The sequence below is a fragment of the Citrobacter sp. Marseille-Q5395 genome, from assembly GCF_947057495.1.
GTDB classification, from domain to species: Bacteria; Pseudomonadota; Gammaproteobacteria; order Enterobacterales; family Enterobacteriaceae; genus Citrobacter; species Citrobacter murliniae.
Genome location: NZ_CAMSEL010000001.1, coordinates 1 through 57,671 on the forward strand (window position 1 = coordinate 1; position 57,671 = coordinate 57,671).

General features: G+C 49.3%; 43 protein-coding genes, 1 other RNA gene, 1 pseudogene and 1 other annotated feature (1 of these 46 running past the window's edge). Of the genes and pseudogenes, 28 read left to right on the forward strand and 17 right to left on the reverse strand.

The genetic code is table 11. The annotated features are described in order from the left end of the window. Positions 1-434: 434 nt before the first annotated feature. From clpB to rluD, 3 genes are all read right to left on the reverse strand, one after another. A complete protein-coding gene (gene clpB / locus OH663_RS00005) occupies positions 435-3,008 on the reverse strand; it encodes an ATP-dependent chaperone ClpB (protein WP_045446336.1) in 2,574 nt (857 codons plus the stop codon). A 129-nt stretch (positions 3,009-3,137) separates the two neighbouring features. Continuing rightward, complete coding sequence (gene yfiH / locus OH663_RS00010; protein ID WP_045446338.1) at positions 3,138-3,869, reverse strand: purine nucleoside phosphorylase YfiH; 732 nt, start codon at positions 3,867-3,869, stop codon at positions 3,138-3,140. Continuing rightward, on the reverse strand, positions 3,866-4,846 hold the full coding sequence (gene rluD / locus OH663_RS00015) for a 23S rRNA pseudouridine(1911/1915/1917) synthase RluD (protein ID WP_045446340.1): 981 nt from the start codon (positions 4,844-4,846) through the stop codon (positions 3,866-3,868). Before rluD ends, yfiH begins: the two co-directional genes overlap by 4 nt. A gap of 131 nt (positions 4,847-4,977) precedes the next feature. Here rluD and bamD point away from each other — a divergent pair, with 131 nt between their 5' ends. From bamD to pheA, 4 genes are all read left to right on the forward strand, one after another. After that, positions 4,978-5,715 (forward strand): outer membrane protein assembly factor BamD, encoded by a 738-nt coding sequence (gene bamD, locus OH663_RS00020; protein ID WP_136345265.1) that lies wholly within the window; start codon positions 4,978-4,980, stop codon positions 5,713-5,715. Positions 5,716-5,984: 269 nt separating this feature from the next. Beyond that, positions 5,985-6,323, forward strand: a complete 339-nt coding sequence (raiA, locus tag OH663_RS00025) for a ribosome-associated translation inhibitor RaiA (RefSeq protein ID WP_200012270.1) — start codon at positions 5,985-5,987, stop codon at positions 6,321-6,323. Between the two features lie 102 nt (positions 6,324-6,425). After that, positions 6,426-6,551, forward strand: a sequence feature (Phe leader region). Continuing rightward, a complete protein-coding gene (gene pheL, locus OH663_RS00030; protein ID WP_100250063.1) occupies positions 6,427-6,474 on the forward strand; it encodes a pheA operon leader peptide PheL in 48 nt (15 codons plus the stop codon). (Overlaps the previous feature by 48 nt.) Before the next feature lie 22 nt (positions 6,552-6,573). After that, the gene (gene pheA, locus OH663_RS00035; protein WP_045446349.1) at positions 6,574-7,734 is read left to right on the forward strand and encodes a bifunctional chorismate mutase/prephenate dehydratase; all 1,161 of its coding nucleotides are present in this window, start codon (positions 6,574-6,576) and stop codon (positions 7,732-7,734) included. 100 nt (positions 7,735-7,834) lie between these two features. On the opposite strand, the gene tyrA is transcribed toward pheA, so the two are convergent. Together tyrA and aroF are read right to left on the reverse strand one after the other, a co-directional pair. Then, positions 7,835-8,956 (reverse strand): bifunctional chorismate mutase/prephenate dehydrogenase, encoded by a 1,122-nt coding sequence (gene tyrA, locus OH663_RS00040; protein ID WP_045446352.1) that lies wholly within the window; start codon positions 8,954-8,956, stop codon positions 7,835-7,837. Between the two features lie 10 nt (positions 8,957-8,966). Further along, the gene (gene aroF / locus OH663_RS00045) at positions 8,967-10,037 is read right to left on the reverse strand and encodes a 3-deoxy-7-phosphoheptulonate synthase AroF (RefSeq protein WP_045446355.1); all 1,071 of its coding nucleotides are present in this window, start codon (positions 10,035-10,037) and stop codon (positions 8,967-8,969) included. Positions 10,038-10,254: 217 nt separating this feature from the next. Between aroF and OH663_RS00050 the strand changes: the two genes are divergently transcribed. The 4 genes from OH663_RS00050 (at position 10,255) to OH663_RS00065 (ending at position 13,019) form a co-directional block, all read left to right on the forward strand. After that, positions 10,255-10,629, forward strand: a complete 375-nt coding sequence (locus OH663_RS00050; RefSeq protein ID WP_045446358.1) for a DUF2799 domain-containing protein — start codon at positions 10,255-10,257, stop codon at positions 10,627-10,629. A 157-nt stretch (positions 10,630-10,786) separates the two neighbouring features. Then, positions 10,787-11,305, forward strand: coding sequence for a regulatory sequestration protein YfiR (gene yfiR / locus OH663_RS00055; RefSeq protein ID WP_045446360.1), 519 nt, complete (start codon positions 10,787-10,789; stop codon positions 11,303-11,305). After that, the gene (gene dgcN / locus OH663_RS00060; RefSeq protein WP_045446363.1) at positions 11,298-12,524 is read left to right on the forward strand and encodes a diguanylate cyclase DgcN/YfiN; all 1,227 of its coding nucleotides are present in this window, start codon (positions 11,298-11,300) and stop codon (positions 12,522-12,524) included. Before yfiR ends, dgcN begins: the two co-directional genes overlap by 8 nt. 12 nt (positions 12,525-12,536) lie before the next feature. Next, positions 12,537-13,019: an OmpA family protein gene (locus tag OH663_RS00065; protein ID WP_045446366.1), complete on the forward strand. Its 483-nt coding sequence runs from the start codon at positions 12,537-12,539 to the stop codon at positions 13,017-13,019. A 3-nt stretch (positions 13,020-13,022) separates the two neighbouring features. On the opposite strand, the gene OH663_RS00070 is transcribed toward OH663_RS00065, so the two are convergent. The 7 genes from OH663_RS00070 to ffh all read right to left on the reverse strand — a co-directional run bounded on the left by OH663_RS00070 (position 13,023) and on the right by ffh (position 18,681). Next, positions 13,023-14,384: a PepSY-associated TM helix domain-containing protein gene (locus OH663_RS00070; RefSeq protein WP_200012273.1), complete on the reverse strand. Its 1,362-nt coding sequence runs from the start codon at positions 14,382-14,384 to the stop codon at positions 13,023-13,025. Between the two features lie 63 nt (positions 14,385-14,447). Continuing rightward, complete coding sequence (locus OH663_RS00075) at positions 14,448-14,858, reverse strand: DUF2946 domain-containing protein (protein WP_404842369.1); 411 nt, start codon at positions 14,856-14,858, stop codon at positions 14,448-14,450. A 134-nt stretch (positions 14,859-14,992) separates the two neighbouring features. Then, a complete protein-coding gene (gene rplS / locus OH663_RS00080; protein ID WP_004104634.1) occupies positions 14,993-15,340 on the reverse strand; it encodes a 50S ribosomal protein L19 in 348 nt (115 codons plus the stop codon). Positions 15,341-15,379: 39 nt separating this feature from the next. Then, the gene (trmD, locus tag OH663_RS00085) at positions 15,380-16,147 is read right to left on the reverse strand and encodes a tRNA (guanosine(37)-N1)-methyltransferase TrmD (RefSeq protein WP_003031232.1); all 768 of its coding nucleotides are present in this window, start codon (positions 16,145-16,147) and stop codon (positions 15,380-15,382) included. A 44-nt stretch (positions 16,148-16,191) separates the two neighbouring features. After that, the gene (gene rimM, locus OH663_RS00090) at positions 16,192-16,740 is read right to left on the reverse strand and encodes a ribosome maturation factor RimM (protein WP_003031230.1); all 549 of its coding nucleotides are present in this window, start codon (positions 16,738-16,740) and stop codon (positions 16,192-16,194) included. 18 nt (positions 16,741-16,758) lie between these two features. Then, positions 16,759-17,007 (reverse strand): 30S ribosomal protein S16, encoded by a 249-nt coding sequence (gene rpsP, locus OH663_RS00095; protein ID WP_003031228.1) that lies wholly within the window; start codon positions 17,005-17,007, stop codon positions 16,759-16,761. Between the two features lie 312 nt (positions 17,008-17,319). Further along, entirely contained in the window at positions 17,320-18,681 is a 1,362-nt protein-coding gene (gene ffh, locus OH663_RS00100) for a signal recognition particle protein (protein WP_045446375.1), read from the reverse strand. 166 nt (positions 18,682-18,847) lie between these two features. Here ffh and OH663_RS00105 point away from each other — a divergent pair, with 166 nt between their 5' ends. Beyond that, complete coding sequence (locus OH663_RS00105) at positions 18,848-19,639, forward strand: cytochrome C assembly family protein (RefSeq protein WP_045449751.1); 792 nt, start codon at positions 18,848-18,850, stop codon at positions 19,637-19,639. Between the two features lie 18 nt (positions 19,640-19,657). Next, a complete protein-coding gene (locus OH663_RS00110; protein ID WP_045446378.1) occupies positions 19,658-20,944 on the forward strand; it encodes an HlyC/CorC family transporter in 1,287 nt (428 codons plus the stop codon). A 54-nt stretch (positions 20,945-20,998) separates the two neighbouring features. Here the strand turns inward: OH663_RS00110 and grpE are convergent, their stop codons facing one another. Continuing rightward, the gene (gene grpE / locus OH663_RS00115; protein ID WP_045446381.1) at positions 20,999-21,592 is read right to left on the reverse strand and encodes a nucleotide exchange factor GrpE; all 594 of its coding nucleotides are present in this window, start codon (positions 21,590-21,592) and stop codon (positions 20,999-21,001) included. Positions 21,593-21,714: 122 nt separating this feature from the next. Here grpE and nadK point away from each other — a divergent pair, with 122 nt between their 5' ends. The 3 genes from nadK to bamE all read left to right on the forward strand — a co-directional run bounded on the left by nadK (position 21,715) and on the right by bamE (position 24,834). Next, positions 21,715-22,593 (forward strand): NAD(+) kinase, encoded by an 879-nt coding sequence (gene nadK / locus OH663_RS00120; RefSeq protein WP_045446384.1) that lies wholly within the window; start codon positions 21,715-21,717, stop codon positions 22,591-22,593. 85 nt (positions 22,594-22,678) lie between these two features. Next, positions 22,679-24,340, forward strand: coding sequence for a DNA repair protein RecN (gene recN / locus OH663_RS00125; protein ID WP_045446387.1), 1,662 nt, complete (start codon positions 22,679-22,681; stop codon positions 24,338-24,340). A gap of 149 nt (positions 24,341-24,489) precedes the next feature. Further along, a complete protein-coding gene (bamE, locus tag OH663_RS00130) occupies positions 24,490-24,834 on the forward strand; it encodes an outer membrane protein assembly factor BamE (RefSeq protein WP_045446389.1) in 345 nt (114 codons plus the stop codon). 61 nt (positions 24,835-24,895) lie between these two features. On the opposite strand, the gene OH663_RS00135 is transcribed toward bamE, so the two are convergent. Together OH663_RS00135 and OH663_RS00140 are read right to left on the reverse strand one after the other, a co-directional pair. Further along, on the reverse strand, positions 24,896-25,186 hold the full coding sequence (locus OH663_RS00135) for an RnfH family protein (protein ID WP_200012422.1): 291 nt from the start codon (positions 25,184-25,186) through the stop codon (positions 24,896-24,898). Further along, positions 25,176-25,658 carry a type II toxin-antitoxin system RatA family toxin gene (locus OH663_RS00140; RefSeq protein WP_071829014.1) on the reverse strand — a complete coding sequence of 161 codons (483 nt, stop codon included), beginning with the start codon at positions 25,656-25,658 and terminating at the stop codon, positions 25,176-25,178. Before OH663_RS00140 ends, OH663_RS00135 begins: the two co-directional genes overlap by 11 nt. Before the next feature lie 115 nt (positions 25,659-25,773). On the opposite strand from OH663_RS00140, the gene smpB reads away from it, so the two are divergent. The 7 genes from smpB (at position 25,774) to OH663_RS00175 (ending at position 44,746) form a co-directional block, all read left to right on the forward strand. Further along, the gene (gene smpB, locus OH663_RS00145) at positions 25,774-26,256 is read left to right on the forward strand and encodes an SsrA-binding protein SmpB (protein ID WP_045449753.1); all 483 of its coding nucleotides are present in this window, start codon (positions 25,774-25,776) and stop codon (positions 26,254-26,256) included. A 583-nt stretch (positions 26,257-26,839) separates the two neighbouring features. Further along, on the forward strand, positions 26,840-38,059 hold the full coding sequence (locus OH663_RS00150; RefSeq protein ID WP_200012281.1) for a BapA/Bap/LapF family large adhesin: 11,220 nt from the start codon (positions 26,840-26,842) through the stop codon (positions 38,057-38,059). A 93-nt stretch (positions 38,060-38,152) separates the two neighbouring features. Further along, a complete protein-coding gene (locus OH663_RS00155) occupies positions 38,153-39,562 on the forward strand; it encodes a TolC family outer membrane protein (protein WP_200012284.1) in 1,410 nt (469 codons plus the stop codon). Further along, a complete protein-coding gene (locus tag OH663_RS00160) occupies positions 39,559-41,745 on the forward strand; it encodes a type I secretion system permease/ATPase (protein ID WP_045446413.1) in 2,187 nt (728 codons plus the stop codon). Before OH663_RS00155 ends, OH663_RS00160 begins: the two co-directional genes overlap by 4 nt. Before the next feature lie 7 nt (positions 41,746-41,752). Beyond that, a complete protein-coding gene (locus tag OH663_RS00165; protein WP_136345271.1) occupies positions 41,753-42,916 on the forward strand; it encodes a beta-barrel domain-containing protein in 1,164 nt (387 codons plus the stop codon). 72 nt (positions 42,917-42,988) lie between these two features. Next, positions 42,989-43,351, forward strand: a transfer-messenger RNA (tmRNA) gene (ssrA, locus tag OH663_RS00170). Positions 43,352-43,516: 165 nt separating this feature from the next. Then, positions 43,517-44,746: an integrase arm-type DNA-binding domain-containing protein gene (locus OH663_RS00175; protein WP_169737566.1), complete on the forward strand. Its 1,230-nt coding sequence runs from the start codon at positions 43,517-43,519 to the stop codon at positions 44,744-44,746. 1,069 nt (positions 44,747-45,815) lie between these two features. On the opposite strand, the pseudogene OH663_RS00180 reads toward OH663_RS00175, so the two are convergent. After that, positions 45,816-46,082: pseudogene (locus tag OH663_RS00180) on the reverse strand (integrase core domain-containing protein); the annotation flags it as partial. A gap of 214 nt (positions 46,083-46,296) precedes the next feature. Between OH663_RS00180 and OH663_RS00185 the strand changes: the two are divergent. From OH663_RS00185 to OH663_RS00195, 3 genes are read left to right on the forward strand one after another with little or no spacing between them, the layout of a single operon-like run. Beyond that, entirely contained in the window at positions 46,297-47,844 is a 1,548-nt protein-coding gene (locus OH663_RS00185; protein WP_097337720.1) for a type I restriction-modification system subunit M, read from the forward strand. Beyond that, the gene (locus tag OH663_RS00190; RefSeq protein ID WP_137578622.1) at positions 47,841-49,085 is read left to right on the forward strand and encodes a restriction endonuclease subunit S; all 1,245 of its coding nucleotides are present in this window, start codon (positions 47,841-47,843) and stop codon (positions 49,083-49,085) included. The genes OH663_RS00185 and OH663_RS00190 overlap by 4 nt, the downstream gene beginning before the upstream one ends. A gap of 58 nt (positions 49,086-49,143) precedes the next feature. Beyond that, the gene (locus OH663_RS00195) at positions 49,144-52,383 is read left to right on the forward strand and encodes a type I restriction endonuclease subunit R (protein WP_062921026.1); all 3,240 of its coding nucleotides are present in this window, start codon (positions 49,144-49,146) and stop codon (positions 52,381-52,383) included. 45 nt (positions 52,384-52,428) lie between these two features. Here the strand turns inward: OH663_RS00195 and OH663_RS00200 are convergent. Beyond that, positions 52,429-53,093 (reverse strand): IS1 family transposase gene (locus OH663_RS00200; RefSeq protein WP_224360164.1). Its coding sequence is split into 2 segments (ribosomal slippage): positions 52,429-52,877 and positions 52,877-53,093, totalling 666 coding nucleotides; the frame shifts between segments, so codons are not numbered across the junction. A gap of 519 nt (positions 53,094-53,612) precedes the next feature. Between OH663_RS00200 and OH663_RS00205 the strand changes: the two genes are divergently transcribed. The 5 genes from OH663_RS00205 to OH663_RS00220 form a co-directional block, all read left to right on the forward strand. After that, entirely contained in the window at positions 53,613-54,599 is a 987-nt protein-coding gene (locus OH663_RS00205; protein WP_200012299.1) for an ankyrin repeat domain-containing protein, read from the forward strand. 356 nt (positions 54,600-54,955) lie between these two features. After that, complete coding sequence (locus OH663_RS26025; protein ID WP_016246254.1) at positions 54,956-55,396, forward strand: hypothetical protein; 441 nt, start codon at positions 54,956-54,958, stop codon at positions 55,394-55,396. A 15-nt stretch (positions 55,397-55,411) separates the two neighbouring features. Further along, entirely contained in the window at positions 55,412-56,356 is a 945-nt protein-coding gene (locus tag OH663_RS00210; protein ID WP_023294352.1) for an ankyrin repeat domain-containing protein, read from the forward strand. A gap of 176 nt (positions 56,357-56,532) precedes the next feature. Further along, on the forward strand, positions 56,533-56,937 hold the full coding sequence (locus OH663_RS00215) for a hypothetical protein (RefSeq protein ID WP_001594377.1): 405 nt from the start codon (positions 56,533-56,535) through the stop codon (positions 56,935-56,937). Beyond that, positions 56,934-57,671: the 5' portion of a relaxase/mobilization nuclease domain-containing protein gene (locus OH663_RS00220; protein ID WP_097337717.1), read on the forward strand. The gene runs 492 nt beyond the window's last position; 738 of the gene's 1,230 nt are visible here — the first part of the coding sequence; it begins with the start codon at positions 56,934-56,936; the stop codon falls past the right edge of the window. The genes OH663_RS00215 and OH663_RS00220 overlap by 4 nt, the downstream gene beginning before the upstream one ends.

The following is a 57,671-nucleotide window of genomic DNA, read 5'->3' on the forward strand; positions in this document are numbered from 1 at the left end:
GAATTAAACTTCGTAATGAATTACGTGTTCACTCAGAGACTTGGTATTCATTTTTCGTCTTGCGACGTTAAGAATCCGTATCATTGAGTGCCCACACAGATTGTCTGATAAATTGTTAAAGAGCAGTTGCGACGCGCTTTAGCGCTCTGTCGCGAGGTCCCGTATAATACGTTTTCCTCATTCAGAGTCAAGCATTTATTTTTGCTTTTCTCTGCGAAGTTCTCAGTGGAACCCCGCTGACCCGGCGGCCTGTAGTCCGTTGTTCCGTGTCAGTGGAGGCGCATTATAGGGAGTTATTTCAGGCTGACAAGTTAAAAATATAAAAAACCTATCAATCGATTACTTTTCAATCAATATGTGTGATACAAACCCATTAGAGCCTTCTTTTTAAACAAAAACGGGTCCTGACGGACCCGTTTTTGATGTTTTGCGGCTTACTGCACTGCCACAATACGATCGTCATTCACTTCCAGGCGAATCGTTTTGCCCGGCATCAGCTCACCAGACAGGATTTGCTGTGCCAGCGGGTTTTCGATCTGCTGCTGAATAGCACGTTTCAATGGACGCGCCCCGTAAACAGGATCGTAGCCATTCGCACTCAGCAGTTTAAGCGCCTCATCAGAAATGTGGATTTCATAGCCACGTTCTTCCAGACGTTTGTACAGACGCTGCAACTGAATCTGGGCAATAGATGCAATGTGTTGTTCCCCAAGAGGATGGAATACAACAACTTCATCTATACGGTTGATGAATTCCGGACGGAAGTTTTGGCTCACAACTCCCAGCACCAGATCTTTCATATGGCCGTAATCGAGTTCACCGAAACGTTCCTGAATCAAGTCTGAACCGAGGTTAGAGGTCATAATCACTACCGTATTACGGAAGTCAACCGTTCTCCCCTGCCCGTCAGTCAGGCGGCCGTCATCAAGTACCTGCAGCAGAATATTGAACACATCCGGATGCGCCTTTTCAACTTCATCCAGCAAAATGACCGAATAAGGACGACGACGCACTGCTTCCGTCAGGTATCCTCCTTCTTCATAACCGACATATCCCGGAGGCGCCCCTACCAGACGAGACACAGAGTGTTTCTCCATAAACTCGGACATATCGATACGTACCATTGCGTCATCGCTGTCGAACATAAAGTTGGCCAGCGCTTTGCACAATTCAGTTTTACCCACACCGGTTGGTCCAAGGAACAGGAACGAACCAATCGGGCGATTAGGGTCGGACAGCCCAGCACGGCTACGGCGAATAGCGTTAGAAACAGCTTCGACCGCCTCATTCTGCCCAATGACGCGACTATGCAGTTCCTGCTCCATCCGCAGCAGTTTTTCACGTTCACCTTCCAGCATTCTGGCGACCGGGATCCCCGTCCAGCGCGCCAGCACTTCAGCAATTTCCGCATCAGTCACTTTATTACGCAACAGACGCATCGTTTTGCCTTCGGACTGGGTAGCTGCTTCCAGCTGTTTTTCCAGCTCAGGAATTTTACCGTATTGTAATTCGGACATCCGCGCCAGGTCGCCAACACGACGAGCCTGTTCAATCGCGATTTTCGCCTGCTCCAGTTCAGCCTTGATGGTTTGCGTTCCGGAGAGTGACGCTTTTTCCGCTTTCCATTCTTCTTCTAACTCAGAATACTGACGTTCTTTCTCGTCCAGCTCTTCGTTGAGCATATCAAGGCGTTTCTTGCTCGCCTCATCAGACTCTTTCATCAACGCCTGCTGCTCCAGTTTCAACTGGATAATTCGGCGGTCGAGTCGGTCCAGTTCTTCCGGCTTGGAGTCAATCTGCATACGAATGCTGGACGCGGCTTCATCGATCAGATCGATGGCTTTATCCGGTAACTGACGGTCAGCGATATAGCGATGGGACAGCGTCGCTGCAGCAACAATTGCCGGGTCAGTTATCTGCACGTGGTGGTGCAGTTCATAACGTTCTTTCAAACCACGCAGAATGGCAATGGTGTCTTCTACTGAAGGCTCAGCGACAAACACTTTCTGGAAACGACGCTCCAGCGCAGCATCTTTTTCGATATACTGACGATATTCATCGAGCGTCGTGGCACCCACGCAGTGAAGTTCCCCACGCGCCAGCGCTGGTTTCAGCATGTTCCCGGCATCCATTGCGCCATCCGCTTTACCTGCACCTACCATAGTATGCAATTCATCGATAAACAGAATGACGTTGCCTTCCTGTTTCGAAAGATCGTTCAGAACACCTTTCAGACGTTCTTCAAACTCACCACGATATTTCGCCCCAGCCACCAGCGCGCCCATATCCAGCGCCAGTACGCGACGGCCTTTTAAACCTTCTGGCACCTCACCATTAATGATTCGCTGAGCAAGGCCTTCAACGATTGCCGTCTTACCGACACCAGGCTCACCAATTAATACCGGGTTGTTTTTAGTACGACGTTGCAGTACCTGAATGGTACGACGAATTTCTTCATCACGCCCAATAACCGGATCGAGCTTGCCCTGTTCGGCACGTTCGGTCAGATCAACAGTATATTTTTTCAAGGCTTGACGTTGGTCTTCAGCCCCCTGGTCGTTCACGCTTTCACCTCCACGCATCTGTTCAATTGCCTGAGTGATATTGGCGGTCGTCGCCCCCGCTGATTTTAATAAATCTGTCAGCGTACCGCGCGACTCAAGCGCCGCCAGAACGAACAGTTCTGACGAAATAAAGTTGTCCCCACGCTTTTGCGCCAGCTTGTCGCAAAGATTCAGTACACGCACCAGTTCTTGAGAAGGCTGCACATCACCGCCGGTACCTTCTACCTGCGGTAAACGGCTCAACGCCTGATCAATAGCTGTACGTAACTGGCCGGCATTAATGCCAGCAGACGTTAATAAAGGACGTACCGATCCCCCTTCCTGATTCAGCAAGGCGCTCATTAGATGAAGTGGTTCGATGAATTGGTTGTCGTGCCCCAATGCGAGTGACTGGGCATCGGCAAGAGCAAGCTGGAATTTATTAGTAAGACGATCCAGACGCATAACTCCTCCCATAACAGGTCAAAATTGCTACTGGAGATTAAATGAGGTCATCCCTCAATTATTCAAGGTGAATGACCTGAATTATGTGAAAAGAAAATTACGCGTACCGGATCGTCTTGATTCTTTAGGTTATATCAGCCAAATAAAACTTGCCATACGACCCGTGGTATTGTCGCGACGATAAGAGAAGAAAGTCTCACTTTCGCTGAAGGTGCAATGGTCGCCTCCGTAGAGGTTCTCAACCCCGACATTTGCCAGACGCTGGCGCGCTAGTTGATAGATATCTGCCAAATACTTTTCACCGCGAGCCTGAAATGCGCTTTCCGCTTGCGGATCTATTGCCATAAACGCTTCGCGGACTTCTGGTCCCACCTCAAAAGCGTTCGGGCCAATCGCCGGCCCTAACCAGGCAATAATGTTTTCAGGTTTATCAGTAAAACACGACACCGTCTCTTCCAGGACACCCGCACATAGCCCGCGCCAGCCCGCATGGGCCGCCGCGACTTCCGTTCCTGCTCGGTTACAGAACAGCACTGGCAAACAGTCCGCCGTCATCACCGCACATACGGTGCCTGGCGTATTGCTCCAGGAGGCATCTGCACGCTTTGAAGAGTAAGGCCCGCCGCTAAGCTTGAGGACATCTTTACCATGAACCTGTTCTAGCCAGACGGGTTTCGAAGGCAGATTGCCCGCAGCAAACAGCCGATTGCGGTTCTCTTCAACATGCTCCGGGTTATCGCCGCAATGGGCCCCCAGATTCAGCGAATCATAAGGCGGCATACTGACACCGCCAATACGTGTAGAACTACAGGCTGCGACGCCTTGTGGCAGCGGCCACTGCGGGACAATTAGCTTACTCATAACCAGGCAACATCATCCTTATGTTCTTCGAAATCGGCACGCATCACCGCGATCAGATCAACCATATCTTGTGGAATCGGCGCGTGCCATTCCATTTCGATACCAGAGATCGGGTGATACAGGCGTAGCATGGTGGCATGCAGTGCCTGACGATCAAATTTACGCAGCGTAGAAATGAATTCGTCCGATGCGCCTTTCGGTGGGCGTGGACGACCACCGTAAACCTGATCGCCCACCAACGGATGGGTGATATGCGCCATGTGCACGCGGATCTGGTGCGTACGTCCGGTTTCCAGACGCAGCCGCAGACGCGTGTGCACACGGAAGTGCTCCATAATACGATAGTGAGTCACCGCCGGTTTACCCATTGGATGGACTGACATATGCGTACGTTTGGTTGGATGACGACTGATCGGTTCTTCAACCGTACCACCCGCAGTCATATGACCGATTGCCACAGCCTCATATTCACGCGTGATTTCACGCAGCTGCAACGACTCTACCAGACGCGTTTGTGCCGGAACGGTTTTTGCCACCACCATTAATCCGGTCGTGTCTTTATCCAGGCGGTGCACAATACCGGCCCGCGGAACATCCGCGATTGGCGGGTAGTAATGCAGTAACGCATTCAGTACCGTACCATCCGGATTACCGGCGCCCGGATGTACCACGAGGTCACGTGGTTTGTTGATGACAAGAATGTCATCATCTTCATAAACGATATCCAACGGGATATCCTGAGCTTCAAAACGGACTTCTTCATCAATTTCAGCATTGATGGAGACTCGTTCTCCACCTAACACTTTTTCTTTCGGTTTATCGCAAAGATGACCATTTACCAGCACGCGCTGATCGAGGATCCATTCTTTTATGCGTGAACGCGAATAATCAGGGAACAATTCGGCCAAAGCCTGATCTAAGCGTTGACCGAGCTGATTTTCGGAGACTGTTGCGGTGAGTTCTACTCGTTGTGCCATAAACTGCTTCTTCGTTTAACGTTGGGTTTTACGGCTTTGCCGTTTAATATAGTGTGCTATTGTAGCTGGTCTTAACCGGGAGCAGGAACAGAGAATCTCCCGTAAAACATTTTGAGGAAAGTCAAAACGTCATGACGCGCATGAAATATCTGGTGGCAGCAGCCACGTTGAGCCTGTTTTTGGCGGGTTGCTCTGGTTCAAAGGAAGAGGTGCCCGATAATCCGCCAAATGAAATCTACGCGACTGCTCAGCAAAAGCTGCAGGACGGTAACTGGAAACAGGCAATAACGCAATTGGAAGCGTTGGATAACCGTTATCCATTTGGACCGTATTCTCAGCAGGTGCAATTAGATCTCATCTACGCCTACTACAAAAACGCCGATCTGCCACTTGCTCAGGCTGCTATCGATCGTTTTATCCGCCTGAACCCGACACATCCTAACATTGATTACGTCATGTACATGCGTGGCCTGACCAATATGGCGTTGGATGATAGCGCACTGCAAGGATTCTTTGGTGTCGATCGCAGCGATCGCGATCCTCAGCATGCCCGAGCTGCGTTTAATGACTTTTCCAAACTGGTACGCGGTTATCCGAATAGCCAGTACACGACGGATGCCACCAAACGACTGGTCTTCCTGAAAGATCGCCTGGCGAAGTATGAGTACTCCGTTGCTGAATACTACACTGCTCGTGGCGCATGGGTTGCAGTTGTGAACCGAGTGGAAGGAATGCTGCGCGATTTCCCGGATACACAGGCAACACGTGATGCTCTACCGTTGATGGAAAACGCCTATCGCCAGATGCAGATGAATGCACAGGCCGAAAAAGTGGCGAAAATTATTGCCGCCAACAGCAGCAACACCTGATTTATCTGTAAATGCAAAACGGCAGCCTTTGGGCTGCCGTTTTTTTATCCGTTGACGCTGTAACTGAAGCGGTTTAGCTGCAACGCATCCAGTCAAATATGGCCTGCTTTCAGGTATTCCTCAAGTAATAAATCACCTGTTCCTGCGGTGCCTCACAAAAAGGTTTTCTTGACAAAAAGCGACAAAAAAATGTGATTTAAATCACACATTTTGACATTAGGAACGGTATGCTGGAATCACCAAGACGGGAAAGACAAGAGGTAAAATTTATGACAATGAACATTACCAGTAAACAAATGGAAATTACTCCGGCAATTCGCCAGCATGTCGCAGACCGTCTCGCCAAATTAGATAAATGGCAAACTCATCTGATTAATCCACATATCGTCCTGTCCAAGGAGCCACAGGGTTTCATTGCTGATGCCACCATCAATACACCGAACGGACATCTGGTCGCCAGCGCAAAACACGAAGATATGTACACCGCAATTAACGATTTGATCAACAGGCTGGAACGGCAGCTCAATAAAGTGCAGCACAAAGGCGAAGCCCGTCGTGCAACAACTTCAGTAAAAGACGCCAACTTCGTCGAAGCAGAAGAAGAGTAGTCCCTTACATTGAGTGTATCGCCAACGCGCCTTCGGGCGCGTTTTTTGTTGACAGGGTGAAAACAGTACAGGTACTTTACTGTCGTAGCCAAAGGAAAATTACATGAAACTTGTCCCGTTCTTCTTCGCATTCTTTTTTACCTTCCCCTGAATGGGAGGCGTTTCGTCGTGTGATAAAGAATGCGAAGACGAACAATAAGGCCTCCCACAACGGGGGGCCTTTTTTATTGATAACAAGAAAGGCAACACTATGACATCGGAAAACCCGTTACTGGCGCTGCGAGAGAAGATAAGCACGCTGGATGAAAAATTACTGGCTTTGCTGGCTGAGCGACGTGGACTGGCCGTAGAAGTCGGCAAAGCTAAGCTGCTTTCTCATCGTCCGGTTCGCGATATTGACCGCGAACGTGATCTGTTAGACCGGTTGATTCAGCTTGGTAAAACACATCACCTCGACGCACACTACATCACCCGACTGTTCCAGCTCATCATCGAAGACTCCGTACTCACCCAACAGGCGCTCCTTCAGCAGCATCTGAACAAGATCAACCCACACTCAGCACGGGTCGCTTTTCTGGGGCCAAAAGGCTCGTATTCTCACCTTGCAGCACGTCAGTATGCTGCACGCCACTTTGAGCAGTTTATTGAGAGCGGCTGCGCAAAATTTGCCGATATTTTCAACCAGGTAGAAACAGGGCAAGCCGACTACGCGGTGGTACCGATTGAAAACACCAGTTCCGGTGCGATCAACGATGTCTACGACCTCCTGCAACATACCAGCCTTTCTATCGTGGGGGAGATGACGATCACTATCGACCACTGTGTGCTGGTTTCCGGTACTGCGGATCTAAATAGCATTGAAACCGTGTACAGCCACCCGCAACCGTTCCAGCAGTGCAGCAAGTTTCTCAACCGCTATCCACACTGGAAGATCGAGTATACAGAAAGCACCTCTGCAGCAATGGAAAAGGTCGCGCAGGCCAACTCACCACACGTAGCGGCTCTTGGAAGCGAGGCCGGTGGCGTACTGCATGGTCTGCAGGTCCTCGCACATATTGAAGCCAATCAGTCGCAAAATATTACCCGTTTTGTCGTGCTGGCACGCAAGGCAATAAATGTTTCCGACCAGGTTCCGGCGAAAACCACGCTGCTAATGGCGACGGGTCAGCAGGCTGGTGCGCTGGTTGAAGCGCTCCTGGTGCTGCGTAACCATAATCTGATAATGACTAAACTGGAATCACGCCCGATTCACGGCAATCCGTGGGAAGAGATGTTTTATCTCGATATACAGGCCAATCTGGAATCACCAGAGATGCAAAAAGCATTGAAGGAGCTGGGGGAAATTACCCGTTCGATGAAAGTACTTGGCTGTTATCCAAGTGAGAATGTAGTGCCAGTCAATCCGAGCTAAAGTGTGACAATGCCGGATAGCGCTACGCTAATCCGGCCTACGATTCATACAATTTTGTAGGCCGGATAAGACGCGTAAGCGTTGCCATCCGGCATTTTACTTACTGGCGACTGTCGTTAGCCTGGCGCAACAGAGTACGGCTTTCACTCTGAAAACGTTTAGCATAATCACCAAACCAGTGTTCAACCTTACGGAAGCTGTCGATAAAGGCCTGCTTGTCCCCCTGTTCCAGTAAACCAATCGCTTCGCCAAAACGTTTGTAATAACGTTTGATCAGCGCGAGGTTACTCTCTGAAGACATAATAATATCGGCATACAACTGCGGATCCTGGGCAAACAGCCGTCCGACCATCGCCAGTTCAAGGCGGTAGATCGGTGAAGAGAGCGCCAGCAACTGCTCCAGTTGCACATTCTCCTCTGCTAAATGCAAGCCGTAAGCAAACGTCGCAAAATGACGCAACGCCTGGATAAAGGCCATATTCTGGTCATGCTCAACGGCGCTAATCCGATGTAGCCGCGCGCCCCAGACCTGAATCTGTTCCAGGAACCACTGATAAGCTTCCGGCTGACGTCCGTCACACCACACAACCACCTGCTTTGCCAGGCTGCCGCTGTCCGGGCCAAACATCGGATGTAAACCCACTACGGGACCATCGTGCGCCGCCAGCATCGCCTGCAGCGGGCCATTTTTCACCGAGGCCAGATCGACCAGGATACAGTCAGCAGGCAAGCGCGGTAATTTCGCAATAACCTGCTCCGTGACGTGAATTGGCACACTGACAATCACCATTCCGGCGTCAGCCACAATTTCCTGCGCACGATCCCAGTCCTGCTGTTCGAGAATACGCACCTGATAACCCGACAGGGTGAGCATTTTTTCAAACAGCCGCCCCATCTGACCGCCGCCACCGACGATCACCACCGGACGCAGAGAAGGACAAAGCGTTTTAAAGCCTTTGTCATTCTCGCTGGAGTAAGACTCGCGCATTACCCGACGTAAAACATCTTCAATAAGATCTGGAGGGACTCCGAGCGCTTCTGCCTCCGCACGGCGCGAAGCCAGCATAGATGCCTCGCGCTCAGGTACGTAGATCGGTAGCCCAAAGCGGCTTTTAACTTCGCCGACTTCAGCAACCAGTTCCAGACGGCGCGCAAGTAAATCCAGCAGCGCCTTATCCACTTCATCAATTTGATCGCGCAACGCGGTCAATTCAGCAACCATAACTAACCTCTTAAACCAGGCGCGTCGCCAGATGGCCGTTCAAGTCTTTGCTAATTTCACGCAACAACGCGTCCGTCATTTCCCAGCTAATGCAGGCGTCAGTTACAGAGACGCCGTATTTCATTTCACTGCGCGGTTGCTCGGAGGACTGGTTGCCTTCGTGAATATTACTTTCAATCATCAGGCCGATGATTGAACGGTTGCCATCTTTAATTTGAGCAACCACAGACTCAGCCACGGCTGGCTGACGACGGTAATCTTTATTGGAGTTACCATGACTGCAATCTACCATCAGTGAAGGCCGCAGTCCCGCCTGCTCCATCTCTTTTTCGCACTGTGCTACGTCTGCCGGACTGTAATTCGGCGCTTTACCGCCACGCAGGATCACATGGCCATCCGGGTTACCCTGGGTTTGCAGCAATGCAACCTGCCCTGCCTGGTTAATGCCAACAAAGCGGTGCGACTGCGCAGCTGCGCGCATGGCATTGATTGCTGTCGCCAGGCTGCCGTCAGTTCCGTTTTTAAAGCCTACCGGCATGGACAAACCCGAAGCCATTTCACGGTGAGTCTGCGATTCAGTCGTACGCGCACCAATAGCTGACCAGCTAAACAGATCGCCCAGGTATTGCGGACTGTTTGGATCTAATGCTTCCGTTGCCAGCGGCAGCCCCATATTAACCAGCTCAAGCAGCAGTTGACGCGCAATCTTCAGGCCTGCTTCTACATCAAAAGAGCCATCCATATGAGGATCGTTAATCAACCCTTTCCAGCCGACGGTGGTACGGGGTTTTTCAAAATAAACGCGCATCACCAAATAGAGGCTATCGCTGACCTCTGCGGCAAGGGTCTTAAATCGACGAGCATATTCAAGAGCAGTTTCAGGGTCGTGAATTGAGCAAGGACCACATACCACCAACAGACGCGGATCGCGACCCGCTATAATGTCAGAAATGGTTTTGCGCGATTGAGCAATTTGCTCCTCTTGCGCCAGGCTCAACGGGAATTCCGTTTTGAGTTGTTCCGGGGTCATCAGAACCTGTTCGTCGGTGATATGTACGTTGTTCAGCGCGTCTTTTTGCATGGTGGTGATCCTGTTTAGCTCGTTTGCGATAGTGTCCTCTGCGAGGAGGAGATAACGATAACATAACAGGTAAAGATTTCAATCCACAATCCGTAAATTTTAATTTACACCACTACATTTTAACGCAAAAAACTGGCCTACGGATGTACATTTAAATTTACACCCCTCATGTTTCAGATCCACTATGCTTTTTTAATAAACCCAGGGAGTACAGGCAATGAAGCAACTCATCAGCACCCTATTTGTATTATTTCTTAGCGGCTGCCAGATAGATCCTTATACCCACGCCCCCACATGGACCAGTACCGACTGGTACGATGCGGGGATACAAGACTCTATTTCGGGTAATGTCATTAAAGATAATGAAATACTTGCCGACAACTACAATGATCCAGAGGTCGATCGTCCACAATATCTTAAGGGTTATGCCGAGGGACAAAGAAAAATCTGTCAGCCAGACTTTGTCTATGCACGAGGATTGAGCGGAAAAACCTTCCCCCCAGCTTGCGATACTGTCGAGAATGTCAGCCAATTACACAGTGCCTGGCAAAAAGGAGCAAACGAGGGAGCTGCCTCAACAAGATTAAATTAAACAAAGACTTACAATTCACTAATCACTGAGGTTTAGCTTAGGTCGTCAATATTAGCCCTCCAGATATAATGACGCCCTGAAAAAATAATGTTATTTTGCTACAAACAATCGCCAATTTATTTCGACGTATACAGCTGACGCTAGTAGGTAACATCTCATGAGCTTTTCTTATCGACTCATACTTCTACTGGCACTGCTCATGACCGGGTTACCGCTGTTTGCCCAAAGCATGACTGAAGAAGCAAAATCTGTACGTTCAATGGTTGCCGGCATCGTCAGTTACACTCGCTGGCCAGCACTTTCAGGTCCACCAAAACTGTGTATTTTCTCTTCATCACGTTTTTCCAGCGTACTGCAAGATACCAGTTCTGCGGCGTTGCCTTATCTTCCCGTCATTGTTCATACGGACCAGGAAGTTTTAGTTGCACAGTGTGATGGTTTTTATTTTGGTAAAGAATCGCCTACATACCAGGTGGAATTAAAGAATAAATATCCATCTAAGGCATTGTTATTAATTGCTGAACAGAATACTGAATGCGTTATTGGTAGCGCCTTCTGCCTCATAATTAATGATAAAGACGTAAGATTTTCCGTAAATATGGATGCCCTGTCGCGCAGCGGTGTAAGGGTTAGTCCAGACGTATTGATGCTGGCACGGAATAATAAGCATGGATAAGGGTATTTCTCCCATAAAACGCCCGACGTTTAAACGGACATTACGGCGTATCAGCATAATCAGCGTTCTGGTAACAATGACGCTGATCTGGCTGCTGCTTAGCATTTCTTCCGTGTTAGCTTTGAAGCAATATGCGCAAAAAAATCTGGATTTGACCGCCGCGACTATGACTCACTCGCTTGAAGCCGCGTTAGTCTTTTCTGATGGCTTTGCCGCAACAGAAACACTGGCTGCACTGGGGAAACAAGGGCAATTTTCAGTTGCCGAAGTACGCAACCAGGATCAAAAAGTGATCGCCACCTGGCGCTATGACGCACAGGATACAACAGACAAAATCAGCGGACTGATAAGCCACTGGCTTTTCCCACAACCGGTTACTCAGCCCATTATGCACAATGGCAACGTTATCGGTGAAGTATGCGTGGTTGCGCGCGATAGCGTGATCAGCCATTTTATTTATTTGTCATTAGCCGTTCTTACCGGATGCATTTTATTGGCATCGGGTATTGCATTAATGCTCACTCGCTATTTACACAACGGCGTTGTGGAGGCTCTGCAGAATATTACTGAAGTGGTGCATGATGTTCGTACTAACCGTAACTTCTCGCGACGAGTTTCAGAAGAACGTATTGAAGAGTTTCATCTTTTTGCTCAAGACTTTAATAGTCTGCTGGATGAGATGGAAGAATGGCAGCTACGGCTCCAGGCCAAGAATGCACAACTATTGCGTACCGCACTGCATGACCCTCTTACCGGTCTTGCTAATCGGGCCGCATTTCGTAACAGCATTAACGCCCTGATGAACGACAAAGACGCTCACGGTAGTTCGGCGTTGTTATTCCTCGATGGTGATAACTTTAAATTTATTAATGACACCTGGGGGCATGCTGCAGGCGATCGGGTTCTGATTGAAGTCGCCAAAAGACTGGCCGAATTTGGTGGCAATCGCCATCAACCGTACCGTCTGGGAGGGGATGAATTTGCCATGGTGTTGTACAGCGTTCATTCAGAACACGAAGTTGAGCACATTTGTACCGCACTGTCGCAAGAGTTTAACCGACCTTTTGACCTTGATAATGGTCATCTGGCAAGCATGACGCTAAGCATCGGTTTTGCGCTGACGTGGGAACATGCCTCTGCTGAAAAATTACAAGAACTGGCCGATCACAATATGTATCAGGCGAAACATTTGCGTTCTCAACGCATAATTAAAAAATAAGGAATTACACACATGCTGAAACGTCTATTATCCCCGTTTATTTTGATAATGCTGATTCTGGCAGGCTGTCAGGCTCCTCAGGGTAAATTTACACCTGAACAAATTGCAGCCATGAAATCATACGGGTTTACTGAAGCTTCGGGAGACTGGTCTCTGGGTCTGTCCGATACCATCCTGTTTGATAAAAACGACTATAAACTCCGCCCTGAAAGTGAAAAACAGATCCAGGAAATGGCATCCAAACTGGCTGCTACCGGCTTGAACCACGCTCGTCTGGATGGTCATACCGACAACTATGGTGAAGACAGCTACAATGAGGCTCTGTCACTCAAGCGTGCTAACGTAGTTGCAGATGCCTGGGCTCAGGGTGCTAACATCCCCAGAACTAATCTGACGACGCAGGGACTGGGTAAAAAATACCCGATCGCCAGTAACCAGACGTCAAAAGGTCGTGCCGAAAACCGCCGTGTTGCGGTGGTTATCAGCACGCCTTAATCATCACTCGGCTGACTGCGCCAGAACAGTATGCGAAGCACTGAACCAGCGCAGCCAGTCAATTGCTATAAAAAACAAAAGACTAATACCTGCAACTGGCATCAAGGCCCCCAGAACAATCGCCACCGCCAGCACAGCAAATCGCCCTTTCCCATTGAGCATCAGCCAGCACTGAACCAGCGTCTGTGCCGGGTTAACCGCTGAACGAGCGGGTCGACGAATCCACCACAGTCGATAGCCAATCACAATCATCAGGCAAAGCCCTGCACCAAAGATAATCAACAGCCATTGATTCAATTGACCAAACAGGATCCCCATATGGAAATCAACGCCCCAACGCGTCAGTTTCGCGATTAACGGGAAATCAGCAAATCGCGTCCGGTCGATTACCTGCATCGTTGTCGCATCAATAGAAACCGCATCGACCTGAGTAGGCCAACGGCGGTCAATCTCAGTGACGGTCCAACCATGCTGTGTATCTTTTGCCGGGCGGATCTCCAGCTTTTTAGCCTTTATCCCCGCCGCCTGCGCCACACGTAAAACAACATCAAACTGGTTACCGTCAATGACACTCATTGCGGACATCACCATTTCAGCGTGATGCCCGGCATGGTCATGGTGAGATTCTATGGCGCCATGGAGTTGAGTATTGACCTGCGGCGTCAGCCAGCCAAAAGCCGCGCGCATTTTATCCACATTCCCCCCAGCCCATTGTGACCAGGTCAACCCTGTAGCGGAGAACAACAACATTCCCCCCAACAGAAACCACCCCAGCACTACGTGTAAGCGACGGCTGTTTTGCACACGATTATTCAGCCTGCGTTTTGGTCGCGTAAAAAACCAAAGCGCGATGCCGCCCAGGGCCGCTATCCACATCCAGGATGCCGCCAGTTCACTATACAGACGCCCTGTATCGCCCAGCAGCAAAGAACGGTGAGCATAGTCGATCCATTGTCGCAGAGGTAAGATCCCACTGGTGCCATATACGGTCATATCCCCATTTACCGACAGCGTAACCGGGTCGATAAAAATCGCCCGGTTTTCTGAGGGGGCCAGTGTCGGATCAGCAAACATGACCCGGGTTGTTGTCCCTGGCTCCAGAGCAGGCCGTACCGCATGCACACGCAACTGATTGCCGGTTATCTGCTGCGCTTTTGCAACTTGAGCCGCCAGCGATTGCAGCTCCCCTGGTCCTGTTCCCTGAAGCGCTCGTGAGTAAATCGCTTCTTCCAACTGAGGCGTGGCGACATAGAGTGTACCGGTAAGCGCCGCTACAAAGATAAATGGTCCGACGAACAGACCGATATAGAAATGAAGGCGTCGCAGCAGGGCTACCCATGCCGCACGCGGGGTGCAGGTTGTCATACTTTTCCTTAGAAAAAGCAAAAGAGTGTCGTAGCGCTTATGCGTACAAACGTATTGTTAGAATCAGGAAAAAGCAGGCCTGCGCGGCGGCGCACGGGTATCGGGATAAAGCCAGGGGAAAAAGTGCCAGAATGTCGCTGTAGGATGCAACGGCATTTTTTTCTGAATAAGTAACACACCACACAGCAGGATCACCAGCGCCAGTATCAGCCCGGGGACATGAGCCAACAGGACACAATAGCCGCACGCTTCTCCGTGATCGACAGGCATCGTCATCGGTGCTGCACTCGAATGAGTTTCAGCGTGCTCCGCCATCATGCTCATGTCATGGTGCATACCCGGCATAGTGCTCATGGGATCTTGTTGCAAAGAGACAGAAATCAGCGGCGCAACGACGATCAACAGGATCGCAAACAACGCAAACCATGCCGCGTATCGTTGATTAATTGACTGAGAAGTTACACCAATAGCCACTGTTCCTCCGGCAACGAAGAGTCATTGTAAATGATTTATGAACTAATGGTTAACAATGTGAGTTTCAACGATATAAAAAAAGGGGCCAGCCAATTGGCCAGCCCCTTCTGTCAGGATGTCGCCTGAGCGATATCTTAGTTAAGACGCTCTTTGATACGAGCAGACTTACCAGTACGCTCACGCAGGTAGTACAGTTTAGCTTTACGAACAGCACCACGACGTTTGACAGAAATGCTGTCAACTACCGGAGAGTGAGTCTGGAAGACACGCTCAACGCCTTCGCCGTTGGAGATTTTACGAACAGTGAATGCAGAGTGCAGACCGCGGTTACGAATAGCGATAACCACGCCCTCGAATGCCTGCAGACGTTTTTTGGAACCTTCAACAACCCATACTTTCACTTCCACGGTATCACCCGGACGGAAGGAAGGTACGTCCTGCTTCATCTGTTCTTGTTCAAGTTGCTTAATAATGTTGCTCATAATTTAATCTCTTATCCTGGGTAAACTGATATTGGGGGCTTACGCCTGCCCATCATGTTTATGTTGCTGTTGTGCGTGTTCCTTTTTGAACTCCGCCAGCAACCTTGCTTGCTCTTCAGTCAGAGCCAGGTTTTCCAGAAGTTCAGGTCTTCTAAGCCAGGTCCGGCCCAGCGACTGTTTCAAACGCCAGCGACGTATCTCAGCGTGGTTCCCCGACAGTAACACTGCCGGTACTTCCATCTGTTCTAACACTTCAGGTCGGGTATAGTGTGGGCAGTCCAGCAACCCGTCAGCAAACGAATCTTCGATTGCTGATGCTTCATGACCCAGAACTCCCGGAATAAACCGGGAAACGGAGTCGATCAGCGTCATTGCTGGTAACTCACCACCGCTGAGAACGTAATCGCCGATTGACCATTCTTCATCAATTTCGGTTTGAATCACGCGCTCATCTATTCCTTCATAGCGACCACACACCAGAATCAGCTTCTGATTCGTGGCCAGTTCGCTAACGCCCGCTTGATCAAGCTTGCGTCCCTGAGGTGACAGATAAATCACCTTTGCGCCTTCACCAGCCGCAGCTTTTGCTGCATGAATGGCGTCCCGTAAAGGTTGCACCATCATTAACATCCCCGGTCCGCCGCCGTAAGGACGATCGTCCACGGTACGGTGTCGGTCATGAGTAAAGTCACGAGGACTCCAGCTCTGGATGTTCAGCAGACCATTTTTTACTGCCCGGCCAGTTACCCCGTAATCGGTAATTGCGCGGAACATTTCTGGAAACAGGCTAACGATACCTATAAACACAAGCCAATCCCCATAACGCCGACTTTTACCGTTTATCCGGTGGTTTAAAAACCAGGATCCCAATCTACTTCGATAGTACGAGTAGCGAGATCGACTTTCTTGATAACCTGCCCATCGAGGAACGGTACTAAACGTTCCTTGATACCAAACGCATCTTTCAGGTTTGCCTTAATGACGATTACGTCATTCGATCCGGTTTCCATCATATCGACGACTTTACCGAGATCGTAGCCTTCAGTGGTCACTACCTGACAGCCCATAAGGTCTTTCCAGTAGTAAGAACCATCTTCCAGCGCTGGCAACTGCGAGGAATCTACGACAATTTCGCAATTCGTCAGTAGATTCGCCGAATCACGATCGTCAACGCCTTTCAGCTTGATGATCAGATCCTGATTGTGGTGCTTCCAGCTTTCCAGCTGTACTTGCTGCCACTGACCCGCCTTCTGGATAAACCAGGGCTGATAGTCAAAAATGCTTTCGGCGTCTTCAGTGGAAGAAAACACTCTGAGCCAACCACGGATACCGTAAGAAGACCCCATTTTACCCAAAACGATGGGTTCCACGGGTGCCTGTGCGGCGAGTTGCTTGCTCATCATGACCACCGTGACAGATTAAGCTGCTTTGTTTGCTGCTTTGATCAGCGTAGCTACGCGATCAGAAATAGTCGCGCCCTGGCCAACCCAGTGAGCGATGCGATCCAGATCCAGGCGAGTGCCTTCTTCTTTTTCGCTAGCGATTGGGTTAAAGAAGCCAACGCGCTCGATGAAGCGACCGTTGCGTGCATTACGGCTGTCGGTGACAACAACCTGGTAGAACGGACGCTTTTTAGCGCCGTGACGAGCTAAACGAATAGTTACCATAACATCCTCTTGTGTGAATAAAACACCGGGCCCCATCGAGGGAAGGGACCCGGTGTCATATTAAAAGCCCGAAAATTTTACTGATTTCTGGGAAAAAAGCAATCAACATGTGATGAAGCTTTATGCCAGGGCGTTACCGTTGCAGCCAGTTTGGCGTCGGCGTGCGCGCAGAAAGCGGAGCGTACACGCAGTTCGTGAGCATTTACTCGCTCCGCTCGCCCTGCGGGCCGCCCTGAAGTGCGTTCAAAACACTATAGTGTTTTGTTGAGCACACTCCGGCGTCAAAATGGCAAATAAGGTAGCCCGATATATTTATCTACCAGGGAAGCCTGGCGGCATCATGCCCTTCATATTCCGCATCATCTTCGCCATTCCGCCCTTCTTCATTTTCTTCATCATGCGCTGCATGTCGTCGAACTGTTTCAGAAGACGGTTAACATCCTGTACCTGCATACCACAGCCCAGTGCGATACGGCGTTTGCGAGAACCTTTGATAATTTCCGGCTTGGCGCGTTCTTTCATCGTCATTGAGTTGATGATGGCTTCCATACGCACCAGCACTTTATCGTCCATCTGCGATTTCACGTTGTCAGGAATCTGACCCATGCCCGGCAGCTTGCCCATCAGGCTTGCCATGCCGCCCATGTTTTTCATCTGTTTAAGCTGCTCTAAGAAGTCGTTCAGGTCGAAACCGTCGCCCTTCTTCAGCTTGGTCGCCAGCTTTTCAGCCTGCGCGCGGTCAACCTTGCTCTCAATATCTTCAATAAGCGACAACACATCGCCCATACCGAGAATACGCGAAGCAATACGATCCGGATGGAACGGCTCCAGCGCTTCTGTTTTTTCACCCACACCGAGGAATTTAATCGGCTTACCGGTGATATGACGAATAGAGAGCGCAGCACCGCCACGGGCATCACCATCGACTTTAGTCAGAACCACACCGGTTAACGGCAGTGCTTCGTTAAACGCTTTTGCGGTATTCGCGGCGTCCTGACCAGTCATGGCATCGACAACAAACAGCGTTTCTACCGGATTGATAGACGCGTGGACCTGTTTGATTTCGTCCATCATGGCTTCGTCAACGTGTAAACGACCAGCGGTATCCACCAGCAACACGTCGTAGAACTTGAGTTTGGCTTCTTTCAGCGCGGCGTTAACGATATCAACCGGCTTCTGACCAACATCAGACGGGAAGAAGTCCACACCGACCTGCTCGGCCAGCGTTTCCAGCTGCTTGATCGCCGCCGGGCGATATACGTCAGCGGATACGACCAGCACTTTCTTCTTGTGCTTCTCGCGCAGGAATTTACCCAGTTTACCGACGCTGGTTGTTTTACCCGCACCTTGTAAACCCGCCATCAGAACGACGGCCGGAGGTTGCGCAGCCAGATTCAACGTCTGGTTTTCTTCGCCCATTGCCGCAACCAGTTCGTTACGGACAATCTTGACGAACTCCTGCCCTGGCGTCAGGCTTTTGTTAACTTCATGACCAACCGCTTTCTCTTTTACGCGATTGATAAACTCACGCACTACCGGCAGCGCAACGTCAGCCTCCAGCAGCGCCATGCGCACTTCGCGCAGCGTTTCTTTAACGTTGTCTTCAGTAAGGCGTCCACGGCCACTGATATTGCGCAGCGTGCGCGACAAACGATCGGTTAAATTATCAAACATTGTCTCTCGCCTGGGGTGGAAACGGTCGGTCGCGACAGCGACACATCAACAGAAATTTGTCGCAGTATAACATGAAGCCGCCTTTGTTGTTATGCAACGGTTGGAGCAGCGGTCACGTAACGCTATACTGCTTTTCTTTATCACTGGCCAAACTGTCGACACATATATGCCCGTTTTTGCTCTGTTCGCCCTTGTCGCCTATTCCATCAGCCTCGCGCTGATCGTTCCCGCCCTGCTGCAGAAAAACAGCGGCTGGCGGCGCATGGCTATTCTTTCGGCGGTTATCGCGCTGGTATGCCACGCTTTTGCCCTGGAAGCTCGTATTCTGCCCGGAGGCGAAAGCGGACAAAACCTGAGCCTGCTGAACGTTGGTTCACTGGTCAGCCTGATGATTTGTACCGTAATGACCATCGTAGCCTCACGCAATCGTGGTTGGCTATTGCTGCCGATTGTTTATGCCTTCGCATTGATCAATCTGGCATGCGCCACGTTTATGCCCAACGAGTACATCACCCATCTCGAAGCCACGCCGGGTATGATGATCCATATCGGACTGTCGCTATTATCTTATGCAACGTTAATCATTGCCGCACTGTATGCACTGCAGTTGGCGTGGATCGATTATCAGCTCAAAAACAAAAAACTGGCTTTCAACAACGAAATGCCGCCGTTGATGAGCATTGAACGTAAAATGTTTCATATCACCCAGATAGGCGTAGTTCTGTTGACGCTGACCCTGTGTACTGGCCTGTTTTACATGCATAACCTGTTCAGTACGGAAAATATAGACAAAGCCGTTCTCTCTATCGTGGCATGGTTTGTCTATATCGTTCTGCTGTGGGGGCATTACCATGAGGGCTGGCGCGGACGTCGTGTCGTGTGGTTTAACGTCGCGGGCGCAGGCATTCTGACGCTGGCCTATTTCGGCAGCCGCATACTGCAGCAGCTTGTGAGTTAAGTCTTTAAGGAACCCTACGTGGAACATATCTCCACCACCACGCTCATTGTCACTCTTCTCATCATGGTGGTTATTTCTGCCTACTTTTCCGGCTCTGAAACCGGAATGATGACCCTGAACCGCTACCGTCTACGTCACCGGGCAAAACAGGGTAACCGTCAGGCAAAACGCGTTGAAAAATTGCTTCGTAAGCCAGACCGCCTGATAAGCCTGGTGCTCATCGGTAATAACCTGGTAAATATCCTGGCCTCGGCGCTCGGTACCATTGTCGGTATGCGCCTGTATGGCGATGCGGGTGTGGCGATTGCCACCGGTGTTCTGACTTTCGTCGTGCTGGTGTTTGCCGAAGTGTTGCCGAAAACTATTGCCGCGCTGTACCCGGAAAAGGTCGCCTATCCCAGCAGCGTATTGCTTGCCCCATTGCAAATACTGATGATGCCACTGGTCTGGTTGCTTAATACCATCACGCGTCTGCTGATGCGCCTGATGGGCATTAAAACGGATATCGTGGTGAGCGGTTCGCTGAGTAAAGATGAACTTCGTACCCTGGTGAATGAATCGCGCTCGCAAATCTCTCGCCGTAACCAGGATATGCTGCTGTCAGTGCTGGATCTGGAAAAAGTCAGCGTTGACGACATCATGGTACCGCGCAACGAAATTATCGGTATTGATATTAACGATGACTGGAAATCAATCGTGCGCCAGTTGTCGCACTCCCCACACGGTCGCATTGTGCTGTACCGTGACTCGCTGGACGACGCCATCAGCATGCTGCGCGTACGTGAAGCCTGGCGCCTGATGGCCGAGAAAAAAGAGTTTACCAAAGAGACTATGCTACGCGCCGCCGACGAAATCTATTTCGTCCCGGAAGGCACACCGCTCAGCACCCAGTTGATTAAATTTCAGCGTAATAAAAAGAAGGTGGGTCTGGTGGTCAACGAATATGGTGATATTCAGGGACTGGTCACGGTCGAAGATATTCTGGAAGAGATTGTCGGCGACTTCACCACCTCAATGTCACCAACGCTTGCAGAGGAAGTCACGCCGCAGAATGACGGTTCAGTGATTATTGACGGCAGCGCCAACGTTCGTGAAATCAACAAAGCCTTTAACTGGCACTTACCGGAAGATGACGCGAGAACGGTGAACGGCATTATTCTTGAAGCGCTGGAAGAGATCCCGATTGCCGGTACGCGAGTGCGCATTGGTCAGTACGATATCGATATTCTCGACGTGCAGGACAATATGATTAAGCAGGTACAGGTATTACCGGTAAAACCGCTGCGCGAGAGCGTGGGAGACTAGGAAGATGATTGTAGGCCGGGTAAAACATCTGCATTACCCGGCACTACAGGCTGGTTAGCCTTTGGCTTTTGCCACAGACACCATCGCTGCACGAATGGTACGTCCGTTCAGGGTATAACCCTTCTGCATCACCATCAGTACATTACCGGCAGCCACTTCGTCAGACTCAACCATTGCAATAGCCTGATGCACGTTCGGGTCCATCGGCACATCAATATCCGCAACCACCTGCACACCAAACTTCGCTACGACATCCAGCATCGACTTACGGGTCAGCTCAATACCTTCAACCATCGCCGTCATGGAATCGCTGTCTTTGTTCGCCACTTCCAGCGCACGATCCAGGCTATCCAGCACCGGCAGCAGTTCGTTGACGAATTTTTCCAGCGCGAACTTATGCGCCTTTTCTACGTCCAGTTCGGTACGACGACGCAGGTTTTCCATTTCAGCTTTGATACGCAACACGCTGTCACGCTCACGCGTTTCGGCCTCGGCAAGCTGAGCTTCCAGATTCGCAATTTTTTCATCGCGCGGATCCACCTGCTCAGCAGAAGCGTCTGGTTCAACCGCCTCAACTTCTTCGTGCTGATCCATGATAATTTCTTCCGGGGCTTGCCCCTCAGGCGTTTTCTGTTCTTTACTACTCATGAATTTCTCCGCGTTTTTTTCGCATTCATCTCGCTAACTTGGCTTATTATGGGGATCAGATTCAGGGATTCAAGGGAAGTACTCACATTGTCACTAATCTTCGCTACAAGGACCTCGAGAAAATGAACAAACATTTCAAGTGTATTGGCATTGTGGGGCATCCACGTCACCCCACTGCACTGACGACACATGAAATGCTCTACCGCTGGCTGTGCACGAAAGGTTATGAGGTTATCGTGGAGCAACAAATCGCCCACGAACTCCAACTGAAAAATGTGAAAACCGGCACTCTGGCGGAGATAGGCCAACAGGCGGACCTCGCTGTGGTTGTTGGTGGCGATGGTAATATGCTTGGTGCTGCGCGCACACTGGCACGCTATGACATTAAGGTTATCGGGATTAACCGTGGCAACCTCGGTTTTCTGACAGACCTTGACCCGGACAACGCCCATCAACAGTTAGCCGACGTGCTGGAAGGCCACTACATCAGTGAAAAGCGCTTTTTGCTTGAAGCCCAGGTCTGCCAGCAGGATTGCCAGAAGCGCATCAGCACCGCCATCAACGAAGTTGTTCTGCACCCTGGAAAAGTCGCGCACATGATCGAATTCGAGGTCTATATCGATGAGACCTTCGCCTTCTCCCAACGCTCGGACGGGCTCATTATTTCTACACCAACCGGCTCAACGGCCTACTCGCTTTCCGCCGGCGGTCCAATTCTGACGCCATCGCTCGATGCCATTACGCTGGTACCGATGTTCCCGCACACATTGTCGGCACGCCCGTTGGTGATTAACAGTAACAGCACAATTCGGTTGCGCTTCTCCCATCGCCGGAATGACCTGGAAATTAGCTGCGACAGCCAGATTGCGTTACCTATACAGGAAGGTGAAGACGTATTGATTCGTCGTTGTGATTACCACCTGAACCTGATTCACCCAAAAGATTACAGCTATTTCAATACATTAAGCACGAAACTGGGTTGGTCAAAAAAATTATTTTAATTTAACACCAGCCTCTTTACTGTATAAAAAACCAGTTTATACTGTATGTAATTACAGTCATGGTTTTTCATACAGGAAAACAGCTATGTTGGCACAACTGACCATCAGCAATTTTGCTATCGTTCGTGAACTTGAGATCGATTTCCAGAGCGGAATGACCGTCATCACCGGTGAGACCGGGGCGGGTAAGTCCATTGCCATTGATGCCCTCGGTTTGTGCCTGGGTGGGCGTGCAGATGCCGACATGGTGCGCACTGGTGCCACACGTGCCGACCTGTGTGCCCGCTTCTCTTTGAAAGACACACCTGCGGCGCTGCGCTGGCTGGAGGAAAACCAGCTTGAAGATGGTCGTGAGTGTTTGCTTCGTCGCGTGATCAGCTGCGACGGACGCTCCCGCGGCTTTATCAACGGCACCGCAGTTCCACTGTCACAGCTTCGCGAACTGGGCCAACTGCTTATTCAAATCCATGGCCAGCACGCACACCAGCTCCTGACTAAACCTGAGCAGCAAAAATTCCTGCTCGATGGCTACGCCAATGAAGCCTCACTGACTCAGGAAATGGCTGCACGCTACCAGCTGTGGCACCAGAGCTGCCGTGACCTGGCGCATCATCAGCAGCAAAGCCAGGAGCGCGCCGCACGTGCGGAACTATTGCAGTATCAGTTAAAAGAGCTGAATGAATTTAACCCTCAGGCGGGTGAATTTGAACAAATCGATGAAGAGTACAAGCGTCTGGCTAACAGCGGGCAATTACTCACCACCAGCCAACAGGCGCTGGCTATCATGGCAGATGGCGAAGACATTAACCTGCAAAGCCAACTGTACACAGCAAAGCAGTTGGTTGGCGAACTGGCGGAAATGGACAGTAAGCTCTCCGGTATTCTGGACATGCTCGAAGAGGCCACCATCCAGCTCAGCGAAGCCAGCGACGAATTGCGCCACTACTGCGACCGACTGGATTTAGACCCAAACCGTTTGTTCGAACTTGAGCAGCGGATTTCTAAGCAAATATCTCTGGCGCGCAAACATCATGTCGCACCGGAAGCGCTTCCTCAGTTTTACCAGTCTCTGCTGGATGAACAACAGCAGCTTGACGATCAGGCCGACTCGCTGGAAACCTTAACGCTGGCGGTGAACAATCACCACCAGCAAGCGCTGGAAACAGCTAAAGCACTGCATCAGCAGCGGCTGTATTACGCTCAGGAGCTTGGGCAACTGATTACAGAAAGTATGCATACCCTCTCTATGCCGCACGGCCTCTTTTGTATTGATGTAAAGTTTGATGAACATCATCTGAGCGCAGACGGCGCCGATCGCGTTGAATTTAAAGTCACCACAAACCCAGGTCAACCGATGCAGGCCATTGCGAAAGTCGCTTCTGGTGGGGAACTATCACGTATCGCACTGGCTATTCAGGTCATCACTGCGCGTAAAATGGAAACCCCGGCACTGATTTTCGATGAAGTTGACGTCGGTATTAGCGGCCCTACAGCCGCCGTCGTGGGGAAAATGTTACGCCAGTTGGGTGAATCAACACAGGTTATGTGTGTCACACACCTCCCACAGGTTGCTGGTTGCGGCCACCAACACTTCTTTGTCAGCAAAGAAACTGACGGCGCGATGACTGAAACGCATATGCAACCGCTCGACAAACGCGCGCGCCTGCAAGAGCTAGCCCGCTTGCTTGGCGGTAGCGAAGTGACGCGCAATACCCTGGCAAATGCAAAAGAACTGCTGGCAGCGTAAACTTTTTTCCCTTGTAACGGTCTGAGTTCAACATAAAATCGCCAGCCGACCCGACAGCAAAAGGTTTTAAAGTGGTGAAAGGTCTATTATCATCGGCATATTACATATGAGCCGCGTACTGCTCGGGCCCGAAAAGGAATCAAATCACTATGCGCTGTAAAACGCTGACTGCTGCTGCAGCAGTACTACTGATGTTGACTGCAGGCTGTTCCACTCTGGAGCGAGTGGTTTACCGTCCTGACATCAACCAGGGAAACTATCTGACCGCTAACGATGTATCCAAAATTCGTGTGGGTATGACGCAACAGCAGGTTGCTTATGCTCTGGGTACGCCGATGATGTCCGATCCTTTTGGCACCAACACCTGGTTCTATGTGTTCCGCCAGCAACCAGGACATGAAGGCGTAACGCAGCAAACGCTGACTCTGACCTTTAACAGCAGTGGTGTATTGACCAATATCGATAACAAACCAGCGCTGACTGACAATAAATAAGGTTCAGAACGCAGGTTTCAGATATAAAAAAGGTGCTCAGTGAGCACCTTTTTTATATCTGCTACTTTTTAGCAGATTTCTCTGCCCGCTGTCTGCGCAGCTCTTTCGGGTCAGCAATCAATGGTCGATATATTTCTACCCGATCACCATCATGCACGATATCGGCAAGTTTTACCGGACGACTGTAGATACCTACTTTATTTTTGCTGATATCGATATCGGTGCGTAATTCCAGCAACCCGGAGGTGCGAATGGCCTCTTCAACCGTTGCCCCCTCTTGCAGCGTTACGCGTTGCAAGTACTGTTTTTCCGGCAGCGCATACGCGACTTCGACGACAATCTTAGCCGACACTGACACTGTAAACCTCTTTTGCACGAACGGTGAAGGCCTGCACCATGTTAGACGCCAGTTCTTTGAAGATCCGGCCAAACGCCAGTTCAATTAACTTGTTGGTGAACTCAAAATCAAGCTGAAACTCAATGCGGCACGCATCCTGGCTGAGCGGCGTAAATTTCCATCCGCCGATCAGTTTTTTGAAAGGGCCATCGACCAGATGCATCAGGATGCTCTGGTTATTGGTCAGTTGATTGCGCGTGGTGAACGTTTTGCTGATCCCTGCTTTAGAAACATCCACAGCCGCCGTCATCTGTCCTGGCGTTGACTCCAGGACACGACTTCCGGTGCAACCGGGTAAAAACTGGGGATAGGATTTAACATCATTCACTAACTGATACATCTGTTCCGCACTGTAAGGTACTAAAGCGGTCCGGCTAATCTGAGGCATAACAATTTCCATCAATATCAATCGTACAAATAATACCATTTATCATCCGCTAAAAAAAACGCTATAGCCTAACTCGTGCTAAGATAGCGCCTTACGCCCCGCTGGATGAAATGGGGTGTTTTTCGATTCCAGATTACCTATACTGAGCGGCATTATGACGAAGAAAAAAGCACACAAACCTGGCTCAGCCACAATCGCGCTTAACAAACGCGCACGACACGAATACTTTATCGAAGAAGAGTTCGAAGCCGGACTCGCCCTGCAAGGCTGGGAAGTTAAATCCCTGCGCGCAGGCAAAGCCAATATTAGCGATAGCTATGTCATTCTCAAAGACAGTGAAGCTTTCCTGTTTGGCGCAAACTTCACCCCGATGGCGGTTGCCTCAACACACGTTGTGTGCGACCCCACCCGTACCCGGAAACTGCTATTAAACCAGCGTGAACTTGACTCTCTTTATGGTCGAATGAACCGTGAGGGTTATACCGTGGTTGCACTTTCGCTGTACTGGAAGAATGCCTGGTGCAAAGTGAAAATTGGCGTCGCCAAAGGTAAGAAGCAACACGATAAACGCTCCGATGTGAAGGAGCGTGAATGGCAGTTGGATAAAGCTCGTATTATGAAAAATGCAGGCCGATAAATCTCCATACTTTGTGATCAGTCTCTCCCGCGGAGACTGGTCGTTATTGTTTAGTTATTGAAACCACCCCAATACATTCACCGTATTTATAGTTTATTTTTGCTGAATCGTTAAAATCCCAAATACACCGTTCTCTTTTTATTGCCCCTCATAGCTTAATAAAATAAAACATCAAGCCACCACCATCTTATTTCCACCGGTGAATAACATTATTATTACTGGTGTTTATTATATATCTTTCCGACTCAGCAGATAAAACCAAAAAACCTTAAAATACAATGTAATATGAAAACATCCGTACTCAATCAGCCTTTAATTAGTATCTACCTGAATTATCACCATATGTTTTTAATATGTAGAAGTTGCAGAATACTTTCTTTGTGACTATATCATCTAATACGAAAGAACTATCTGACCACAGGGCCAGGATTAATTTTATATAAGCAGCTGACATCATTACGACCTAACCAATGAAATTACATGTGTAAATTCATCTTCATGATGAACGGGGCACCTGTCTGCTCATTATTCCCAGCGCGCCGTTGCGAATTAATACTCCCGGCCAGCCATCAGGAGTGAACATATGCGTCTACTCGCCGTTGTATCAAAATTGACTGGTGTCTCCACAAATATTGAAGCCTCTGAAGTTACGCTCAGTGCACCGTCTGTCGTGAAGCTGTCCGTTCAACGTGAGGACATCAGTCAACTGACTCGTATTAATCAGGATCTGGTTATCACACTCCGCTCAGGCGAAACCATCACGATTAAAAATTTTTACGTCGCAAACGGTAATGACAAAAGCCAGCTCGTTCTCGAAGATAACAACGGCGCACTGTGGTGGGTTCAGGATACCGATGGCGCATTCCACTTTCAGCACATTGATGACCTGACACCGCTGATGACAGCGGAAGGCAGTCATGAAGGCGGAGCTGTCTGGCCCTGGGTTCTCGGCGGCGTCGCGGTTGCGGGGGGCATCGCCCTCGCTGCAGGCGGAGGCGGTGGTGGAGGTGGCGGCGGTGATAGCGGGAATAACGCTGGCAACGGAAATGGCAACGGCGGTAATGGTAGCGGAAACAGTAATAACGGTAATGGTGACAGCGATGGTGATGGCGGTGCGCCGCCGACAACGACGCCAGCAACACCAGATGTGCCCGTTATTACCAGCGTAACAGATGATCAGGAGCTTATTACTGGCATCGTAAATCAGCAGGAATCCACCAACGATAGTACCCCTACTCTTCAGGGAACCGGCCCCGCGAACACTACTTTGCATATTTTCGACAACGGCACTGAAATTGGCCAGGTCACTATTGATGCCAATGGTAACTGGACATTTACGCCTTCATCTCCTCTCGCGGATGGTACTCACGAGTTCACGGTCAGCGCATCGAACAATGCGGGCAGCAGTGAAATGTCTGAAGTCTGGGAGATTATCATCGACACCGTCTCCCCTGATGCGCCAGTAGTCAGCCAGGTAACCGACGATGCAGATTCCATTACCGGACCTGTCAACAATAACGCCGTGACTAACGACGACACGCCAACCCTCTCCGGTACCGGTGAAGCCGGCAACTTCATCAGCATTTCTGATAATGGCATCCTGATTGGCATGACCCAGGTTGATGAGAATGGCAACTGGACTTTTACGCCGGATATACCGCTGAGCGAGGGCATCCACAATCTGACGGTCACGCAAACCGACGCTGCAGGTAACGTGAGTACAGAAACCTCCGTACCAACATTTACCGTCGATATCACCCCACCGTTAGCCGCAACAATTTCCGGTATTAATCCTGAAGGTACAACGGTAACCGGCAACGCGGAAGCCGGTAGCAAAGTCATGATTATTGGCAGCAATAACCAGTTGCTCGGCTCAGCCATCGTCGAGCCAGGCGGAAATTTCTCTATTAATATTTCACCATCGCAGACACATGGCGAATCACTTACGGTCAGGATTCAGGACGAAGCGGGCAACGTTGGTCCGGAGACGCAATTCAACGCTCAGAACTCTGGCTATCCGGGTGTACCGGTTATCGTCAGCGTGATGGATGACGTCGCACCGTCTACCGGAACCTTGAGCAACAATCAGGCTACTAACGACGCTACACCTACCCTTTCCGGAACCGCAGAAGCCAACAGTACAGTTAAAATTTATAACAACGGTACGCTTATCGACAATGTGCTTGCAGACGGTAGCGGCAACTGGAGTTGGACGTCCGGCATGCAGTTGCCAGATGGTCCGTACGCTTTCACTGTCACCGCGACTAACCAGTCGGGTACAGGGGGAATGTCGCCAGCATTCAACATAAATATCGACACTCAGCCACCATCACCTCCGGATGATCTGAGCGTATCAACTGATGGATCCGTCGTCACAGGAACGGCCGAGCCAGGCAATACTGTGGTTATTACCGATGGCAACAGTAATCAGATAGGTAGTGGCGTCGCCGGACCGGATGGTTCTTTTACCATTACGATTACCCCGCCGCAGACCAATGGCGAAACGCTAACGGCCATCGCAACCGATCCGGCAGGAAACCCGAGCCAGCCAGAAACCGCGCTTGCACCGGATACTACCGCCCCACTGCCGCCTGGCAATTTGCTGATCACTCCTACTGGCGACCAGGTCTCCGGCACGGCAGAGCCCAACAGTACAGTGCATATACTGAATCCGGCCGGCGACATCATTGGTACAGCAACAGCCGGCGTTAACGGGGAGTTTACCGCAACGCTGGTTCCGCCACAGATTAACGGAGAGAAGCTTGCCGCTAACGCCACTGATGCGGCTGGCAACACAGGTGAAAATGCTAATGTCACCGCGCCGGACACCACGGCGCCTGATGCACCAACAGGCGTAACCGTCGCCGGGGATGGTGGTTCGGTGAGTGGTCACGCTGAGGCGGGTAGCACCATCACCATCAAAAACAGCAATGGCATTGCTATTGGCACTGGCCAGGCAGACAGCGGGGGGAATTTCACCGTGCCGATCTCGCCGTCACAAATCAACGGTGAAACGGTAAAAGCCACCGCAACGGACAACACAGGAAACGAGAGCCAGCCGACCACTGCGCTTGCCCCGGACCTCACTGCGCCAGACCAGCCCGTTATCATTGCCGTCATAGACAATGTTGCCGAGATCGTCGGCAACATCGATAACAATACGCTCACTAACGACGACAAACCGGAAATCAAGGGCACCGCCGAGGCCGGTTCTCAGGTCAAAATATATGATAATGGCGTACTGCTGACGACCGTTATCGCCGATATCAACGGTAACTGGAACTACACACCAACCACCTCACTGGGTCAGGGTGCGCACGTATTTACAGTGACGGCGACGGATGCAGCCAACAACACCAGCAGCGCCGCAAGCTGGAAAATTATTGTTGATAGTGTTGCTCCAACCGTACCGGTCATTACCCTGATAAGCGACGATGTCGGCACTATCACCGGTAACATCGCGAATAACGGCTGGGTGACCAATGACAGTACACCCACCATCTCTGGGACCGGTGAGCCTGGCTCTCTGGTGACGCTGTATGATGGCAGCCTGCTGATGACAGTGATACTTATCGATAAATCAGGTACCTGGAGCTATACCGTACCAGCGGACAAAGCGCTCAGCGACCGCGATCACCATTTTAAGGTGACAGCCACAGATGCAGCCGGTAACGTCGTCACCTCACAAACCATCGTCACTGTTACCGTTGATACTCAGGCCCCTGGAGCCCCCACTATTTCGACCGCCACAGACGACGTCGGAAATGCGCCAGTCGATCTGCCTTCTGGTAGCCGTTCAAACGATAACCTGCCGCTACTGAAAGGCACCGGAATAGTTGGATCCACCATCACTATTTACGATGGTGCTACCCCTATTGGAACGGCGACAGTCATCACGGGAGGGGGCTGGAGTTTCCAGGTTAGCCAGCCTCTCAGTGAAGGCCCCCACAATCTGTCTGCTATCGCGACAGACACAGCGGGCAATGCCAGTAACGCCGGAAATTTCACGCTGACTATTGATACCACACCACCCGCAGCACCCGTCATCACTTCTGCGGAAGGCCTGATTGGCAGTGATACGAAAACGTTGAGTAACGGGGGCAGCACGAAGAGTACCGAGCCAAAACTGTCCGGAACCGGTGAAGCTGGTGCGACAATTACTATTTTTGATAATAACGGTCCCATTGGCACCGCCCTCGTGAAGCCCGATGGAACCTGGACATTTACGCCTCCCACTCCCCTGTCGGATGGCCCACACAAATTCACCGCAACGGCTACCGACATTGCGGGCAACTCGGGGATCCCGTCAGCAGGCTTTACTCTGACGGTGGATAATCAGCCGCCGGTGAGGCCCGCTCCACCGACGATGACTGATGATACCAACCCGATAACCGGAATTATCACCAACGGTACCACTAACGATACCACGCCAACCTTCAGCGGGACGGGGAGTGCCGGGGATCGTATTTCCATTTTCCTTAATGGCAATACTACACCGCTGGGTGAAGTGACGGTCGGTGCAGATGGCAGCTGGAGTTATACGCCAACCACCCCAGTCGCTCAGGGTAATTACCAGGTGACTATCACGGCAACCGATCCGGCAGGAAATGTCAGCTTACCATCGGATCCTGTCCTACTGAACATCGATACAACACCGCCTGCACCTCCGGTGATTATCGCCGCCAGTGATGACGTCGGTAACGTCAAAGGCGATATCGGTCCCAATGCCGTGACCGATGACACGACACCGACCATTCGCGGAACCGGTACTACCGGAGACACCATCACCCTGTATAACGGCAGCACGGTTATCGGCACCACTACTGTCGTTAACGGCGAATGGAGCATCACTCCCGGAATGGCGCTGGCAAACGGAAACTATACCCTGAACGCCATCGCAACCGATGTGGCTGGTAACGCCAGCGGCAGCTCAAACAGCATCTCGTTTACGGTAAACAACACAACATTGGCCTCGCCACTGGTAACAGATATTCAGGATAACGCCGGCGTTATTACGGGTTCGCTTGGTAACGGAAGCGTCACGGATGATACGACCCCCACCATTAGCGGAACCGGCACTCCCGGCAGCACCGTATTAATTTATGATGGCAGTAATCCTGTCGCTATTGCTACGGCAACTGTTGGCGCGAATGGGAACTGGAGTGTTGAAGTTACTCTCTCCGCTAACGCCTCTCACACACTGACTTTCGGCGCACAGGATGCCGCAGGTAACGTGCTACCAGCAGGGAACGCTGTCACCTTAACTGTCGACACTCTGGCACCCGACGCACCTACAGTCACCAGCGTAGATCCAAACGGTACGCTGGTTATCGGTAAAGCCGAAGCGGGCAGTACCGTTATCATTCGCAGCGGTACTACGGTTCTCGGCCAGGGGATCGCAGACGGTTCCGGAAATTATTCTGTCACCCTGTCACCGGCGCAAACAACAGGTCAGGCATTGAACGTCATCGCCCAGGATCCCGCGGGTAATCAGAGCGGTCCAACCTCTTTTGCAGCCGCCACTTCCAGTGTACCGCACCCGCCAACTCTTGAAATCGTAGATGATATCGCTCCCGGCGTTGGCGTCATTGGTAACGGTAAAACCACCAACGATACCCAACCGCTACTGCAAGGAAGCGCGACTGCTGGCGCAACGGTCAATATATTTCAAAATGGGATCCTGCTGACCACAGTGACTGCCGATGCCATTTCTGGCGCATGGAGTTATCAACTGCCTACAATCCTGGCGGAAGGTACAACCTATAATTTTACTGTGTCACAAACTGTTGGCGGTACTGACAGCGGTCTGTCACCCAACTACGCCATCACCATCGACAGCACCGCCCCGCTGGCGCCGACCATCACCAGCATCATAGACGACATCTCACCGGGCGCAGGATCGTTAGATAAGGGGCAAATGACTAACGACTCGCGCCCAACCTTAAACGGAACCGGTGAAGCTGGCGCCACTATCACCCTCTATGATAAAGGTGTTGCGATTGCCACAACCACGGTAAACAGCAGCGGATTCTGGAGCTTTAGCCCGACAAACTCGCTGGGAGAAGGCGAGCATATTTTTACCGTGCGCGCGACTGACGCAGCAGGCAATCAGGGAGATGAGTCTACGGACTTCCGGATTATTGTTGATACTTTGATCCCGGACGCCCCATCCATTGTGACGGTAACGGACGATGTTGGCACTCCCCAGACGCTTACATCAGGACAGTCAACCAACGATAGTACGCCAACGCTCAACGGCGTTACCGAGCCTTATTCCATTGTCACTATTCGCGATAATGGCGCGGTAATTGGCACTGCCACCAGCGACGAAAACGGCAACTGGAACTTTACGCCGCCATCTTCACTCAGCGAAGGCAGTCATTCGTTGACCGCAACCGTCACGGATGGTGCTGGTAATATCAGCCCGGCGACGCCACCGTTCGTCCTGATTGTAGACACACTACCACCCGCCGCGCCGCTTATTACCTCAGTAATTGACGATCAACCCGGCAGCACATCGCTGACAAACGGGCAACTGACCAATGACGCGCAACCTACGCTGAACGGTACAGGGGAAGTTGGCTCCACCATCACGATCCGCGATAAAGGCGTTGATATCGGCACGGCCCTGGTCGATGAGTCAGGTAACTGGAGCTTCACACCGGATAACGCGCTGAGTCAGGGGCAGCATGTATTTACCGCCGTTGCTACTGACAAGGCGGGTAATACAGGCGGTTCCTCCTCGTCCTTCACCCTCGAACTGGATTCCCTTGCTCCTCAGGCACCGGTCATCAGTACAGTGCAGGATAATACGGCTCCCACAACAGGCCCGATTAATAATGGTCAGACAACGAACGAAACCCGCCCGGCATTGAGCGGAACTGGCGAAATTGGCGCAACTATTACTGTCCTGAGTGACGGTCAGCCAATCGGCACCACCACCGTAGGCGCTGGTGGGACCTGGAGTTTTACCCCCACAACAGCGCTGGGCAATGGTACGCATACGCTGACCGTAACCGCCACCGACAGCGCAGGCAACACCAGCCCTGCATCTAACAGTTTTACGCTCACGGTTGATACCGTATCGCCAACCACGCCCGCCATCACTCAGGTCGTCGATGACGTCGGCCCGATAACCGGTATTCTGAGCAACGGCCAGGCCACAAACGATGCACTCCCCACACTTAGCGGCACCGCCGAGGCCAATTCAACGGTCAAAATTTACGATAACGGATCGCTTATCGGTACGGTTTCGGCAGACGGGAATGGAGCCTGGAATTTCACCCCCGGGACCGCACTTGGTAACGGCAATCACACACTGACCGTGACTTCAACGGATACCGCCGGAAACGTCAGTCCCTCGTCGGCCGGGTTTGGTATCATCGTTGATACCATCCCCCCTCTTGCGCCCACGATTATTGAAGCTTTCGATGACGTGCAGCCAGGAACCGGTACGCTGTCGAGCGGTGCGTTTACCAATGACACCCGTCCTGTTCTGAGCGGTTCAGCAGAGGCCAGTGCGCGAGTCGCCATTTACGACAATGGCACACTGCTGTTTACGGTAACAGCGGCAATAGATGGCACCTGGGAATATCTGCCAACCACCCTGAGTAATGGCCAGCACGTATTTACCGCCATCGCCACTGACGCCGCCGGAAACGTCAGCTCTGCCTCCGCCGCGTTTATTATCAATGTCGACACGGTTCCGCCTTCAATACCACAGCTAATCACGGTGGTGGATGATGTTGCAGGCGGTGCGTTTAATGTGGCGCTGAGCAACGGGCAACTGACTAATGATGCCCGTCCAACGCTAAACGGCACCGCCGAAGCGGGCAGCACCGTTAGTATCTATAACGGTGGTACACTGCTCGGCACCGCGCTCGTGCAAAGCAATAACAGTTGGTCGTTTACGCCAGGCACACCGCTTGCTAACGGTTCACATACCTTCACTGTGACCGCCACCGATGCCGCGGGAAATACCAGCGGCGCGACAGCCGGGTTTACCGTTATCGTGGACATTACTGCTCCGGCGCAACCATCAATTAGCAGCATTATTGATGATGTGGGACCAAACACAGGGGTAATTGGCAACAACCAGGTCACCAATGACGCGCGCCCGACATTAAACGGCACCACGGAAGCCAATGCCCGGGTCGATATTTATGACAACGGCAACTTTGTCATCAGCGTGACGGCAGACGGAAACGGCAACTGGAGTTACACCCCACCCACAGCGCTGACTCAGGGTGCGCATGCCTTTACTATCACGGCAACGGATACCGCAGGAAATACCAGCGGGACATCGTCTGCCGCCGCGATAGTGGTCGATACCCTCGCTCCGGGCATTCCTACCGGACTGGTGATTAACGCCAACGGCACCACGTTAGCAGGTGTTGCTGAAGCAAACAGTACAGTAATCATCACCTCAAGTAGCGGAACCGTACTCGGCACCGCAACGGCCAATGCATCCGGCAACTTTACTTTCATCCTTAACCCACCGCAGATCAGTGGGCAAACGCTGCTGGTTAGCGCACAGGATGCGGCAGGCAACATGGGTTCGCCAGGTAGCGCGCTGGCTCCGTTTACTGGCGTGCCACCTGCTCCTGTTATTTCCAGCGTATTTGATGATATAGGTACGATAACTGGCGCAGTCGCCGCCGGGAAAACCACCAATGATACCCGCCCGACGCTTAGCGGAACGGCGCAGGCTAACGCCGTCGTCAGCCTCTACAATAATGGGGTATTGATGGGCACAACGACTGCTGACGGTAACGGACTCTGGAGCTTTACCCCTGGCAGTGCACTCAGCGAAGGCAACCACGCATTTACCGCCAGTGCGGCAAATGCCAACGGTTCAGGCGGTTTATCCGGCGCATTCAGCGTCATCGTGGATACCACGCCACCGCCAGCACCAACGGTCCTGATCAGTGCCGATGGCGGAACCATCAGTGGTATCGCCGAAGCGGGAAGCACCGTCACCATCTCCCTGCCTGGTGGTGGCAGCGTAACGGCTATCGCCAACAGCAGCGGTGTATACAGCGTAACCCTGCCGGTTCGCCAGATTGAGGGCCAGTCGTTGTCCGCCACCGCAACCGATGCGGCTGGCAACACCTCATCACCGACAAGTGTTATCGCCCCGGTATTGCCGCTGTTGGCCGAAGACAACGTCACCCGGCTGGCATTACAAACCGATGTCACCATCACCAATGAGCACAAAAGCGATTATGGTTTTCTGTTGGTGGATGCACTGGGAACAGTGGCTAACGTGCTGGGGAACAACACGGCCGCCGTCAATTTCAGCATCCAGTCTGGTGGCAGTGGTTCCGTCACCATCAACGCTGCCGCAACCGGCATTGTGCTGTCACTGCTGAGCACCATGGAGATCGTTATCCAGCGCTTTGACACCGCGCTCAACGCCTGGGTTACGGTAGTCGATACCTCAAAACCCCAGTTTGCCGATCTGCTAACGCTCGGTGCTTCAGGAGTGACGCTCAACTATGATGGATTGACAGGCGGGGATTACCGCGTAGTCAGCTACAACACCAGCCTGCTGGCTACCGGTGCCTATACCAGTCTGGATGTTGCGGTGGTGAAAACCAGCGCCGGAAACATCACCGGTGGCTTGACGGAATCCGGCAACATCATCACAGATACCGACCCCACCAACGGACAGGATAACGCCCCTTCCGGTACCCGGGTGACCTCGATTACCGATGGCAACGGGAATCTGGTGAACATCCCCGCGGGTGGAGCTGATATTCAGGGTAAATACGGCATCCTGCATATTAACCAGGACGGTAGCTATACCTACACTCTCACCAACACATCGGCATCGGTCTATGGGCGTTCCGAAAGCTTCACCTATACGTTGACTCACGGTAATGATCACTCTTCGGCAAAATTAGTGGTCACACTAGGTCAAAGCCCTGCAACCAGTACCGTAACGGCTGCGGATGATGTAGCCTCACTGACCTACGGAACGGAAGTCAGCGCGGTCGACCATGGACCGTCAAAACAAACCGGCTTCACACTCGCGAATATCGGCCTGGGTAATGTTCTGGACGTCAGTCTGGTAAACGGCCTGACCAACCCGATCAAATTCAACGTTGATGACGGCGCCACCCGCACGCTGACGATTCAGGCTGATGTTCTCGGCGTTACGCTTGGCGGTTTTGATCTCTACGTCTACCGTTTCAATGAGACAATCCAGCAGTATGAGCAATATCGGGTACAACCAAACTGGGTCACCGCGCTGTTAGGCGGCAGCTCAACGGCATATACCATCACGCTGCCTGGTGGCGACTATTTGTTCCTGCTTAACGCCTCAGGCGGCCTGACCCTGCTGACAAGCTATACCCTGAATATTCAGGCGGATCACACCTACGCAGTAGACAGTCTGAGCGCCTCAACCAACGGCAACATTCTGGCTAATGACTCGGCTCCGGCCAATACGGTCATCACTGAAGTGAACGGCGTCACGGTCAATGCCACGGGCACCACGCGCATTGACGGGCAGTACGGTACGCTGATAATCGATGCGAAAGGCAATTACACCTACACGCTGAAAAGTGGATTGGGCGCAGACAGCATCAATACGCCGGACAGCTTTGTCTATACGGTAAAAGCACCAAACGGCGATACCGGCAGCGCGTCGCTGAACATCAAGGCGACGCCACAGGCGCTGGATGCCGTAAATGACATCAGCAGCCAGATGGCGGTCACCACACTGCAGGACACCTCTCAGCCGTTTACTGATACCAGCGTAGGGAATGCCAGTTGGAACACTTTGCTGGTGCCAAGCTCGAAAAGCGGCACTGGCACCATCGAGGTGGCAGCGGGTACAGCGGTGCAGAACGTCGTGCTGCACTTTAACGTGGCATCCGGGCTAACGCTTGGCGGGCTAAATGTCGTCTGGGCGTTGTACGACAGCAAAGGCGTTAAGGTGGCCGGGGATTCATTCAACGGTGGGTTGTTGCTCGGCGGCAACATTGATATCGCCCTGAACGGGCTCGTGCTGCACGCAGGGAACTATCGTCTGGACTATACCGGTAGCGTCGGTGCACTGGGTGTGGGTTCCATTACCATCACGCCAAGTGTCAAAGGCTCGGTAGTCGACCTCGATAACTTCGAAACTTCCGGCGTGAATAACGTCACAGGCAATATCTATGACGGGGACCATATTGCCAGCGTGCATACCCTGCTGACGGTGAATGGCGCAGGCGGCAGCACCGCTACGCTGGATCCACTGGGAAGCAGTACCGCCAGCGCTACCATCAATGGATTGTACGGCAAACTGACCATCGGGATTGACGGCCATTACACCTATACCCTCAACAACGATGTCTCTCTTGCGACGATCACCAACAAAGAGACATTTACCTACACCCTGAACGACCAGAAAGGCCATACCGATACTGCCACGCTGACCATCGACATGAATCCGCAGGTCGTGAGCACCGCCGATGCCGATCGTCTTATCGGCAGCGCATATGGCGATACGCTGATTTATCACCTGCTCAGCGCCAACGATGCGACCGGTGGCAACGGAACAACGGACACATGGACTAATTTCTCACTGGCGCAGGGAGACAAAATCGATATCGGCGACCTGCTGGTCGGCTGGAACGGGCAAAACGCCACGCTCGGCAATTATCTCTCCGTTTCCACCAATGGTAACAACACGGTGGTTTCTATCGACCGCGACGGTACGGGCGCAACGTATCACTCGACTAATCTCATTACTCTGGAGAACGTACACACCACGCTCGACGAGCTGATCCAACAAAACCACATTGTGACCTGAAATCAGTACCGTAACGCCATAACTACAGCCCCGGATGCCATGACGTCCGGGGCAATAACAGTCGTCACAGCCGTATTTTGAAAGGGATAAACTATGAGACGTGTCGCCCCTGTCGCTTTACTGCTGGCATTAACGCTCTGTTCCTTATGGGTTAATGCCGAAGATGAACCTCAAGTTATTACGCCGGAAGGGCTGGCCACCAGCCAGATGCTTCCCTCTCTCGATGGTTCCATGGCCGAACTACCGCTTAGCGCCGCCGCGCCCGGCAATCTGACGCTTAGCGATGCGGTAAGCCGCGCTGTAAGCTGGCACCCCTCTATTCGTGAATCCATCGGTAAACTGCTCTCACAGAATGAGCAGATCGACGTGGCGAAATCGAAATATTATCCGCAGGTCACTGCCGGAATGAACAACGGATACAGCAATACCTATAACGATCACGGTTTCAGCCCGTCACTGGTGATCTCGGTATCGCAAATGCTGTACGACTTCGGCAAAGTCGCAAGCCAGGTCCGGGCTGAAACCGCCGGGGCCGCTCAACAACAGGCAAACGTATTACTCAGCATTGATACCGTCGCCCACGCCACCGCAAACGCCATTGTCCAGGTTCAGGCGTGGCAGCAAATGGTCGATGCCGCCGAAGAGCAGCTCGTTGCCCTGAACGGCATTGGCAGGCTGACCCGGGAACGCAATAATGAAGGGGCGACGTCGCAGTCAGACGTGGTACAAACTGACGCGCGTATTGAGTCTGCTCGCTCACAGCTGGCGCAGTATCAGGCTAACCTAGACAGCAGCAAGGCGACCCTGATGAGTTTTCTCGGCTGGAACTCACTCAACGGCATCAGCAATGAGTTCCCGGTCAAACTGGACAGCAGTTGTGATGTGGCAAAACCGGACGACAGGCTGGTTCCTGCCGTACTCGCGGCATGGGCACAGGCAAACATCGCACAGGCAAACCTGGACTACGCCAATGCGCAAATGACACCGACCTTCTCTCTGGAGCCCTCTGTTCAGCATTACCTTAATGACAAGTATCCCAGCCATGAAGTACTCGACAAAACACAGTACTCAACGTGGGTAAAAGTTGAAATGCCGCTGTATCAGGGCGGCGGCCTCACAGCCCGGCGCAACGCCGCCAGCCATGCGGTAGAGTCAGCACAATATTCCATCCAGCGCACCCGACTCGACGTACGTCAGAAATTACTAGAGTCCCGTAGCCAGGCGATGAGTCTCGCCAGCGCCCTGCAAATTCTGCGCCGCCAGCATCAGCTGAGCGAACGTACGCGCGAACTTTATCAGCAGCAGTATCTCGACCTCGGTTCACGTCCGCTGCTCGACGTACTGAATGCAGAACAGGAAGTGTATCAGGCCCGTTTTGCCGAGCTACAGACCCAAAGTCAGCTTCGTCAGCTTCAACTGAACTGCCTCTACAACACCGGATCGCTACGTCAGGCGTTCGCCTTAAATAACCGCAGCATCCAGTCGGTGGAGATACAGCTATGAGCCAGGTCGACCCGCATACCGAAGATGTCATTGGAGAACCGACTCTCAGCCAATGGGCGCAGGCGATTACCCACATTGCCGGCCACTACCGCGTGACCTGTTCACCCGGTGCAATTCAGGCCAACGCCCCGTGGTTTGCTGGTAAAAACAGGTCTCTCGCCCTGACGCAGCTGGCCCGACAGGCTGGGTTGTCATTTCATACACTGGATACCACAAAACAGGTATTCAGCCAGTGGCGTTTACCAGTGGTGGCTGAACTTCGCGACGGCCAAATTATGGTGATAGAACATTTCAACGGCGAAGATACGCTGGATGTGTTTATCATTGCCGAAGAGGGACAGCGCAATCGGTTGACTGTTACGGAACTGCTGCCGGAAATCCACACCATCACCGCACTGCGCCCATTATCAGCGCTGAAAGACAGTCGGGTAGATCGCTACATTTCGCGCTTTAAGCCTGACTGGATGCGTGAACTGGTGTTAAAGGACATCCGTCCTTACCTGCCGGTAATGATCGCCGCATTTCTGATTAACGTCCTGTCGCTCGCCGGGATTATCTTTTCCATGCAGGTCTATGACCGGGTTATCCCGGCCCAGTCGTATCCCACCTTGTATGTTCTCTCAACTGGAGTGCTGGTCGCGGTGCTGTTTGGCTTTTTACTCCGCGAAGCGCGCACCCATATTATGGATCTGCTCGGTAAACGCGCTGACATGCGGATTTCCGATCGCGTGTTCAGCCATGCCTTGCGGCTGCGCAACAGCGCAGTGCCTCGCTCAACGGGAAGCTTTATTTCCCAGCTACGCGAGCTGGAGCAGGTACGTGAGATGATCACCTCCTCCACCATGTCGACCATTGTTGATCTGCCCTTTTTCTTTCTGTTTATTGTCGTGCTGGCATGCATTGCCCCACCGCTGGCGTGGATAGCTCCTGTCGCCGCCATTCTGATGATCCTGCCGGGATTGCTGTTACAGAAAAAACTGTCGGTGCTCGCCAACCAGGCTGCTCACGAATCCACTCTACGTAACGCCGTGCTAGTCGAGAGCGTACAGGGGCTGGAAGACATCAAACTGATGCAGGCGGAGAACCGCTTTTTGCAGCAGTGGAACAGCTACATCCGCATTACCGGAGAGTCCGGTCTGCGCACCCGCAAGCTGACACAGGGACTGATTGGCTGGGGAATGTCGGTACAAAGTCTGGTCTACGCGGCAATCATTATGTTCGGCGCACCGATGGTCATTGAAGGTACGATGACCACCGGGGCCGTGGTGGCGGCCTCCATGCTCGGCTCACGGATGATCGCCCCAATGGCTAACCTGTGCGGCGTGCTGGCACGCTGGCAGCAGGTCAAAGCGGCGAAGATGGGTCTGGACAGCATTATGCAGTTGCCCACTGAAACCCAGCACGATGAAAACCGGGTACATCAGGAGATCTTTCATGGCCACTATCTGTTTGAAAATGCGCATTTTCGCTACCACAGTGAGGACCAGCGCGTACCGCTGCGCATCTCGCGCCTGGAAATCATGCCAGGAGAACGGGTCGCCATCCTCGGACGTAACGGCGCAGGAAAATCCACTCTGCTACAGGCAATGGCAGGCGGCATAGACATTATTCAGGGCGATGTCCGGCTTGATAACCTGAGCCTGGCGCAAATCGATATGGCTGATTTACGCAGAAACATCGGATTTCTCAGCCAAAACGCGCGACTGTTTTTCGGGACGCTGCGCGAGAACCTGACCCTCGGCGCACCACATGCCAGCGATGCGCAGATATTTGACGCACTGGAAGTCAGCGGCGCAGCAGCATTTGTGAAGCAGCTCGCCAAAGGGCTGGCTCACCCTATTATGGAGGGTGGCAACGGTCTCTCCGGCGGGCAGCGACAGTCAATTCTGCTGGCAAGAATGCTTCTGAGATCCCCCAATATCGTACTGCTCGACGAGCCAAGCGCATCGCTGGATGAACACACCGAGCGAGAGTTTATTCAACGACTGAACCTGTGGCTGGGCAACCGCACGTTGGTTGTCGCCACCCATCGCGTTCCGGTTCTCGAACTTGTCGAACGCGTGGTGGTGTTAAAAGAAGGTCAACTGGTAATGGATGCCCCGAAAGCACAAGCGCTGAATGCAAGCCGGGCTCCCACACAGACTCACGGTCGGGAGTGGAAAAATGAAAACCAATCCGCATGATGCCGCCATGGACGACCTCGATATCCGCCGCGAACACCGTTTTTCCGGTGCCAGCAGTATTATTCTGCTCAGCACACTGCTGTTTGCGGTATTAGCGATATGGGCGTATTTCGGCAAACTGGATGAAGTTTCCACCGGTAGCGGGAAAGTGATCCCCAGCTCGCGTGAGCAGGTGTTGCAGTCGCTCGACGGCGGTATCCTCGCAGAACTGACGGTGCGCGAAGGAGATAAAGTGCAAGCCAATCAAATTGTGGCTCGCCTCGACCCGACCCGTTCTGAATCAAACGTTGGTGAAAGCGCAGCCCGATTCCGCGCCTCGCTGGCCTCCAGCGCAAGGCTCAATGCCGAAGTCAACGATCTACCGCTGACATTTCCCGACTCGCTAAAAGCCTGGCCGGAGCTTATCGCCACCGAAACCCGCTTGTATAAAAGCCGTCGGGCACAACTTGCCGACTCGATGGTGGAACTGCAGGATGCGCTGGTATCAGTGAATAAAGAGCTGGCGATCACCCAACGACTGGAGAAAAGCGGAGCCGCCAGCCATGTGGAAGTGCTGCGCCTGCAGCGACAAAAAAGCGATTTGGGGCTGAAAATCACCGACCTGCGCTCGCAATATTACGTGCAGGCGCGTGAAGCACTGTCAAAAGCGAACGCAGAAGTGGATATGCTCGCATCTATTTTGAAAGGACGCGAGGATTCTGTTACCCGCCTGACGGTGCGTACCCCCATGCGCGGCATCGTGAAAAACATCCAGGTCACCACCATTGGCGGCGTAATTCCGCCTAACGGCGAAATGATGGAGATCGTGCCAGTGGACGATCACCTGTTGATAGAAACACGCCTGTCACCGCGCGACATCGCATTTATCCATCCCGGCCAGCGGGCGTTGGTGAAGATCACTGCCTATGACTACGCCATTTATGGCGGACTGGAAGGTGTGGTTGAAACCATCTCACCGGATACTATCCAGGACAAAGTAAAACCGGAAATTTTCTACTACCGCGTTTTTATCCGCACCCACCAGGACTATTTGCAGAACAAACTGGGACGTCATTTCTCTATCGTTCCGGGTATGATTGCCACAGTGGATATAAAAACAGGTGAAAAAACCATCGTCGACTATTTAATCAAACCGTTTAACCGCGCAAAAGAAGCGCTGCGCGAGCGGTAAATCGTTGAGGATAAGGGGTTGCAGGGGCTGGTCACGCATGTCACAAGTCTGTTATACTTACTGCAACACATTGGGGCTGATTCTGGATTCGACGGGATTTGCGAAACCCAAGGTGCATGCCGAGGGGCGGTTGGCCTCGTAAAAAGCCGCAAAAAAATAGTCGCAAACGACGAAAACTACGCTTTAGCAGCTTAATAACCTGCTAAGAGCCCTCTCTCCCTAGCTTCCGCTCTTAAGACGGGGATCAAGAGAGGTCAAACCCAAAAGAGATCGCATGGATGTCCTGCCTGGGGCTGAAGTGCTAAAACTAATCAGGCTAGTTCGTTAGTGGCGTGTCTGTCCGCAGCTGGCGTGCGAATGTAAAGACTGACTAAGCATGTAGTACCGAGGATGTAGGAATTTCGGACGCGGGTTCAACTCCCGCCAGCTCCACCAAATATTGATGTACCGAAGTTCAGTAAAGTCTACTAAGCCCGCACAGCACAAGCTCTGCGGGCTTTTTTACGTCCATTGTCGTCTAGTGAGAATTGCTGAGAACCACGAGTTATGGCACCCTAAATGGGACCCAAGACAAAGGGTCCAAAAATCGAGGGTCCCAAAATGGCAAAGATCGCGAAGAAACTCACCGACACTGAAATCAAAAACACCAAGCCAGCAGACAAAGAAATCAACTTGTTTGACGGTGATGGCTTGATTCTACGAATCTCTCCCCTCTCAACAGGTGGGAAAAAGAATTGGTATTTCAGGTATTCAGTACCAGTGAGCAAGAAAAGAACCAAGATGAGCCTTGGGACCTACCCTCACCTTACCCTGGCAAGAGCAAGAGCCTTACGTGATGAATACCTCTCCTTGCTTGCCAATGGCACGGACCCTCAAGTCCATAACAACGATAAAGCTAATGCATTAAAGAATGCCACAGAACACACATTACAAGCCGTGGCGAGAAAATGGTTGGATGAGAAGGTAAAGACCTCTGGCATCTCACAAGACCATGCAGAAGACATCTGGCGGAGCCTTGAACGAAATATTTTCCCCGGTCTGGGTAATGTGCCAATCAATGAGATCCGTCCCAAGCTCTTAAAACAGCATCTTGATCCAATTGAACAACGGGGAGTACTGGAAACCTTGCGGCGGCTAATTTCCAGGTTGAATGAAATCTTCCGTTGGGCGGCTACAGAAGAGCTGATTGAATTTAACCCCGCAGATAATCTAGGCCAACGTTTCAGTAAGCCTAAAAAACAGAATATGCCTGCCTTACCCCCCTCTGAACTCCCTCGTTTTCTGGCAGCACTGAACAATGCTTCTGTCCGTTTAGAAACAAGACTACTGATTGAATGGCAACTTCTCACATGGGTTCGCCCTGGTGAAGCTGTCCGCGCAAGATGGTCTGATATAGATATGGATAACAGCATGTGGAACATCCCAGCTGAATTTATGAAGATGAAAAAACCTCATAAGGTCCCATTAAGCAAAGAATCTCTTCGGATACTCAAGTCTATGGAATCAATCAGTGGGCACCGCGAGTGGGTATTTCCCAGCATAAAGGCTCCCTTAAATCATATGCATGAACAAACAGCCAATGCAGCAATTATCCGTATGGGCTTGGGAGGTGAACTTGTTGCCCACGGGATGCGATCTATTGCAAGAACGGCAGCGGAAGAGTCAGGTAAGTTCAGGACAGATGCCCTTGAAGCGGCCCTTGCCCACTCAAAAAAAGACGAAATTATCGCTGCATATAATCGTGCGGAATATATTACCGAACGAGTAGCTCTCATGCAGTGGTGGGGAGATTATGTCCTGGCGCAACAGCTTAAAATTTTTGCTGCTTAAAGGGACGAAAGGCTACTAATCAGTAGCCTTTCCAGTATCCCCATACATGGGGCAAATAACAAACTGTACATAGTACAGGATACATATCAGCAAAAACACTTGATGACATACATTATTAATAAATCATTTTTAAATAATGTCAACGTCTGTGATGTGATTTATTTCTATAATTAATGTTAGATCTGGCAATGCCATTATACTTTTAAAAAAAATAAAATCCATACTATTCCCCCCGTTACTTATAATCAAATGAAAATATAACTCATCCTAATCCTGTCAAATAAAATTTATTTTTCACTTACAAATAATCAGCCTTTAAAAAAAATAACTAATACAAATTCAATACACGATAATAATTTCACACCTACACATTTACCATTCACTGTTATAGCCCATTATAATCTTGAGCTAAAGAAATGTATTACCGGGTTTCACTTGCACAATCGAAGATGTATATTAGAAGCACTACCTGCGCTGCAAGAGAAGCCTTTAAAATCAATACAAGCGAAGCATTTAAACAGCCTTTTCATATAACTTCCTTTAAGCTACCGAAGCGATGCATTCGGAGCTTCTCCTGAACTGCAAGAGAAGCTTTAAAATCAATGCAAGCGAAGCTGTATATATTTACATAAGAATATCCGTTACTACGTTTTTTATTATTATAACTAAAGCAAGGGCTAACTCTGCGAAGCCGCTGCGCTTGCTTCTTCGAGTTCCCCTTGCTTTTCTGCCCTTCGGTTAGAAAAGAAGCCAAACTGCTACCAACCTTGAATCTCTATATTTTTGAATAGACAAACATTACCCGCTCCCTTAATCAACACTATCAAAAATAAAAAATCATCTTACAAATAACCCCATACACATCATTTTAGATTGCGACCTTATTAAATTAAAAATTCAACCTTAGATGGAATTTAATGTACAAGGAATGTCCTACTGTAACGGAGAATTTTAAACATTAAAAATTACAACTATGGTTTGTCATAGCCTGTACATCTATTCACCTCATGCATATGCACTAAGAAAGCTTTTTTGAATACTGGAGTTGTCCCTGCTAAAACGGACACGGCTAATTAACTGCTAATATGGCATCACGATATTCACGTGGCGATTTCATGTTCAACCCCTTGTGTGGATGCAGATTATTATAATCCTCTATCTATTCTGCCATTGTTTCCATCACTGAGACTGCATCCGGCAGATCATCTACGTACACATAATCCCGCTTGAACGTCTTTACAAACGATTCTGCCATGCCGTTACTTCCCGGACTGCGTACTGGTGTAGTACACACGATGAACCACAGTGAACTAGCGAATGTGCGCGTGGCATCGGCTGTGCAGCAATTATGCCAATGACACTGGCTCCATTGACGGCAATGACCTGACATCTACAATCCCGCTACAAAGCATTTACTCCATGAGTCATTGCACTTGCTGAGCTACACGAACACACTAAAACCAGATAATAATTAATCGCTGTATAAGCTCGTAACAAGCGGAACTTTAAGGCAAAATAGGGCCATCTTCCCCCTTCATAAGGTTACGCTAATGGCCAGAAAACCTAAAGAAATCAAAACAGACCCGTTAGAGGTCATCCTGTGGAAAGCGGCAGACAAACTGCGTAAAAACATTGATGCAGCCGAGTACAAGCACGTCGTACTAGGCCTCATTTTCCTTAAGTACATTTCTGATTCTTTTGAATCTCATTATGAGTTGCTGAAAGCCGGTAAAGGCGAGTTCGCAGGTGCTGATCCGGAAGACAAAGACGAGTACACCGCTTACAACGTTTTCTTTGTCCCTGAGCTTGCACGTTGGAACTATCTGATTTCTAAGGCCAAGCTTCCTGAAATCGGTAAGATGGTTGATGATGCGATGGAGCTTATCGAAGCGGGCAATCCACAGTTAAAAGGTGTGTTGCCGAAAGTCTATGCCCGACAAAACCTCGACGCCACTGTTCTGGGTGAGCTGATAGATCTGATTGGCAACATTGCACTAGGAGATGCCAAAGCACGCTCTGCTGACGTTTTAGGTCACGTATTCGAATACTTCCTAGGTGAATTTGCACTGGCAGAAGGCAAACAAGGCGGCCAGTTCTATACGCCAAAATCTATTGTAAGCCTGCTGGTTAACATGCTGGAACCCTATAAAGGCCGTGTCTTTGATCCCTGCTGTGGTTCTGGTGGTATGTTCGTTCAGTCAGAAAAATTTGTAGAAGCACATCAGGGAAATATTGACGATATTTCGATCTATGGGCAGGAGTCCAACCAGACCACTTGGCGTCTGGCAAAAATGAACCTGGCAATTCGTGGGATTAATTCTGAACACGTTCGCTGGAATAATGAAGGTTCATTTCTTAACGATGCTCACAAAGATTTGAAATCTGATTTTATCATAGCTAACCCACCGTTTAACGTTTCCGACTGGTCTGGTGAGCAGCTTCGTGGTGATGCCCGCTGGCAATATGGCATTCCACCTGCTGGCAACGCTAACTTTGCATGGATGCAACATTTTTTGTATCACTTGTCTCCTAAAGGGCAAGCGGGTGTTGTTCTGGCAAAAGGGGCATTAACTTCTAAAAGCTCTGGTGAAGGTGATATTCGTGCTGCACTGGTAAAAGATGCCAATGTGATTGACTGTATCGTCAACTTACCGGCAAAGCTGTTCCTGAATACTCAGATCCCTGCTGCATTATGGTTTATGCGCCGTGACCGTCATAACAGCAACCAGTATCGTGATCGTAGTAAAGAAATTCTGTTTATTGATGCCCGTAATCTCGGTCATTTAATTAATCGTCGTACCAAAGTACTTTCTGACGACGATATAAAAACCATCGCTGATACCTATCATAACTGGCGTAATAAAGGTGGCCAATATGAAGATGTTGCTGGATTCTGTGCGTCCGTTGACATCAATGAGGTTGCTAAACTCGATTATGTGCTGACTCCGGGCCGTTATGTTGGTCTCGCTGATGAAGAAGACGATTTCGACTTCAAAGAACGGTTTACGGCTCTTAAAGCTGAATTTGAGGCACAACTGGAAGAAGAGGCGCGTCTGAATAAAGCTATCGCTGATAATCTGGCGAAGGTGGTGTTATGAGTGAGTGGCGGAAACTCCCCCTGAAAGAAATAACAGTCAAAATTGGTAGTGGTTCTACGCCTACTGGCGGAAGTGGTGCTTATAAAGAAACTGGTGTTTCTTTAATTCGTAGTCAAAATGTTTTAGATTTCAGCTTTACAAATAATGGACTTGCTTTCATAGATGAAGAACAAGCACATGCTTTAAGAAATGTTATTGTCGAACCACAAGATGTTTTATTAAATATAACAGGCGATAGTGTAGCAAGGTGTTGTAGTGCCCCCAGGGAATGGCTACCAGCAAGAGTAAACCAACACGTTGCCATTATCCGAGCCAACCCAAAACATCTGGACTCTTTATTCTTAAAATATAGCCTTATCTCAATTAAGGATGAGTTGTTATCCTTATCTGAAATTGGTGGAACTAGAAATGCTCTCACTAAGAGCATGCTTGAAAACTTAAAATTATTTGTGCCTTCTGTAATAGAGCAAAAAGCCATCGCGTCTGTGCTGTCCTCTCTTGATGACAAAATAGACCTGCTTCATCGCCAGAATAAAACTCTGGAATCCATGGCAGAAACCCTATTTAGACAGTGGTTTATTGAAGAGACGCATGCGGATTGGGAAATAACGACTCTTGATTGTCATATTACAGTAGCTAAGGGATTAAGCTACAAGGGAGCCGGCCTTACCACGTCAGATAACGGCATTCCACTTTTTAGTTTGAACTCAGTACTTGAGGGCGGTGGTTATAAGAGTGCAGGTATAAAATACTACAATGGTGATTTTAAAGAAAGGCATATTATAAAGCCTGGGGATATCATTGTAGCCAATACAGAACAGGGCCATGAATATCGACTCATAGGGTATCCTGCTATAATTCCAAAAACAGAAAGCGAATTATCCATATATACGCATCATTTATTTAAAATCAGCATCAATGACGATAGTTACTTAACCAATGCTTTTCTGTACTATTTACTTTGCTCCAAAGATATGCATGAGCAAGTTGTTGCTGCAACTAACGGTTCAACTGTAAATCAGCTGTCGGCTGACGGATTACAACGCCCAGAATTCAAACTCCCCCCGGAGTGTATGGTGAAAGAATTCACTACACAGATTGATTTCTTCTGGAAAAAAATAAGTATTAACAACTCACAAATTAAAAACATAGAATCTCTGCGCGACACTCTCCTTCCCAAACTGATGAGCGGCGAAGTACGGGTTCAGTATGCGGAAGAAGCAATCGCATCAGTAGCATAAAATAATTATGCGGGTGTACAGCCCGCTCTCTGGTTAAGCGGCAATAAGGACAGTACGCATGGCAAAGATGACCGAATCCGATATTGAAGTAATGGCAATTGAGCACCTGCAAGGGCTGGGCTATGAGTATGTTTACGGCCCGGACATTGAACCCAGTGGAATCAATCCGTTACGTAGCTATCAGCAGGTTATCCTTGAAGATAAAGTGCGTACAGCATTGCAACGAATTAACCCGCACCTTAGTGAGAAGAAGTGTGAGGAAGCGCTAAAACAGGTGATGCAGATAAGCACACCTGATCTGATGGCAAACAATCTGGCCTTTCATCGCCTGTTGACCGAAGGAATCAATATCGAAGTCAGCAAGGATGGTAATACACAAGGAGAGCTGGCCTGCCTGATCGACTTTAACGATCCCACGAATAATGAATTTTTGGTTGTGAACCAGATAACCATCAAAGAAGGCAATCATACCCGCCGACCAGACCTTATTTTATTCATCAACGGTCTGCCGTTAGTCGTTATCGAAGTTAAAAATGCCGCTGACGAAAATGCAACGGTTGCAGGTGCTTATAACCAGATTAAAACCTATCAGAACCAAATCTCCAGCCTGTTTACCTACAATGCATTTAATGTGATTTCAGACGGACTGGAAGCCAAAGCGGGAACGGTTTCCGCCGATTTCAGTCGTTATATGACATGGAAAACCGCTAATGGTCAAACACAAGCTACCAGTACCCAACCACAGCTCGAAGTTTTATTACAGGGGTTGCTTAATCCTGTAACGCTGTTGGATGTGATCCGCCACTTTATCGTGTTTGAAGCCAGCAAACATGAAGACAGCAAAGGGATTATCAGTATCCGTACCGTTAAAAAAATGGCTGCTTATCACCAGTACTACGCGGTTAATGCAGCAGTACTTTCCACTATTCGTGCCTCAGGTGTAAATGCAGATTCCCCCTCTGCCGAAGTAGCACTGCGCCAGCAGGGACGTAACAGTAAAGTTCTTGTTAATGCGCAAAAAACCGGAGATCGTAAAGCGGGGGTCGTGTGGCATACCCAGGGTTCCGGTAAATCGCTTTCGATGGTGTTTTATACCGGGAAGATTGTACTGGCGCTGAATAATCCAACAGTGGTAGTGATCACTGACCGTAACGATTTGGATGATCAGCTATTCGGTACGTTTTCTTCTGCCACTCAGCTACTTCGTCAGACACCAAAACAGGCCAACAACCGGGAAGAACTCAAAGAATATTTGCGTGTCGCCTCTGGCGGTGTGGTGTTTACTACTATTCAAAAATTCCAGCCTGATGATGGCAGCAATATCTATGAGTTGCTGTCAGACAGAACTAATATTGTCGTTATCGCTGATGAAGCACACCGTTCCCAGTACGGTTTCAGCGCCAAAGAAGTTGACGTGAAAGACAACGAAGGCAACGTAACAGGTAAACGCACCGTTTACGGCTTTGCCAAATATATGCGTGATGCCTTGCCCAATGCGAGCTATCTTGGCTTTACCGGAACCCCCATAGAAAAAACGGACGTAAACACACCTGCTGTTTTTGGTAACTACGTTGATATCTACGATATCTCACAGGCCGTAGAAGACGGTGCAACCGTGCGTATCTACTATGAAAGCCGTCTTGCCAAAATTGCCATCAGTGACGAAGGTCGCCAGCTCATTGAAGACTTCGACGATGAGTTTAACGAGGACGAACTGACACTTACTCAGAAAGAACGTTCTAAATGGGCGAGAATCGAAGGGCTGATTGGCAGTTCAAAACGTATTAAAGCCATTGCAGCGGATATGGTTCAGCACTTTGAACAGCGCTTAAAATCTAATGCCGATCATGGTAAGGGCATGATTGTTACCATGTCCCGCCGTATTGCTGCTGAAGTTTATAAAGAAATCATAGCGTTAAAACCTGAATGGCACAGCGATGATCTAAATGATGGCGTGATTAAAGTCGTCATGACCTCTTCTGCTGCTGACGGGCCAGAAATCGCTAAACACCACACCACAAAAAAAGAACGTCAGGTTCTGGCTAACCGTATGAAGGATGACGACGACAAGCTGAAACTGGTGATAGTGCGTGATATGTGGTTAACCGGCTTCGACGCTCCCAGCATGCATACGCTGTATATCGACAAACCAATGAAAGGCCACAACCTCATGCAGGCAATTGCCCGTGTGAACCGTGTGTATAAAGATAAGATAGGCGGTCTGGTTGTTGACTATCTGGGCATTGCCTCTGATTTAAAAGAAGCCCTCTCCTTTTACTCTGATGCAGGTGGACGTGGAGATCCTGCTGAGGTTCAGGAAGAAGCCGTAACGCTCATGCAGGAAAAGCTGGAAATCCTGGAAGGCATCATGCATGGATACGATTACAAAGCTTACTTTGCCGCAACTACCTCACAACGCCTGACAATTATTCTTGAATCAGAAAACCATGTTTTAGGGCTGGATAACGGTAAAGGTAAAATGCGTTTCCTCGCTGCGGTTGCAGCCTTATCGCAGGCATTTGCATTGGCGACACCGCACGATAAAGCAATGGAAGCGGCACCCGAAGTAGCATTCTTCCAGGCAGTAAAAGCCAGACTGAATAAATTTACTGAAAACTCAGACGGATCAGAAGAAGAACACAATGACAGTCTCGAAGTTCGGGTAAAACAGACTATCGATCAGGCTCTGGTTACCGATAAAGTTGTTGATATTTTTGACGCTGCTGGGATACAAAAACCTGATATTTCCGTTCTTTCTGAAGAATTCCTTCAGGAAATGAAGGATTACCAACACAGAAATATTGCTTTGGAAACGCTTAAAAAACTGCTTTCTGACGAGATCAAGGTTCGCTCGAATCAAAGTATCACCCAAGGCAAAAAACTGATTGATATGCTGACCTCTGCAATCAATGGCTACCAGAACAAGGTACTGACCGCAGCGGAGGTAATTGATGAGCTAATCAAGCTTGCCAAGACTATCCAGGAATCTGACAGCCTTGCCAGCCAGTTAAACCTCAGCGCTTATGAATATGCCTTCTATTCTGCTGTTGCAGATAACGACAGTGCTCGCGAGTTAATGGAAAAGGAAAAACTACGAGAACTGGCAGTCGTACTTACGGAGGCTATCCGCAACAATGTCAGTCTTGACTGGACAGTGAAAGAAGCAGCAAGAGCAAAAATTCGCGTGGTGGTAAAACGTCTGCTCAAAAAATATGGTTATCCGCCTGATATGTCATTGCTCGCCACAGAGACTGTTTTGAAGCAGGCTGAACTTTTAGCTGGAGAATTAGGAAAATGATTCCCTAAATTTTTAGCATATAAACTATTTGGTAATGGTCCCAACTTATTGATAGTGTTTTATGTTCAGATAATGCCCGATTACTTTGTCATGCAGCTCCACCGATTTTGAGAACGACAGCGACTTCCGTCCCAGCCGTGCCAGATGCTGCCTCAGATTCAGGTTATGCCGCTCAATTCGCTGCGTATATCGCTTGCTGATTACATGCAGCTTTCCCTTCAGGCGGGATTCATACAGCGGCCAGCCATCCGTCATCCATATCACCACGTCAAAGGGTGACAGCAGGCTCATAAGACGCTCCAGCGTCGCTATAGTGCGTTCACCGAATACGTGCGCAACAACCGTCTTCCAGAGCCTGTCATACGCGTAAAACAGCCAGCGCTGCCGCGATTTAGCCCCGACGTAGCCCCACTGTTCGTCCATTTCCGCGCAGACGATGATGTCACTGCCCGGCTGTATGCGCGAGGTTACCGACTGCGGCCTGAGTTTTTTAAGTGACGTAAAATCGTGTTGAGGCCAACGCCATTCATGGCCATATCAATGATTTTCTGGTGCGTACCGGGTTGAGAAGCGGTGTAAGTGAACTGCAGTTGCCATGTTTTACGGCAGTGAGAGCAGAGATAGCGCTGATGTCCGGCAGTACTTTTACCGTTACGCACCACCCCGTCAGTAGCTGAACAGGAGGGACAGCTGATATAAACAGAAGCCACTGGAGCACCTCAAAAACACCATCATACACTAAATCAGTAAGTTGGCAGCATCACCCCTTCCTGGCTGTTGAAAAAGACTACGCTGCTTAAATTTTAAATGAGCATCCTCAAGCCGAATAACTTAAAGGATGCTCTTCAAATTTTAATAAGAATTATCAACAGCAAAAAACCTCATAAAAAACACTACTCATTTAATTTCCAAAATTAAGATGAACATTAATAACCACCATTATATTACATGATCTTTTCCATATCCTATAGCATTACTCTCTATAGTATTAATATCTGAGCCTCTAATTATCTCCTTTATACAGATTAGCTCCAATATGGATAAATATTCTTGTGAAAATGGTTAATCCACATCACATAGGATAACCTTAACGTCCCTATGTTCCATTAAGTTAAGAATAACCTTAAGCAAACCAAATCAGATACCCCCTAATAAAACAAAAATAAATTTGAATACCGTAAAATCTGGTGTCATTAATATCTTGAAAACAACAAAAAAGGAGATAAACAATGATATCAAGAGAAAATAATAAAAATAACCTATTCCGTGTAAAGTCTAAAAATGGTGTCCTTCGTTGCCTTAAGGCTGGCATGGATATAAATATGTGCAATAGTAAAGGTCAAACTGCTCTTTTTACCTGTAATGTACCTGAAGCTATACAGGCAATGATTGACGCTGACATTGACATTCACCACTTGGATAATGACGGTAATAATGCATTATTCTATGCTCAAAATGTTGAAACAGTGGAACTTCTTGTCAGCAATGGTATTAATGTTAACCACCGGAATAAGTCAGGCACCCTTGCGATTCAACATATTGATGTTTCACCAGGGTTAGTAAAATATCTTATCAAAGCAGGACTAGATATCCATACCAAAGATAGCTATGGCAATTCCTTTCTTTTCATTCCATTTGAAGGATATGTGTACGATGCACTAATTGAGGCTGGTTGCGACATTAATCATAAAAATATAAGTGGACAGACAGCATTCGATCACTGGCAGTCAGAAAATAATAGCATAGTTGGTAAATATACGCACTGGGAATCTAAAAATGATAACTACATGCGCTTCCTTATCCGTAATATTCACCTTACAAATAGTTCAAAAATTGTATTCAAGAACATTACATTTAAATCAATTGAGCTGTTGTCATTGCTTATAAAACAAAAAAATGAATTTGAGATAAGTGATAAATGTATCATAACACCAACAAATGCCGACGCTAAAAAATTAATTTTACAACTAAAGAAGCTGACAGACATTAGTCATGTTTGGCTTTACATAAGCAGTACATATCTACTGACGCACTATGCAGGAAGACTGCTAATTAAATGGTTAATACGTAATGATATAAAAGTTGATATAGAATCGCTAAAAGAACGCTACTTTTATGAAGAAATCCTCCAGGACAAATTACAGAGAGAGCAAAAGGTTTTACGAACAACGCTTCAACCAGTTACCTGTAAAGCAATTACAAAAAAAAGATTATGAATTGAATCTGCCTGAACACTCTCCCCTTGGCTTTAACCTTTAGTTAGATAGCCAAGGGGCGCTAACATCATTAATTTAATACAAAGCCCCACATTGCACCTTTGCACTTTGATAAATTTATTTTTTAAAACACCCTCATCGCCAATTCATACTATATCAATCACTACTCTCAAACCAAATCAATCAAATAAAACACAGCACTTTTTGATAAAAATAAAATAACAATGAAAAACAACACCTTATATGAAACATAATAAAAATATAACTATTTAATTAAATAAATATAAAAATATATTTGCATTTTGTTTATTTAATAATATATATTTCCTTTGTTAATTAAATAAAGGAGAACTAAAATGAATAAAACAAAATATCCAAGCCTGACTAACTATCTCGCCAAAACAAAAAAGAACGCAGATCTTTATAGATTATATAATCCACAATTTTCTTTTTTCTGCAAAAGTGACACTCAGGAGCAAAGATTTTATTTCGATTATTTCTCAAGACATATGGTCTCGAAGAGAAATATTTTAACCGTATTCTCTATCTATACATTCACCTCTTATAACATGAACAAAAAAGAGACAATAAAAAATTTCATTCGATTTCTCAAAACGACGAATGAAAGTACATTCCATAATGCTTTTTCATTTCGCGGTGGTAACATTTTGTATGTAAGCAACAAAAACATGTTGAAAGAGATCTCATGGTTTTCACTCGCTCGAATTTACGAAGACATTAAAAAAATAAAGGAATATAAAACCAACCATGACAACTATATCAGATTAGTCGCTTAACAGAGGAGAAAAATTATGAATAACAACGCAATAAATACATTACTCTCTTGTAAAACTCCAAAAGACATTCAGGCTTGCATTAATGCAGGCTCCGATATTAATACACTGGATTCGTTTGGAAGAAATATACTGTTTTACTGTAAAAACCCAAGAATGATTGACACTCTGGTTAAAGCAGGAATAGATTTTAACCATGCTGACAACTATGGTCACAATGTTTTGTTTAACCAGCGAAATCCTCACATACTGAAAAAATTGATTGATTCCGGCGTAGATATACACCACAAAAATGGTCTCGGCCAAACCTGTTTATGCTCGTTAGCTGATAATATATCCTGTTGCAAAACCCTGATCAATGCTGGAATTAATGTCAACAATGTGGATAAATGCGGAAGAACAATACTTTTTTACGTAAAAAATCACTCTATCTTTGATTTGATGGTACAGGCCGGTTGCGATATAAACCACAGAGATAACCAGGGTCACGGTATTTTTGAAATTTGCTATTCATTAGGCGATTTCAAAGCCAAAATGCTCATTCGTCATATTAGTATGAAGGATAGCAGTCCAGTAATTTTCAACTACCTCAACAGCGAAAGTCTGCAGATAATGGATTTGCTTCAGAAGAAAAACCTTAACTTTACTATCTCTGATAACTGCCAGGTTTATCTAAGTGCCAATGAAAATGAAATGAGCTCTTTCTTCAGTGAACTAAAGAAGAAGACAGATATCAGCAACACACATTTTCGCCATATTGTACTGCGAGGTTATGATTTACGCGAGGACATTGAAACCATTAAATGGTTTATCCGCAATGACATCAAAATGGATAAAAAACAACTGGAACAGCATATTCGACATGATGAGATTTGTAAATATATAGCAGAACATGAGAAAAAGAAACTTAGCGAAATTATGAAACAAACAATCTCTTTAATGCCAGTAAAACGTAGATTGTAACCTCCGCCCCTCCTCACTGTCATAATGAATTTAATATGAACCCTATTTTTACCCAGAGCAGATTACCTAATTAGCAATCTGCTCCACCTCTCTTATTTATAAATTTCGACACTGCCTTGACTTATTTTACCAATGCGCTAACTGTAGATCATGAACACATTTTAAAAAGGTTAGATATGCATAAAAATGAAAGTAAAGAAGATCTATCAAGAAGCTCAAGAAGAGGTAAATTCCATACAGCAAAATATTCACCTAATGAAGTTCGAACTCACTGCGTCAGCGTTCGGTTAAACGAAGAAGAATTATCTATTCTCGATAGTAAAAGAGGCCCTTATAAAAAAGGGGAATGGCTAAGAATGGCATCCCTCAACAAACTCCCACCGGTATTACCTGAAATCAATCGTGAAGCATGGATTAAACTCGGCAACCTTTCACAGGATTTAAACCGCCTGCTGAATCATCTCGACAGCAAAAGCCCTGACAGCGAACTGACCCGTACAGAACTCTTCGCCCTGCGCAGACAAATCAAAACTCTCAGGGATCACCTTATTCCATCAACCTTTCTGGAGCAAGACCAGTGAAAGGCATGCAGAAAATAAAGCGGGGTAAACAGTTTGCAGGTGTGGTTCTCTATAGCCTTAAGTCAGGATCTCACCACAAAATCACGCCTTATATTATCGGTGGCAACATGACGGGAAGCACTGCTGCTGAACTTATCAGTGAATTTGAAGGCACAAGACTACTGCGCCCCGGTGTCGCCAAACCTGTCTGGCATAATTCGCTTCGCCTGCCAAAGGGAGAAACACTGTCAGTCAGACAATGGGCGGCATTCGCTGACGATTATATGACCCGGATGGGATTCACTGAAACCCATCTTCGCTGCTATATCATGCACGATGATTCGGACGGGCAGCATATCCATATAATAGCTAACAGAATTAACATGGTCGGTGGGAAGCTGTACCTTGGGAAAAATGAAAATCTTATCAGTACCCGGATTATCAGCGAGCTGGAGAAAGTCCACAAACTCACTCAAACCACATCTGCAATCAGTAGTCATAGTCAGGAGAAAAGAAAGCCTTCCCGCAACGAGCTGATGATGGCTGAAAGAACGACAACTCCCTGCCCCAGGTCCACTCTGCAGAGCCTGATTGATAATGCGTTAACCGGCCGCCCTGATTTGCTGACTTTTATCACTATGCTGGAAAAGGAAGGCGTGAACTGTAAACCCAATATCGCCTCAACGGGAAAAATGAACGGCTTTTCATTTCAGTACCAGGGCATTGCCTTTAAAGCGTCTCAGCTTGGAAAAAAG

Coding starts and splice junctions, on each gene's coding strand:
- clpB (WP_045446336.1), bottom strand. CDS start 3,008: ATGCGTCTGGATCGTCTTACTAATAAATTCCAGCTTGCTCTTGCCGAT.
- yfiH (WP_045446338.1), bottom strand. CDS start 3,869: ATGAGTAAGCTAATTGTCCCGCAGTGGCCGCTGCCACAAGGCGTCGCA.
- rluD (WP_045446340.1), bottom strand. CDS start 4,846: ATGGCACAACGAGTAGAACTCACCGCAACAGTCTCCGAAAATCAGCTC.
- bamD (WP_136345265.1), top strand. CDS start 4,978: ATGACGCGCATGAAATATCTGGTGGCAGCAGCCACGTTGAGCCTGTTT.
- raiA (WP_200012270.1), top strand. CDS start 5,985: ATGACAATGAACATTACCAGTAAACAAATGGAAATTACTCCGGCAATT.
- pheA (WP_045446349.1), top strand. CDS start 6,574: ATGACATCGGAAAACCCGTTACTGGCGCTGCGAGAGAAGATAAGCACG.
- tyrA (WP_045446352.1), bottom strand. CDS start 8,956: ATGGTTGCTGAATTGACCGCGTTGCGCGATCAAATTGATGAAGTGGAT.
- aroF (WP_045446355.1), bottom strand. CDS start 10,037: ATGCAAAAAGACGCGCTGAACAACGTACATATCACCGACGAACAGGTT.
- OH663_RS00050 (WP_045446358.1), top strand. CDS start 10,255: ATGAAGCAACTCATCAGCACCCTATTTGTATTATTTCTTAGCGGCTGC.
- yfiR (WP_045446360.1), top strand. CDS start 10,787: ATGAGCTTTTCTTATCGACTCATACTTCTACTGGCACTGCTCATGACC.
- dgcN (WP_045446363.1), top strand. CDS start 11,298: ATGGATAAGGGTATTTCTCCCATAAAACGCCCGACGTTTAAACGGACA.
- OH663_RS00065 (WP_045446366.1), top strand. CDS start 12,537: ATGCTGAAACGTCTATTATCCCCGTTTATTTTGATAATGCTGATTCTG.
- OH663_RS00070 (WP_200012273.1), bottom strand. CDS start 14,384: ATGACAACCTGCACCCCGCGTGCGGCATGGGTAGCCCTGCTGCGACGC.
- rplS (WP_004104634.1), bottom strand. CDS start 15,340: ATGAGCAACATTATTAAGCAACTTGAACAAGAACAGATGAAGCAGGAC.
- rimM (WP_003031230.1), bottom strand. CDS start 16,740: ATGAGCAAGCAACTCGCCGCACAGGCACCCGTGGAACCCATCGTTTTG.
- rpsP (WP_003031228.1), bottom strand. CDS start 17,007: ATGGTAACTATTCGTTTAGCTCGTCACGGCGCTAAAAAGCGTCCGTTC.
- ffh (WP_045446375.1), bottom strand. CDS start 18,681: ATGTTTGATAATTTAACCGATCGTTTGTCGCGCACGCTGCGCAATATC.
- OH663_RS00105 (WP_045449751.1), top strand. CDS start 18,848: ATGCCCGTTTTTGCTCTGTTCGCCCTTGTCGCCTATTCCATCAGCCTC.
- grpE (WP_045446381.1), bottom strand. CDS start 21,592: ATGAGTAGTAAAGAACAGAAAACGCCTGAGGGGCAAGCCCCGGAAGAA.
- nadK (WP_045446384.1), top strand. CDS start 21,715: ATGAACAAACATTTCAAGTGTATTGGCATTGTGGGGCATCCACGTCAC.
- recN (WP_045446387.1), top strand. CDS start 22,679: ATGTTGGCACAACTGACCATCAGCAATTTTGCTATCGTTCGTGAACTT.
- bamE (WP_045446389.1), top strand. CDS start 24,490: ATGCGCTGTAAAACGCTGACTGCTGCTGCAGCAGTACTACTGATGTTG.
- OH663_RS00140 (WP_071829014.1), bottom strand. CDS start 25,658: ATGGTATTATTTGTACGATTGATATTGATGGAAATTGTTATGCCTCAG.
- smpB (WP_045449753.1), top strand. CDS start 25,774: ATGACGAAGAAAAAAGCACACAAACCTGGCTCAGCCACAATCGCGCTT.
- OH663_RS00150 (WP_200012281.1), top strand. CDS start 26,840: ATGCGTCTACTCGCCGTTGTATCAAAATTGACTGGTGTCTCCACAAAT.
- OH663_RS00155 (WP_200012284.1), top strand. CDS start 38,153: ATGAGACGTGTCGCCCCTGTCGCTTTACTGCTGGCATTAACGCTCTGT.
- OH663_RS00160 (WP_045446413.1), top strand. CDS start 39,559: ATGAGCCAGGTCGACCCGCATACCGAAGATGTCATTGGAGAACCGACT.
- OH663_RS00165 (WP_136345271.1), top strand. CDS start 41,753: ATGGACGACCTCGATATCCGCCGCGAACACCGTTTTTCCGGTGCCAGC.
- OH663_RS00175 (WP_169737566.1), top strand. CDS start 43,517: ATGGCAAAGATCGCGAAGAAACTCACCGACACTGAAATCAAAAACACC.
- OH663_RS00185 (WP_097337720.1), top strand. CDS start 46,297: ATGGCCAGAAAACCTAAAGAAATCAAAACAGACCCGTTAGAGGTCATC.
- OH663_RS00190 (WP_137578622.1), top strand. CDS start 47,841: ATGAGTGAGTGGCGGAAACTCCCCCTGAAAGAAATAACAGTCAAAATT.
- OH663_RS00195 (WP_062921026.1), top strand. CDS start 49,144: ATGGCAAAGATGACCGAATCCGATATTGAAGTAATGGCAATTGAGCAC.
- OH663_RS00205 (WP_200012299.1), top strand. CDS start 53,613: ATGATATCAAGAGAAAATAATAAAAATAACCTATTCCGTGTAAAGTCT.
- OH663_RS26025 (WP_016246254.1), top strand. CDS start 54,956: ATGAATAAAACAAAATATCCAAGCCTGACTAACTATCTCGCCAAAACA.
- OH663_RS00210 (WP_023294352.1), top strand. CDS start 55,412: ATGAATAACAACGCAATAAATACATTACTCTCTTGTAAAACTCCAAAA.
- OH663_RS00215 (WP_001594377.1), top strand. CDS start 56,533: ATGCATAAAAATGAAAGTAAAGAAGATCTATCAAGAAGCTCAAGAAGA.